Raw genomic sequence first — 57076 nt, 5'->3', positions numbered from 1 at the left:
CTGCACGAATACCAACAACCCGCGCAACATGATTGCGGCGGGATTGTTCGCGCGCAACGCCAATCGCGCGGGCCTCACGCGCAAGCCGTGGGTGAAGAGCTCGCTCGCCCCGGGGTCGAAGGCCGTCACGCTGTATCTGGAGGCCGCCGGGTTGCTGCCGGAACTGGAGGCCCTCGGCTTCGGTGTGGTGGCCTATGCGTGTACGTCATGCAACGGCATGTCGGGCGCGCTCGACCCGGTCATCCAGCAGGAGATCATCGAGCGCGACCTCTATGCCACGGCTGTGCTCTCGGGCAACCGTAACTTCGACGGTCGCATTCATCCGTACGCGAAGCAGGCGTTTCTCGCGTCGCCGCCGCTGGTGGTGGCCTATGCCATCGCCGGGACGATCCGTTTCGACATCGAGAAGGATGTGCTCGGGGTCGATGCCAACGGCAAGCCGGTGCGCTTGGCCGACCTTTGGCCGAGCGACGAAGAGATCGACGCGATCATCGAGCGCAGCGTCAAGCCAGAGCAATTCCGTCGCGTCTATGAGCCGATGTTTGCCGCGTCGGTCCACGCGGGCGAGACGGCCGATCCGCTGTACGACTGGCGCGAGATGAGCACCTATATCCGTCGTCCGCCGTATTGGGAAGGGGCGCTCGCGGGTGAGCGTACGTTGCGCGGCATGCGCGCGCTGGCGGTGCTGGGCGACAACATCACGACCGACCACCTCTCGCCGTCGAACGCGATCATGGCCGACAGCGCGGCCGGTGAATACCTCGCGAAGATGGGCCTGCCGGAAGAGGATTTCAATTCCTACGCCACGCACCGCGGCGACCACCTGACGGCGCAGCGCGCCACGTTCGCCAACCCGACGCTCAAGAACGAGATGGTCGTGGTCGACGGGCAGGTCAAGGCGGGGTCGCTCGCGCGTATCGAGCCGGAAGGCAAGATCACCCGCATGTGGGAAGCGATCGAGACGTACATGGCGCGCAAGCAGCCGCTCATCGTCATTGCCGGGGCCGATTACGGCCAGGGTTCGTCGCGCGACTGGGCGGCCAAGGGGGTGCGGCTGGCGGGCACTGAAGCCATCGTTGCCGAGGGTTTCGAGCGCATTCACCGCACCAATCTGGTCGGCATGGGCGTCTTGCCGCTCGAATTCAAGCCGGGCACGAACCGCAAGACGCTCGGCATCGACGGCAGCGAAACCTTCGACGTGACCGGTGAGCGCACGCCGCGCGCCGATCTCACGCTGGTCATCCATCGTCGCAATGGCGAGCGCGTGGAAGTGCCGGTGACCTGCCGTCTCGATACGGCCGAGGAAGTGTCGATCTACGAGGCGGGCGGGGTGCTGCAGCGCTTCGCGCAAGACTTTCTGGAATCGTCACAGGCGGCTGCCTGACCTGCCCGAGGAGAGACGTGATGGCGCATCAGCCACAAATTCGAATACCCGCCACCTACATGCGTGGCGGCACCAGCAAGGGCGTGTTCTTCCGCCTGCAAGACCTGCCCATCGCCGCACAGGTGCCGGGCACAGCGCGCGATGCGCTGCTCATGCGCGTGATCGGCAGCCCGGACCCCTACGGCAAGCAGATCGACGGCATGGGCGGGGCGACGTCGAGCACGAGCAAGACGGTCATCCTCGCGAAGAGCGAGCGACCGGAGCACGATGTGGACTATCTGTTCGGGCAGGTGTCGATCGATCAGACGTTCGTCGACTGGAGCGGCAACTGCGGCAATCTGTCGGCGGCCGTCGGCCCGTTCGCGATCAGCGGCGGCTTGGTGGATCCGGCGCGGGTGCCGCGCGATGGCGTGGCCGTCGTGCGTATCTGGCAGGCCAACGTCGGCAAGACGATCATTGCGCACGTGCCGATGACGGACGGTGCGGTGCAGGAGACGGGGGATTTCGAACTCGACGGCGTGACGTTCCCGGCCGCCGAAGTCCAGCTCGAATTCCTCGATCCGGCCGCCGAGGACGACGGTGAGGGGGGAGCCATGTTCCCGACCGGCAACCTCGTCGATGACCTCGAAGTCCCCGGTGTGGGCACATTCAAGGCGACGATGATCAACGCCGGCATTCCCACCATCTTCCTCAATGCCGAGGACATTGGCTACCGGGGCACGGAGTTGCAGGACGCCATCAACAGCGACGCGAAGGCGCTGGCGATGTTCGAGACGATTCGAGCGCACGGTGCGATCCGCATGGGGCTGATCAAGGACGTGTCCGAAGCCGCGACGCGTCAGCACACGCCGAAGGTCGCGTTCGTGGCGAAGCCGGCGGGTTATACGGCCTCGAGCGGCAAGCAGGTGAACGCGGCCGATGTCGATCTGCTGGTGCGCGCGCTGTCGATGGGCAAGCTGCATCACGCGATGATGGGCACGGCAGCCGTTTGCATCGGTGCGGCGGCGGCGATACCGGGCACGCTCGTCAATCTCGCGGCCGGCGGCGGTGTGCGCGACGCCGTGCGCTTCGGGCATCCGTCGGGCACGTTGCGCGTGGGCGCGCAAGCGACGCAGGAAGGCGGCGAGTGGACGGTCACCAAGGCCCTCATGAGCCGCAGCGCCCGGGTATTGATGGAAGGATGGGTGCGCATTCCGGGCGACGCGTTCTGAGGGGGTAACCTTCGCCCCACGATGGGCGTGGGGCGGTGAGGCGATTCCGGCGGCCGGCGAGCGTTGCGCTCTCCGGCCGCTTATCATGGGAGGTCTCGGCAAGCCGCTTCGTCTTGACAGGATGGCGGCTTTCGTCAACGTCACAGGAGGCCGTCCATGTCCGCAGGCATCTCGAATGTGCGTCCCGCGCCCGACAAGGTGCTGACCGATATTGTCGACTATGTTCTCACCTATGAGATCCGCAGCGATCTCGCCTTTGAAACCGCTCGCCACTGTCTGATCGACACCCTCGGGTGCGGCTTCGAGGCGCTGTCCTATCCCGCGTGTACCAAGCTGCTCGGCCCCATTGTGCCGGGTACGTTCGTGCCGAACGGGGCAAAGGTTCCCGGCACGCCGTATCAGCTCGACCCGGTGCAGGCGGCGTTCAGCCTGGGCGCGATGATTCGCTGGCTCGACTTCAACGACACGTGGCTGGCGGCCGAATGGGGGCATCCGTCCGACAATCTCGGCGGCATTCTCATGACGGCCGACTGGCTCTCACGCACGGCGGTGGCGCAGGGGCAGCCGCCGCTGACGATGCGCCATGTGCTCGCCGCAATGATCAAGGCGCACGAGATCCAGGGCTGTCTGGCGCTGGAGAATTCGTTCAATCAGGTCGGACTCGATCATGTGGTGCTGGTGAAAGTCGCGTCGACGGCGGTCGTTGGGGAAATGCTCGGGCTTTCGCGCGATGAGCTGATCAACGCGCTCTCGCTCGCGTTCGTCGACGGGCAGAGCCTGCGCACCTATCGTCACGCGCCGAACACGGGCAGCCGCAAGTCATGGGCGGCGGGCGACGCCACCAGCCGCGCGGTGCGACTGGCCCTCATGGCACGTTCGGGCGAGATGGGCTACCCGTCGGTACTGACCGCCAAGACGTGGGGCTTCTACGACGTTTTGTTCAAAGGCCAGCCGTTCGCGTTCCAGCGGCCGTATGGCGAGTACGTGATGGAGAACGTGCTGTTCAAGATTTCATTCCCGGCGGAATTCCACGCGCAAACGGCGGCAGAGGCGGCGATGACGCTGCACGCTCAGTTGCAGGCGATGGGACGCAGCGCGCAGGACATCCGGTCGGTGAAGATTCGCACGCATGCGGCGGCGATTCGCATCATCGACAAGCAGGGGCCGCTCGCCAATCCGGCGGATCGCGATCACTGCATCCAGTACATGGTGGCGGTGCCGTTGCTGTTTGGGCGACTGACCGCGGGCGACTACGAGGAGGCAGTTGCCACCGACCCTCGCATCGATGCGCTGCGTGCGAAGATCGTCTGCGAGGAAGATCCGCAATTCACGCGGGATTATCACGATCCCGACAAGCGATCGATTGCCAACGGGCTGACCGTCACCCTGAGCGACGGGACGGCGCTCGACGAAGTGCTGGTCGAATACCCCATTGGCCACAAGCGTCGCCGAGCCGAGGGCATTCCCCTGCTCGTAGAGAAATTCAAGACGAATCTGACGCGGCGCTTCGCGGCGCGCGCGCAGGCCCGCATTCTCGACGTCGCGCTCGATCAGCAACGACTCGAGGCGATGCCGGTGCATCAATTCGTGGATCTGATGGTGTGAGCGCCGGGAGGCGTGCGTCGCACGCGCTGTGTTGTGCTGCGGCGGCGCTCGGGGTGGCGGATGTTTGATTGACGAGCGCGCGAGCGGCCCGATGACTGTCGGGCCGTCGCGGCGACTCGGATTCAGCCCTTGTGCGTGTAACGCAGGCGCGTCATTTGTTCCGCGCTGTCGGCCAGCAGGCCGGCCGCATCGGCAATCGCCTTCTCCAGCGTGGTCGGGCCGAACGTCAGCGAGAAGCATCCCGAGAACACGCGCGACAGGCTGTCGAGCGCGCTACGGTCGATGGCGCCCGAGAGCAGCGAGGCCGTCGCCCCGGCCCTGATCGCCACCTGCGCGGCAATCATCGGGGTCTTGCCGGAGAGCGTCTGACCGTCGCTGCGGCCTTCACCGGTGATGAGCCAGTCGGCCCCTTCCACCGCTTGCGGCAGCCCGACGCGCTCGGCCACGACTTCCGCACCAGAGCGAAACTTCGCACCCAGCAGGTGCAGCGCAAAGCCCAGGCCGCCCGCCGCCCCTGCGCCTGCGCGGCTGGCGGCTTCATTGGCGTTGAACGCGCGATGCGCATGGCCCGCGAAATGCGCGATGGCACGGTCGAGCGGCTCAACCTGCGCGTCGCTCACGCCCTTCTGCGGCCCGAAAATCGCCGTGGCGCCTTGCGGGCCGTTGAGCGGATTGTTCACGTCGGACATGGCGATCAGTTCGCAGTCCTTCAGGCGGGCGTCGAGTCCGTTCAGATCGATTGACGCCACGCGATGCAGCGCGGCGGGCACAGGCGGCACCGCTTCGCCCGACGCGTCGAGCAAGCGCGCACCGAGGCCGACGAGAAGGCCCGCGCCACCGTCGTTGGTGCTGCTGCCGCCCAGGCCGATGAGCACGCGGCGTGCGCCGGTATCGAGCAGTGCGCGCAGCAGTTCTCCCAGGCCGACCGTCGAGCGCTCGGCCACCGGCGTCTGCATTCCGACCGGGTCGGTAATGCTCACCACGTTGGCGCTTTCCAGCACACCGGTGCCGTCGGGCATGAGGCCATACTCGGCCATGACCGATGCCTGGCCGGCGCCACGCACCGAGAGTGGTACACGGCGTCCGCCTGCGGAGAGCAGGGCGTCGAGCGTGCCTTCGCCGCCATCTGCCATCGGACGCAAGCGCAGGTCGGCCTGCGGCAGTACCCGCGCAATGCCGGATGCGATGGCGCGCGCCACTTCCGGGGCACTCAGCGAACCTTTGAACGAATCGGGGGCGATGACGATGATTGGGGCTTGCGCATTGCTGGACATGGAAATCGGGACAGTCGCAAAAAGGTATACGGGTTGGCAGGATTCACGTGCGTGTCATGCCCGCGAGTTGTTATCGCTTATGACTTACCGGCCGGACGGTTGATCCTGGGCCCGGTAGACGGGATGGCACGTCGGCTCGCAGCAGGGTGGGGCGCGAGACGATGCGACGCAGTGTGACAGAAACCAGCAATATACGCGATTCGGGCCAGCGCGCATTGCGCGAATTGCCATGCTATGAATAACGCGGGTAAGATGAGCGCCAACTGACCGTGCGTCGCCCGAAAGGCCGCGCGGCCCGTGCAAGCCGGCGCCGATGCCTGGCTTGTTGCGGCAGAAGAACGACAATGCGTGTGCGACAGCCATTTGCGAGCGTGGAGCGGGGGCATGAACCGGGGCAAAGACAGGAATTCGGGCACGTCGCGCGTGTCGCGGCGCAGGGCGGCGCGCGCGATGGCCGCATCGGCCGCAGCGAGTATCGGGCTCGCCGTGTTGCTGGCTGGGTGTGCGCAGACGACGCCGGTCGTCGCGCACGACGATCCGCCGGTGGGCAGCGTGGCCGACGTTGCACCGGAAAATGTAAAAGTCGAGACGTTCCCCGCCTATCGCGACACCGTTGCGGATGCCCGTGGCAATGGTGCTGTCTGGCAAGGATCGTCGAAGAAGACCACCGCCCGCGTGAGTACCTGCACGGCGCATCTGTGGAAGCGGCAACTGCCGCATGCACGGGTGCAACGCTCGAAGGCAGGCGCGGGCCAGACACTTGAACTCTCCTCCAGCAACGACGGCGTGCTCGCCGTGCTTGACCTGGCGCCGCACAAGCCGGGTAGCGAAGGCACGTTGTATCTCGGTTCGACGGCCTCCCAATCGCTCGCCGATGCCGTGCGCCGCTGCCTCTGACGGCGTCGCGCCAGGCGACGAGGCAGGCGCTCATGCGGCGGTCACGATAACGTCATACCCCGTCGGGGTATCATGACGGCGAACGCGTGGCCGGCCGGGCCGCGCGAAGGCTTTTACTGCGTGCGTGCCGATGTCTCATACTGAACCGATCGACGTCTCCGAGGCGCAAACGAATGCCGGCGATGCCGAGCAGGCGTCGCTGAATCCGCGCCAACAGGCGCTTTTCGACGCCGTTCGTCGCGATGGCTTTCTCACGGTCGATGAACTCGCCGCACGCTTCGAGGTAACGCCGCAGACGATCCGGCGGGACATCAATTTCCTGGCCGAACGCAAGTGGGTGCGTCGCTACCACGGCGGCGTCGGGCTGCCGGGCGGGGCCGAGAACGACGCCTACGATGCCCGTCAGACCCAGTTGGCCGACGAGAAGCGACGCATCGCCGTACGTCTTGCCGAACAAATTCCCGATCACGCCTCGCTCTTCATCAACCTGGGCACCACGACGGAAGCCGTGGCCCGTGCACTGTCGCGTCATCGTGGGTTGCGCGTCATTACCAACAATCTGCACGTCGCTGCCATGATGAGCGGCTATGCGGACGCCGAAGTCATCATTGCCGGCGGCGTGGTGCGCGCACGCGACCAGGGCGTGACGGGCGAAGCGACGCTCGATTTCATCCGTCAGTTCAAGGTCGATTTCGGCATCGTCGGTATCTCTGCCATCGATGCCGACGGCACGCTGCGCGACTTCGACTACCGCGAAGTGCGCGTGGCCGAGGCGATCATCGCGCACTCTCGTACCGTCTTTCTGGCCGCCGATCACAGCAAGTTCGGGCGCCCGGCGCTCGTTCGCCTGGGGCACCTGTCACAGGTTGATGCCCTGTTTACCGATCGCCCGGTGCCCGCTGGCATGGCCGACGTGATCGCCGAGGCCGGTACTCTGGTACACGTCGCGGACTGACGAGGGGGCATCAACCCCCGTCAGGCGCGTATTCGCGCATCGGGACCGTAGAATGCGCGAATTCGAAGCTCCAGTACGCCAATCTGTTAGAATTCGAACATTGATGTTCGTAAACGAATATAAAGCGAACATTTTCGAACTTTTCCTGATTTGACGCTCAACCCCCGGAGTGACGACGTGCAGACACCCGCTCAATCGCCATCGGACAACACACGGCCTCCCTACGACCTGCTGGTCGTGGGCGGCGGGATCAACGGAACGGGCATTGCGCGCGACGCGGCCGGTCGCGGCCTGCGCGTGTTGCTCGTCGAGCAGGACGATCTGGCGTCCCACACGTCATCCGCGAGTACCAAGCTGATTCACGGGGGGCTGCGCTATCTTGAGTATTACGAATTCGGCCTGGTGCGCAAGGCGTTGCAGGAGCGCGAGGTGCTGCTGCGCGCCGCGCCGCACATCATGTGGCCGCTGCGCTTCGTGATGCCACACATGCCGAATCTGCGACCGGCGTGGATGATTCGCGCGGGGTTGTTTCTCTACGATCACCTCGCCCGGCGTGAAATCCTGCCCGGCTCGCGCGGTATCGATTTGCGCCAGCATCCGGCGGGCGCTCCGCTGCGTCGCGATTTGACGCGCGGCTTCGTCTACTCGGACGGCTGGGTGCAGGACGCGCGTCTGGTCGTGCTCAATGCGCAGGACGCGGCCGAGCGCGGCGCGACGATTCTCACGCGCACGCGGCTCACGGGCGCCGAGCGTGGCGAGCGCCTGTGGACGGCCCAACTCGAGACGTCCGAAGGTGCGCACCAGACCGTGCGTGCGCGCGCCATCGTCAACGCGGCCGGGCCGTGGGTCGGTCATTTGCTTGGCGACGTGTTGCACCAGCAGGCCACGCATCGCGTGCGCATGGTCAAGGGCAGCCACATCGTGACACGCAAGCTGTTCGATCACGATCACGCCTACATCTTCCAGAATCCCGACAAGCGCATCATCTTCGCGATCCCCTACGAGCGCGACTTCACCCTGATCGGCACGACCGACATCGAATATCACGGCGATCCGGCGAACGTCGCGATCAACGACGATGAGATCGCCTATCTCTGCCAGTCCGCCAGCCAGTATTTCACCCGACAGATCGCGCCTGCGGATGTCGTCTGGACTTACGCGGGCGTGCGTCCGCTGATGGAGGAGGAAGTCTCCAACCCGTCGGCGGTCACGCGCGATTACAAGCTGGAACTGGACGCGCCCGGCACGCGCGCCCCGCTGTTGTCGGTGTTCGGCGGCAAGATCACGACCTACCGTCGACTCGCGGAAGAAGCGATGTTGCATTTGCGCGGCCCGCTGGGTTTCGCGCACGGCGATTGGACGGCGGGCGCGCCGCTGCCGGGCGGCGATATGGCCGAGCCGGATGCCGGTGCGTTCGAAACATCGCTGCGTGCGCAGACGTCGTGGCTGCCGCCGGCGCTCGCGCATCGATACGCGCGCACCTACGGCACGCGCACGCATGTGCTGCTTGGCGAGGCGAATTCGCTCGACGGACTGGGGCGGCGCATCTGCGGCGATCTCTACGAGGCCGAGCTGCGCTATCTTGCGCAATACGAATGGGCGCGCACGGCGCAAGACGTGCTGTGGCGCCGGACCAAACTCGGTCTGCATCTCGGCAAGGATGGCGAAGCCAGCGTGCAACAGTGGTTTGCCCAGCAGGCGGAAATGGCGGCCTGAGTTCCGCTGAATAAACAGGAGACGTCGGCAATGTCAGGAGGCGCGTACATCCTCGCGTTCGATCAGGGCACGACCAGCTCGCGAGCGTTGCTGTTCCATCGCGATGGCCATGTCGTGGCGACCGCGCAGAAGGAATTCCGTCAGATTTATCCGCATCCGGGCTGGGTCGAGCACGACCCGCGCGACATCTGGGCGACGCAGGCCGGGGTCGCGGCGGAAGCGCTGACGCACGCCGGTGTCGGGGGGCGCGACATCGCGGCCATCGGCATTACGAACCAGCGTGAGACGACCCTCGTATGGGATCGTCGTACGGGCGAGCCGGTGTACAACGCCATCGTCTGGCAGGACCGCCGCACGGCGGATTTCTGCGATGCGCTGCGTATGCAAGGGCACGACGATCTCGTTGCAAGCCGCACCGGGCTTCGGCTCGACGCCTATTTCTCGGGCAGCAAGATCCGCTGGATTCTCGACAACGTGGCCGGTGCGCGCGACGCCGCCAACGCCGGGCACCTGGCCTTCGGCACCGTCGATAGCTGGCTCGTGTGGCAACTGACCGGTGGCAAGTTGCATGTGACCGACGTGTCGAACGCGTCGCGCACGCTCCTGTTCAACATCCACACGCTCGACTGGGACGACGAACTGCTCGCGCTGCTCGATGTGCCGCGCAGCCTGTTGCCGGAGGTTCGCTCATCGAGTGAGGTATACGGACACACGGCCACGTCGCTGTTCTCCGTGCCGGTGCCGATTGCAGGCATCGCGGGCGATCAGCAGGCGGCGCTCTTCGGGCAAATGTGCCTCTCGCCTGGCATGGTGAAGAACACCTACGGCACGGGGTGCTTCATGGTGATGAACACCGGCGACAAGCCGCACGCGTCGCGCCATAATCTGCTCACGACGGTGGCCTGGAAGATCGGAGACCGCGTCGACTATGCCCTCGAGGGCAGCATCTTCATCGGTGGCGCGGTCGTGCAGTGGTTGCGCGACGGGCTGGGCATCATTCGCCATTCGCGCGATGTCGAGGCGCTCGCGACCAGCGTGCCCGACGCCGATGGTGTCGTGCTGGTGCCCGCGTTCGCCGGACTGGGCGCGCCGCACTGGCAACCGCGCGCGCGTGGCACGCTGTTCGGCGCAACGCGTGGCACGACGGCGGCGCACGTGGCCCGTGCCGCGCTCGACAGTATCGGATTCCAGACGCTCGATGTCTTGCGCGCGATGGAGGCCGACGCGGGGCTGCATGTGTCGGAGCTGCGTGTCGACGGCGGCGCCGCGGCCAACGATCTGCTGATGCAATGGCAAGCGGATCTGTTGGGCGCGGACGTGGTGCGCCCCAAGGTCATCGAGACGACGGCGGCCGGCGCCGCCTATCTGGCGGGGCTGGCCGTCGGCTTTTGGCCGGACATCGACACGTTGGCGCACCAATGGGAATTGCAGCAACGTTTTTCCCGCAAGCTGTCCGCGCAAGACATCAGTCGTGCCGTCAGCGGCTGGCAACGCGCGGTGCGCGCGGCGAAGTGCTGGGCGGAAGACGGCGAGGCTCCCTGACGAGGGTGAGCCTCAGCGCAATGCCCGACCGGGCGCGACGTGGCGCCGATCGACGGCGGCGTCGTGTCGCCGATGACGCCAGCTCGCACACCGCTCGCGCGGATGACGGCGGGCCGATTTGGCAGGACTCGCGGGCGCGAGCGATCTGACGCAGGGACTTAGGGCGCAAGGCCCCGTGCGGCGCATTTGCATGATCCCCTCCCTGACGATTTCCCATCGTCTGAACCGAATCGATCATCGGTGCAATCCGTCCGCGCTCGGGGCGCTCCCGGCGAGGGATAGGCATCGGGCGTGCCGGGGCCATGTGGCGTGCATGGCGTGATTCCCGAGGCAGTTGGCCCTGGCGATGAGGCTTCCCCGAGGGCGGACGGCTTGCATCGTTCATGATGCGAGAAGCGTGCCAGTGATAACAACGCCTTGAATCAAAAGGGAACTTGAACGCTCGACGCGAAGCGTATCTCGTCGTTCGATGAAAAACGTTTCAGGAATGAACGGCAAAGCGGGGAGGGCATGCTGAATGTGTCGCGGGTGACGGCAAATTAGGCAATGGACTTGACACCTAATGCCAGCGGTCGTTTGCGCCGTCGGCGGGACACTTATGCATAGGGTTATCAACAGTTGCTGTGGATATCCCGGTCGAGGTGTCCCGGCCGACGCACCGGTGCGGCGTTCGAAGCGATCGAACGACGCGCGTCAGGCGGCAGGCTTCTGGCCGATGGCGAAGGCGATCTCACCCACACCGGCCACGCCGGCGCTGACCTTGTCGCCGGGTTCGAGCGGCCCGACGCCGGCGGGGGTGCCGGTAAAGATCAGGTCGCCCGCGGCGAGCTTCACGCTGCGCGAGATCTCGGCAATCAGATCGGGGACCGACCAGATCAGTTCGTTGAGATCACCGGTCTGGCGGTTCTCGCCGTTCACGTCAAGCCACACGCGGCCTTCCTTCGGATGGCCGACCTCGGCCACGGCGTGCAGCGGGCCGCATGGGGCCGACGCATCGAACGCCTTGCCCCAGTCCCACGGACGGCGCGTGTCCTTGGCTTGCTGTTGCAGGTCGCGACGGGTCAGATCGACGCCAACGCCATATCCCCACACCACCGAGAGCGCATGATCCGCATCAATGTTTTCGCCATCGGCACCGATGGCGACCACCAGTTCAATCTCGTGGTGCAGTTCGCTCGTGAGCGGCGGGTAGGGCAGCGTGCCGTTGGCGGCCACGACAGCGTCGGCCGGCTTCATGAAAAAGAACGGCGGCTCGCGATCCGGATTGCTGCCCATCTCGCGCGCGTGCGCAGCATAGTTGCGGCCGACGCAGAACACGCGACGCACGGGGAAACGGGCATCGCTGCCCGCCACGGCGACCGACGCCTGGGGCGGCGCCGAAATAACGAATTGGCTCATGAGAAGACTCTCGGCTGATACGAAACAATGACGGAAAAACACAGGCGCCGACACGAGGCGGCGCCTTGCATGCCGTCGCGCCTGACCGCGCGAACGACAGCGCAACAGTATTACTTGGCAAAGACCTGCGACATATCCGCGAACGCTTTGAACTCCAGCGCGTTGCCGGCCGGGTCATAGAAGAAGAGCGTCGCTTGCTCGCCCACCTGCCCGGCGAAGCGAATATGCGGCTCGATCACGAAGCGGGTGCCCGCGGCACGCAGGCGATCGGCCAGCGCGTGCCATGCCGGCATGTCAAGGATAACGCCGAAATGCGGGACGGGAACCTCATCGCCGTCGACCGGGTTCGTGATTCGCTTGCCGGCGTCTTCCGGCGCGAGATGGGCCACCAGTTGATGACCGAAGAAGTCGAAGTCGATCCAGTGATCCGAACTGCGGCCTTCGGCACAGCCCATCACGTCGCCGTAGAAGCGGCGGGCCGCATCGAGGTTGTCGACAGGGAACGCGAGATGAAAGAGCGGTGTTGCCATAGGAAACTCCAATGCCATTTGGTGAGAAGCGAGCACCGAATCCGGCGAGCGCTATCGGAAATGCTGTCCTGGGTCATCGGTGGCGTGAACGGCGTCACCGATTTGCGGTAAATTCTATCCATCGATAAAAGCAATCCAAAACGAATAATTCGAACGCTCAGGCAGAAAATTTTCGATCCATGATCCGCTATCTGAAAACCTTCGTCACGGCAGCCGAAACCGCTTCGTTCTCGGCGGCGGGGGCGCGACTCGGATTGACCCAGTCGGCCGTGAGTGCGCAGATTCAGCGACTTGAAGACGATCTCGGTGTGCGACTCTTCGAGCGCACCGCCCGCGCCGTGACCTTGTCCGACGATGGCCGTCGATTGCTCGCCCAGGCGCAGGGAGTGATTGCCGGCTATCAGGCGATGCGCGGCGAGGCGGGCGTATACGGGGGGCAGGCGGCGCTCGCGCCGATCCACGTCGGCGCGATCCTCACGGTGCAACTGGGCCTCCTGCCCGGCGCGATGGCGCGTTGGACCGCGCTCGGCGCGATGCCGCATCTGAACATCGTGCCGGGCATGTCCGTGCAGCTGCTCGCGCAACTCGATGCCAAGGAACTCGATCTGGCGGTGATGATCCGCCCGCGTATCGGCGTGCCGGCCGATATGAAATGGCTCACCCTCATGCATGAGCCGTACGTGGCGATCGCGCCCAAAGGCACGGGCGGAACGGTGGCCGACTGGGCGCAATCCCTGCCGTTCGTGCGTTACAACCGGCGCTCGTATGGCGGCGACCTCGTCGAGCGTTATCTGCGACGTCACCGGCTCTGGGTGCGCGAGGGCGTGGAGCTGGACGAGCCCGAAGTCATCTTGCGCATGGTGCGGGCGCGACTGGGATGGTCGATCGTGCCCGCGACGCTCATCGGTTTGCCGGTTGGCGGCAACGTGGGGGCGAAGCTTGCCAAGGGCGGTGCAACGGGCGTGCAGGTTCTCCCACTCAGCGGCGCGCCGCTCACGCGCGAGTTGGGGGTGTTGGTGCGTCAGCCAGCGCTTGGCCGCCCCCCGGTCGCCACGCTGATGAAGTGTCTTGCGGACGAGGCGCAGTCGCGCGGCTAGGGCGTCGCCTGAACATTGGACGGCTCGACCATCGCTCCGCCCAACGCTTGCCACAATGCGGCCGTGTCCGTCAGGCGAGCCCCTTGCGCGTCGAGTCGCGCGCGTGTGGCGTCGAGCGCCTGACGCTGCACGTCGAGCCAGGCGAGATGACTGATGCCGCCCACCCGATATCGCTCGCTTGCGATCCGGAGCGCGGTTTCCGCTCGCCGGGCCGCGTCGGCACGTGCGGCCAGGGTGTCGGCATCGGAGGCCAGCGCGCGCAGGGCATCGGCGACCTGCACGAGGCCGAGCAGCACGGTGTCCTGATACGACGCCAGTGCGGCGTCGTATGCCGCGATGGCCGAACGCCGTTGCGCCTGCAATGCGCCGCCGCGAAAGAGCGGTTGCAGCAGGTTCATCCCGAGGTTCCAGATATTGATGCCATCGCCCAGATCGGCCAGTCGCATGCGCTGCGTGCCGAAGCTGCCGGAAAGCGTGAACTGGGGGTAGAGGTTCGCGGTGGCGACGCCGACATCGGCACTCGCCTTGTGCAGCAACGCCTCGGCGGCGCGGATATCCGGTCGGCGCCGGGCCAGCGTCGACGGTAGCGAGACGGGAACCGTCTGCGGTAAATGCAGGGTGTCGAGCTCGATGACGGGCGACGCGAACGCGCCAGGCGGCTGACCGGTCAAGCGCGCCAACTGGTGATCGTATTGCGCAATTTGCGTGCGCAACGCGGGCAGCTGGGCTTCGGTCTGGGCGACGAGTGTCGCCTGATTCTCGACGTCGAGCGTCGATACGCCCCCCGCGCGCTCGCGTGAGCGTGTGATATCGAGCTGCGCTCGTTGCGCCGCCACGATACCTTCGAGCGCCGAGAGCTGTGCCCGGGCACTGGCCTGGCGCAGGGCGGCCGTCACCACGTTGCCCGCGAGCGAGAGCCTGGCCGCGTCCAGCGTGAAGTGTTGATAGTCGATCTGAGCGGCGAGCCCTTCCAGCGCGCGGCGATTGGCGCCGAACACGTCGAGCGTGTAGGACACGTCGACGCTGGCGTTATACAAGGTGAACGGCCCGGGACTTGGCAAGCTCGTAATGCCGAACGACGCCGGATCGACCCGTTCGCGCGTGCCGGAGAGCTTCAGATTCGCCGAGGGCAGCGAGCGCGCGCCGTCTTGCGCACGAAAGTCCTCCTGCGCCTGACGCAGCTTCGCCTCGGCCTGACGTAGCGTTGGACTGTCGGTCAGCGCCTGGGCGACGAGGGCGTCCAGTGCGGGCGAGCCGAAGCGGGTCCACCAGGCGGACGGCACGTCCTCGCCGGCGACGAAGGTCTGCGCGGCGCTTTGCGCACCCGCCGCCCCGGCCGTCGTCGACGGTTGTGTGCCCGTGGTGTATTGCGCGACATGCGTAGCGTCGGGGGTGCGCCAGTCCGGTCCGAGCGCGCAGGCGGCAAGCATCGCGCTCAGCCCGAGCGCCAGCCACCGCGACCCGTAGGCGGGGCGGCGGCGATGCGCAAGTTGGGCAAGTCGCATGAGCGCCTCAGTCGAGGGTACGTTTGTAGAACTTCACGGCCACCATCATGAGGATGGCAGAGAAGGCCAGCAGCGGCCACAGATCGTGCCACGCATCGGCCCAGCCGTTGCCCTTGAGCAGAATGCCGCGAATGAGCCGGTTGAAATACGTCAGCGGCAGCAGGTTGCCGATGGCCTGCGCCCACGCGGGCATGCCGCCAAACGGGAACATGAAGCCCGAGAGCAGCATGCTCGGCAGAAAGTAGAACACGGTGAGTTGCATGGCCTGCAACTGGTTCTGTGCAAACGACGATAACGCGATCCCGACGATCAGGTTGGCCGCGATAAACACCAGCGCGGCGAGATAGATCGCGACGACACTGCCTTCGAACGGCACATGAAAGGCGAAGCGCGCGGCGATCAGAATGATGGTCGCCTGAAGCAAGCCAATGGCGACGTACGGCACGATCTTGCCGGTCATGACTTCGATGGGCAATACCGGCGTGGCGAGCAGGTTCTCCATCGTGCCGCGCTCGCGCTCGCGCACGATGGCAATGCCGGTCATCATCGCAAGCGTCATCGTCAGAATCACCCCCATCAGGCCGGGAATGATGTTGTATTGCGTGATGCCCTCCGCGTTATAGAGACGATGCACCTGCACGTCGAACGCCGCCTGCGAGCCGGCCAGATTCGCAAGCGGCCCCGTCAGGTCCTTTTGCGCGACGGACTGGGCGATGGCTGGCAAGGCGCCGAGCGCCGAGGCCATTGCCATTGGATCCGTCGCATCGGCCTCGATGAGCACGGCGGGCCGCTCGCCGCGCAACAGACGGCGAGTGAAATCGGCAGGAATGTTCAGCACGAACTGCGCGCGCCCCTGCGCGAGAGCGGCGCGTCCGGCATCTTCGCTGGTCAACGCCTCGGTAAAGCGAAAGTATCCCGAATGCTCCATCGCGGCCATGAAGCTGCGCGTGAACTCGCTGTCGTCGGCCACGAGCGTCGCGGTCGGCATATGCTTGGGATCGGAGTTGATGGCGAAGCCGAAGAGGGCCAGTTGCACAAGCGGCACACCCACGATCATCGCAAACGTCACGCGGTCGCGGCGCAGTTGCAGGAACTCCTTGCACACGATGCTCCACCACCGGGCGATCGAGAACCCGAGCGGCGCGCTCACGCCTTGTCTCCGAAGTTGTCTTTCGCGTGGCTCATCAGGTAAATGAACACGTCTTCCAGGCTCGTGTCGATGGGCGCGACCCGCAGCCCTCGTTCGCTGGCCAGGTCGTGCAGCAACTTGTCCAGGGCGGTGGCATCCCGCCCGCTCACATGCAGCGTATCGCCAAAGGCGACCGTCTGTGCCACCACGGGTTGTGCGCGCAGCTCGCGCGCCAGATCGATGAGGTTCTCGCCATGCACCCGCCACGTCGACAACTGCTGGCGAGCGGTGACCTCGGCGGCCGTGCCTTGCGCGAGCAGTTCGCCATACGAGATGTAGGCGAGCTTGTGACAGCGCTCGGCCTCGTCCATGTAATGCGTGCTCACGAGAACCGAGATGCCGCGCGAGGCCAACTCGTGCAATTCCTCCCAGAAGTCGCGCCGGGCGGTCGGGTCGACGCCGGCGGTCGGTTCGTCGAGCAGCAGCACCTGCGGCTCGTGCAGCATGCACGCCGCGAGCGCCAGGCGCTGCTTCCAGCCGCCGGAGAGCGACCCGGTCAGTTGCTTTGCGCGGCCCGTCAGGCCGAGCCGCTCGATGGCTCGCTCGACGGCGTCTCGCCGGTTCGGCATGCCATACACGCGCGCCACGAAGTCGAGGTTCTCGCGAATGGTCAGGTCTTCCCAGTACGAGAAGCGTTGCGTCATGTAGCCCACGTGACGCTTGATCTGCGCGCTCTCTCGCACGATATCGAAACCGAGGCACGTGCCGCTGCCCGAGTCGGGGGTGAGCAAGCCGCACATCATGCGAATGCAGGTTGTCTTGCCGCTGCCGTTCGGCCCGAGAAAACCGAAGATTTCGCCGCGCTGCACTTGCAGCGACACATCCTTGACAACATGCTTGTCGCCGAAGCGTTTGTTCAGACCCTTCACATCGATCGCGAGACGGCCCTCGTCGGCCGAGGGGGCGACAATCTCACGCGGGCGCGCATCGCGGCCGTTCATGGGCGCGTCACCTGCACCGGTTGCCCGGGATTGAGTTTGACGGCGTCTGCCGCGGCGGGATGTGCTTCGATCATGTAGACGAGCTTGTCGCGCGTGTCGTTGCTGTAGATGACGGGCGGCGTGTACTCGGCCTGATGGGCGACGTACGTGATGCGGGCGGGTACGACTGCGCCGCATCCGTCGCAGGCGATGTGCACGGTCTGCCCCGCGCTCAGGGTACCCAAGGCGGTCTCCGGCACGAAGAAGCGCACCTTGATGTTGCCCGGCGGCAGCAGACGCACGACGGGGCTGCCCGCCGCGACCCATTCGCCGATGCGGTACATCGTGTCGTACACGCGCCCGGCGGCGCTCGCGACGGCATGCTTCTGCGCGAGTTGCCAGTCGGCCTGCGCAAGCGCCGCGCGTGCCACATCGACCTGAGCGGCCTGCGCCTGGCGCTGCGCGTCGCGGCCCGGCAGTCGCGCGACCGCCAGACTGCTCTGCAACTCCTGCACGCGGGCGCTGCTGCTGCGGGCGTCGGCGCGGCTGGCGTCGAGCTGTTCGCGGGCAATTCCGCCGGCGGCGTATTGCGCCTGATCGCGGTCGAACTGCGCAAGCGACTTGTCGCGCACGGCGATGGCTTGCTTGAGTTGGGCGGCAGCGACGGCGATCTCGTCGGGGCGCTTGCCGGTTTCGAGATCGCGCAACTGGGCCTCGGCGCTGGCGAGCGTCTCGCGCGCGTGGGCCTGTGCGGCCAGTTCATAAGTGGCGTCGAGATCGAAGAGGGCCTCTCCCGCCTTGACCTCCTGGCCGCGGGTCACCGACAGCGTAGTCAGGGTGCCGGCCTGCGACGAGGCGACATAGACGAATTCGCCCTCCACATAGCCTTGCCACGGCCGGGCGGAGTGGTCGCCGCAGCCAGCCAGCGCGGCCATGGCGGCAAGGGTGATCGCGTTAGTGCACATGCGGGGGCTTGCCGGCATGACGCGCCTCGTGCGTTGCGGTTGTTCGCTGTCACCTTAGCGCAAAAGCGGGGCAACGGGCAATCCGTCGCCATGCGCGGGCAGGGACTCTCTGCTATTGTGCGCACATGTCCGGCGGCGCACGGGGCGCGCGAACCTTAACAGCGCAGCGCACCGGACCTCATGCAAGGAGCTTGATTGATATGTCTCACGACACGTTCGACGAAAACGACTGGAAGCGATTCCTGAAACACATCGGCGAAGACCCGAACCGCCCCGGTCTACACGAAACGCCGTCGCGCGTTCAAAAGGCCTGGCGTCAATGGACGTCCGGTTACGGCCAGGATCCGGCCGAAGTGCTCAAGGTCTTCGAAGACGGCGCCGAGCAATACAACGAACTGATCGTCGTACGAGGGATTCCCGTCTACAGCCATTGCGAGCACCATCTTGCCCCGTTCTTCGGCAAGGCGACCATCGGCTACCTGCCCAACGGTAAGATCGTCGGATTGTCGAAGCTCACGCGTCTGGTCGACTGTTTTGCGCGCCGCCTGCAAGTGCAGGAGCGCCTGACCACGCAGATCGCCGAAGCGCTGATGACGCATCTGCAACCGAAGGCAGTCGGCGTGGTGGTGTCGTGTCGTCACATGTGCATGGAAAGCCGGGGTATTCGCACGGCCGGGGAAGAGACTGTGACGTCGGCGATGCTCGGTGAGTTGCAGCCGAACCTGGCGTTGCGCACGGAGTTTCTCGCGCTCGCTCGCGACAAATAGTCGCAGGAAGGCGTACCCACGAAAAGCGCTGGCGGGGATGTCCCGCCAGCGCTTTTTTTGCTGTGCGACGGCGAGCGCTTACCGGCCGTACCGCGCCACGACGGTCGAGCCGTTCAACGTGTGACCGGCCAGCGCAGCAGTCAGACCGTTGGCGTCGAGCCCCGGCGGCAGACGGCCCGGTTCCAGATCGGTGGCCGTCACCGTAATGATGTAGTGATGCGGCGAATCGCCGACCGGCGGACACGCGCCGCGATAGGCCATTGCGCCGCTGACGTTCTTGCCCAGCGTGACGTGCTCGTTCGTTTCATTGCCCGCCCCGGCCGCGAGCGACGAGACGGTCGCCGGAATGTTGTAGGCGAGCCAATGCACCACGCCGCCGCCTTTCGCGCCGTCCGGGTCCTTCATCGTGATGACCACGCTGCGCGTGGCTTGCGGCAGATGCTGCCACGCGAGCGGCGGGCTCACATTCTTGCCCCCGCACTCGCCCAGCCCGGCGTGGATCGCCGGCAGCATGCCGCCGTCGGCGAACGCGCTCGACGACACGCTCATGCCTTCGGCACAGGCCACCCCCGCGCCGGTGCCGAGCATCACGGCCACGGCTGCCGCGCCGGCGATTCGCAACGATTGCTTTCCCGTAGCGGATGAAAGTCGATTCATAAGCACGCCTCCTATTTGGCAGATGCAATGATGAGCTTGAATGGTAGTGCAAGCAGGGCGGTGCCGGCCACACCGGCGCACCAGAGCGCGACAAACCATCCCCAGCCAATCAACCGCACCCGCCAGGCGGGGTGGGCGACGGCTCGCTCGCGCCGCTGGCGCACGGCGGGCCGCACGAGGTCAGTGATAGTGCGCATCGTGAGCCACCTTGCCGCGAAATACCCAGTAGGCCAGCATCGTATAGCCGAGGATCACCGGAATAATGAAGGCCGCGCCCCATAGCGTGAACGACAGACTCGAGTGCGGGGCGGCGGCGTCCCACAGCGTGATGCCTGGGAGAATCGCGTACGGATACGCGCTGATCAGCAGCCCGCTGTACCCCAGAAACACGAGTCCGATGGCGAGCCAGAAGGGCGTGGCATCGTGCGAGCGGCGCAGCACGCGGCGCATGACGAGCGTGGCGCCCGCCACGAGGAACGGCACGGGCAGGCAGCGCCAGAACCACTGGTCGGCGAACCAGCGATCTGCCACGAGCGGCACGCGCAGCGGTGTCCACAGCGACACGACGGCCATCGTGGCCACGAGCCCGAGCGTCAGCGGCCAGGCGAGCACACGCAAGCGTCGCTGCAGATCGCCCTCGGTCTTGCCGATCAGCCAGCAGGCGCCGAGCAGCGCGTACGTCACGACCAGGCCCAGCCCGGTGAACAGGTTGAAGGCGGTGACCCAGGCGAAGGCGTCGCCCGCGAACTGGCCGTTCTCCACCGGAATGCCCGACAGATACGCGCCGAGCGAGACGCCCTGAAAGAACGTTGCGCCGGCCGAGCCACCGATGAATGCGAGATCCCACCACGGCCGGGTGCGCTGCGACTTGCCGCGAATCTCGAACGCCACGCCGCGGAAGATCAGGCACACGAGCATGAGCACGAGCGGCAGATACAGCGCCGAGAGGAGTACCGAATACACCATTGGGAACGCGGCGAGCAATCCGGCGCCCCCGAGTACGAGCCATGTTTCGTTGCCGTCCCAGACGGGGGCGACGGAGTGCATCATCGTGTCGCGTTCGCGCGCGTCGGGGAAGAACGGGAAAAGAATGCCGATGCCGAGGTCGAAGCCGTCGAGCACCACGTAGAGAAACAGGCCGAGCGCGATGATGGCGGCCCACGCCAAAGTCAGATCCATGAGAAGTCTCGGTAACGTCGATGTCGTGATGGGGGGCGATCAAGTGGCGTGCGCGCCGTCGGTGTCCATTCGTCCGGATAGCCCGGACAGGGCGGGGGCGGTTTGCGCCGCGAGGTGGCCGCGTGGCGACGTGTGATCGCTGCCGGACGCCGCCGACGGCTCGCCGGGCAACACCGGACCGACGCGCAGCCACTTGAGCAGGTAATAGATGCCCGTGCCGAACACGAGGCAGTAGGTCAGCACGAGCACCAGCAGCGAGACCTGCACCTGTTGGGCGCTCACCGGCGACACGGCGTGCGCGGTGCGCATCACCCCGTAGACGACCCACGGCTGGCGTCCGGCTTCGGTGGTGACCCAACCCGCCAGCAACGCAACGAAGCCGGTCGGCGATAGGACGAGCATGGCGCGGGCGAAGCGGCGCGACGTGAAGAGCGTGCCGCGACGGCGCAGCCACACGGCGGCTAGCGCAGCGGCGATCATGGCGAGGCCGAGACCGACCATGATGCGAAAACTCCAGAACACCAGCGGCACGTTGGGGCGTTCGTCCTTCGGGAATTCCTTCAGACCACGAATCTCGCCGTCCCAGCGATGCGTGAGGATGAGGCTGCCCAGGTGCGGTACTTCAAGCGCATAACGTGTGGTCTCGGCGGCCATGTCGGGCCAGCCGAACAGGTTGAGCGGCGTGCCGCCGGTCTTCGTATCCCAAAGCCCTTCGATGGCGGCGAGCTTGGCCGGTTGGTACTCACGCGTGTTCAGGCCATGAAGATCGCCGACGACGGCCTGCAACGGGGCGAAGATCAGCAGCAGCCACATGGCCATGGAAAACATGGTCTTGACGGCCGGGTCGCGGCGCCCGCGCAGCAAGTGCCATGCACCGGTGCCCGCCACGACCAGCGCGGCCACGACGAACGCCGCGATGCTCATATGCGCCAGCCGATACGGGAAGGACGGGTTGAAGATGACGTCCCACCACGACAGCACGACCACGCGGCCGTCGACGATCTCGACACCCTGCGGCGTTTGCATCCAGCTATTCGACGCGAGAATCCAGAACGTCGAAATCAACGTGCCGACGGCCACGCACAAGGTCGCGGCGAAGTGCGCACGCTCGCTGACGCGGTTCCAACCGAACAGCATGATGCCGAGAAAGCCCGCTTCGAGGAAGAACGCGGTCATCACCTCGTAAGTGAGCAGCGGCCCGGTGACCGCGCCGGCGAAACTCGAAAAGCCCGACCAGTTGGTGCCGAACTGATAGGCCATCACCACGCCGGAGACGACGCCCATGCCGAAGCAAACCGCGAAGGCCTTCGACCAGAAGCGACACAGATCGAGATAGTGCGGCTGACGTGTTTTGAGCCAGAGACCTTCCAGCACGGCGATGAAGCTCGCCAGACCAATGGAGACGGCGGGAAATACGATGTGAAACGAGACCGTGAACGCGAATTGCAGGCGCGCGAGGTCGACAGCTTCTGGAGCGGCAGTCATGTCGTGATCAATGTAGGCAAACCAACCCTGTCTATAGGGCGACCCTCACTGCCGACCGCCCCTTGTTTGCCTGCATGGTAGGACGTGCTGCACCGCAGCACGCGTGACAAGACGTCACATGCGGCGCATTGACGCGGCATCAATTGCCACGTCGATTTGCGCTAGTGGTCTGTTTTTGTGGGGATTCGCGTCCTCGCCGGGTGCGACCTCATGTCACACGCAGGCGGGCGCTACGCGAGCAATCCGGCGCCGATATTGATCGACAGGCCGAGCACGGCGAGATTGAAGAAGAACGAGAGAACGGCCTGCGCGAGCGCGGTGCGTCGCATGCGGCGCGATGTCAGCGCGATGTCTGCGGTTTGCGAGGCGACGGCGATGGTGAACGAGAAATACAGGAAATCCCAGTAATCCGGATCGCAGTCGCGCTCGGGCCAGGCCAGCGCGAAGGGCGACTCCGTATCCGTGAAGTACAACCGCGCGTAATGCAGCGTGTAGATCGTCGGCACGAGGAACCATCCGGCGATGAGCGTGGCGGCCGCGAACAGCACATGCTCCGAGGCCTGATGCGGGGCGCCGGTCTTGGCGCTCGCCAGCACGTGTATGATGGCGGCCACACTGGCGATGGCCGACAGGCTGACCACGGTGAGCACGATGGCCGCGCTCTGGTCTTCCTGCTCGGCAAAGCGCTCGATGCTGCGCTTGGGGGCGGTGACCATCATGAGCCAGATCATCGCGAGATAGGACCAGGCGCCTGTGTTCCAGCCGATCAATATGCGCGTTATCGTGCTGAACTCCCCGCTCACGAAGACCTGGACGAAGAGTCCGGCAAGCACGCCGAGAGCGATGGCGATGAGCAGTCGCGGATGGAAGCGAAGCAGATGCGGGAAAAGCTTGGCGTTCATGAGCAATGTCTGGACGGTGGCGATGGGCGGTTCGATTATCCACCAACCCGGTCATTCGCCGGTCGTGGGCGGAAATGCGGCCTGCTCGGCAGGCGGGCGGCACAGTTGTGGTGCGCCGCCGCATCGCGATGCGGCATCGTGCCCGTTGCGGTGTCACCGGGGGCGTCGCGCGCACAACGCCGCGCGGCCGATTGCGCGATTTTTCTGATGACCTCGACATCCTGCCTCGCCTTGTCCTGCGGGGCTTCGCCCAGTCTCGAGCCTATTCTGGCAAGCACATGGCACGCCATTTGCTAAGCAGTAGGCAAGGCCAACGACGGCCGAGAGAAGACAAGCGAATTTTCTGCACCGCACGCATGACTTCCGCGCGAGCGCGGACTTCGGGGCAACGGCGTCCCGAAGCCATAGGCCTGTTCACAGGCATACGGCTTCGGGGCGCTTTTTTTTTGGGCATACGAACACGAGGGTATCCATGAGCACGCTCACGCAATCGTTGAAAAGTGGCAACTGGCGCGCGCTGGTTGCGTGTTTTCTCTACTTCGACACGGGTTTCACCGTCTGGGTGATGCTCGGCCCTCTGGCGCCGTTCATCAGCAAGGACATCGCGATGACGCCCGCACAAACGGGCTTTCTCGTGGCGGTGCCGGTGCTGGGCGCGGCGATTCTGCGCGTCACGCTGGGCAACCTGTATCAGGCCTACGACGGTCGCAAGATCGCGTTGATGGGCATCACCTTGTCGGCGATTCCGTCGGTCGTGCTGCTGCTGATGCCGGGTGCGCCGTCGTACACGCTGCTGCTTGTACTCGGTGTGCTCCTCGGCATCGGCGGCGCGAGCTTCGCCGTGGCGTTGCCGATGGCAGGCAGCAACTATCCGCCGAAGGTGCAGGGGCTGGTGTTGGGTCTCGCCGCGGCGGGCAACATTGGCGCGGTGCTCGATGGCTTCATGTTCCCGGGACTGGCCGAGCACTACGGCTGGGCACGAGCGGCCGGTGCCGCCCTGCCGTTGCTCGCGCTTGCTGCGCTGGCGCTGGTGTTCTGGGCAAAGGATCAGGGTGTGAAGTCGGGCAGCGCGCCGCGCGCGTTCACGAGCTTCTTCATTACCGTGATCGGTCTAATCGCGCTCGTGTTGTGCGTGCATGCCGGCGCATTCGGCGAAGGCAAGGCCGGTGTGTTGCTGCTGCCGGTGCTGGGCGCGTTGCTGGCGATTGCCGTGTTGCCGCGTCACTATCGCGGCGTGCTCGGCGAACGGGACACGTGGGTCATCATGCTGGTCTACAGCATCACGTTCGGTGGTTTTGTCGGCATGTCGTCGTATGTGACCACGCTGCTCATCTCGCTGTACAGCATGCCGCGCATCGAGGCGGGGCTGTTCATGTCGCTGCTCGCGTTCCTCGGTGCGCTGGTGCGTCCCATCGGCGGAATGGTGGCCGACCGAATCTCTGGCGTGCGCGCGCTGGTGCTGCTGCTCGCGGCGATTTCGGTCATCGATTTTGTCTTTGCCGCGTGGATGCCCCCGCAAGGTGCCGGTGTCGCTCTGCTCGTGCTGATCTACCTGTGCTTCGGTCTCGGTAACGGCGCCACGTTCCAGCTCGTGCCGCAACGCTGGCAAGGCAAGACGGGGCTGATGTCGGGCATCATCGGCGCGGCCGGTGGCATTGGCGGCTTCTACCTGCCGGTCATCATGGGCATGGCGAAGGAATCGACGGGCAGTTACCAGATGGGCTTCGCCACGTTCGGCGCACTGGCGGCGCTGGCGTTCTTGCTGGTCGTCGCCCTGCGCACGCGCTGGATGTCGTGGGCACTGCCCGCGGAGATGGTCGGTGGCGCGGTGCTTGCAGGCGGTGTGGCGCACGTCGAATAAGCGAAACGCGTTCGCGCACTCGCGGCCCGTCGATGCTTCGGCACGACGGGCCGTTTGGTTTTCTGGCGCAGCTTCGCGCTCGATGTCTCAATCCAGACCGGCCGGCGCGTTTCCCCATCCATCGGCCCCTGTAGCCCAATGGCACCGTGCCTGTGCGCCAGAAGCATCACACGTCACACGCCCTGCCGGAACAGCCCGTTGAGCGTGGCGCCGCTGGCGGCGCCGTCGAACCCGTCGAAGCGTCCTTGGGCGAGCGCCTGCGCGGCGTGCATGAAGCCTCCCCATGCCGCGCGAGCCAGTGCACCGCCCACGCTCACGCGCCGCACGCCAAGTTCGGCAAGCGCCTGCAATGTCATCGGCGACGTCGTGCCAATCAGCACGTTCACCGGTTTGGGCGCCACGGCCGTGACGACGGCCCGGATTTGCTCGACCGATTGAATGCCCGGTGCGTAGAGGCAGTCGGCACCTGCCTCTGCATAGGCTTGAAGGCGTGCAATGGCGTCGTCGAGATCGGGCACGCCCGCGAAGAAATTCTCTGCACGACCGATGAGGAGGGTGTCGCCGCCCGTCTCGTCGATTGCTCGGCGCGCGGCTTTCATGCGCGCGACGGCTTGGTCGAGCGGGAAGAGCGGCGCGTTGACGTCGCCCGTCGAGTCTTCGATGGACAAGCCGGCCACGCCTGTTGCCACGGCCATCTTCACGCTGTGCGCGACTTCTTCGGGCGTGCTGCCGAAGCCGCTTTCGAAGTCGGCATTGACGGGTAGATCGGTGGCGTCGACGAGCGTGCGCAAATGCGCGAGTACGGTGTCGCGTGTCACGCCATTGTCGGGTTGCCCGGTCGACCAGGCGAAGCCCGAGCTGGTCGAGGCAATCGCCTTGAAGCCCGCGTGTTCGAGATACCTCGCGCTGCCGGCGTCCCAGGGGTTCGGGATAACAAAGCAACCGGCGAGGTGGAGTTCGCGAAACGCGACGCGTTTTTCGGCGGTGCTACGTGACATGGTGTGTCTCCTGTAGGGGGGGGCGCAGCTCCGCTCACGCCGCGCACGTAAGCCCGATCATCGCGGTTTTGCACCGGCCTCGCAAGGCAGCCCCGAGGCGATCCAAGGCGTAATATCGACCGTCAGATGTTTTTATCTCGTACACCCGCGCGCAGCGTGTAATCCCGTGTAACACGTTTTTCGAGGGAACTTCAGGAATAAGCGCGATTCCATTGGCGTTATGTAATCATCCTCTTCTGTATTTTCAGGATCACCGACGTGAATTCTCAGCCCCCCTCCGCGACGTCCGTGTCTGCCCCCCCGAGCGGCGTGGCCTTGCACGACGACGCCAAGTACACCCGTGTGGCGATGGTGTTGCACTGGGCGGTCGCCTTGCTGATGCTCGGCAACATCGCGATCGGCCAGACGATTGCCTTGCTGTCCGACGCCACGCTCGAAAAAATCGACGTGCGCTTCTGGATCGATCTGCACAAGTCCATCGGAATTACCGTGCTGGGGCTCGCGATTCTGCGCGTGCTGTGGCGCGCGACACATCGTCCGCCCGCGCTCTCGCACGTGTTTGCATCATGGGAGCGCACGGCGGCGCATCTCGCGCATTGGCTGCTTTATGTCTTGATCGTCGTGCTGCCGCTCACGGGCTGGGCGCACGATTCGGCGTGGGTCGCCGCCTCGACCCATCCGCTGGTGCTGTTCGGCATCGTGCCGTTCCCGCGCATGGGTTTTCTGATGGCGTTGAGCGATGCGAGCAAGGACTACTGGCACACCTTGCTGGGTAACGTCCATACCTACTGTGCTTATGTCTTGTACGTGCTGCTGGCGTTGCACATTGGCGGGGCGCTCAAGCATCAGTGGATCGACCGCCACCCGGTGCTTGGCCGGATGCTGCCGTGAGCGCGGAAACAACGGGGAAGGCGTCGCGGCTCGAAGTGGCCCGCGAGCTTCACTCACCGCGCTTCACGCGACCGCCGACGCCGCTGGCGAGTTGGCTGGTGCATACGGGCGTGGCAGCGCTGTGGTGTCTGTTGTTCGCGCAGGCATTCTTTCTCAAGGGCGTGTTCGCGTGGGGCACCGGGGTCGCCTATGTCGCGTACGACACGGTGCTGCTGGCATTCGTATTCTGGCAAGCGTGGCGTCTGATGCGCCCCGACCCCGACGAGACTTCCTCTGACGCAGGTCATGAAGGCGCCGCCGTTCGATTGACGCTCGGCGTGGTGGTCGCGGCGCACAACGAGGCGGCGGCGTTGCCGGTCACGTTGCGCGCGCTGATGACGGGGCGACGGGTCCCGGACGCCATTGTCATCGCCGACGACGGCTCGCGCGATGGCACGTTCGCATTGCTCACGGGCGAGTATGGGCTCATCGACCCCGGCGAAGGCGGGCTGAGCGCACCGAGTGCGCGCTACCCGAATCTGCAATGGCTGCGCGTGCCGCACGGGGGCAAGGCGCGTGCGCTCAACGCGGCGCTCGTGGATATCGATACGGACATCGTGATGACGGTCGACGCCGACACGTTGCTCGACGCCGAGGCGTGCGCCGCGATGCACGCCGCGTTCGCGCGTCGACCCGGGCTCGTGGCCGCGACTGGCGTGCTCACGCCGGTGTGCGGCCGCACGGCGAGCGCGCGCGTGTTACAGCTTTTCCAGACGTACGAGTACATCCGAAACTTCATCTCGCGTTATGCCTGGATGCACGCCGACGGCCTGCTGCTGATTTCGGGCGCGTTCGCGTGTTTCCGGCGCGAGGCGGTACTGGCCGTTGGCGGATTCGATCCGGCTTGTCTTGTCGAGGACTACGAACTGATCCATCGCCTGCGTCGCTATTCGGTCACGCATGGGCTTGGATGGGAGGTGCGCGTGGTGGGCGGTGCGCAAGCGATCACCGATGCGCCGAGCACGCTCACGAGCTTCCTGCGTCAGCGTCGCCGCTGGTTTGCGGGGTTTCTCCAGACGCAATACTGGTATCGCGATATGGTCGGCAACGGCCGCTATGGCAATCTCGGACGCTGGATGTTGCCGGTAAAGGCATTCGATACGCTTCAGCCGATCTACGGGCTCACCGCGTTCGCGCTGCTCGTCTCGTTCGCCTTCGACGGTCATGTCGGCGTGCTGCTGCCGGTCTCGGGCATCATTCTCGGCAAGATCGGCATCGATCTCGGCTTTCATCTCTGGTCGGTGCATGCGTACCGCCGCTGGACCGGACACAACACCGGTACGAGCTTCGGATGGGCGCTTGTCGCGGCAGTATTGGAGCCGTTTTCGTTCCAACTGATGCGACACACGGGCGCCGCGCTGGGCTGGGGGCACTTCCTGACCGGACGCCAGCGTTGGGGCGTTCAGGTGCGACGCGGTATCCTGTCGGGCGAGCGCGGGACGGGGGTGTCCCGCGAGGAATGATTTTCCGGCAGTGTTTTCTTCAAATGATTCGATTTTCAACGGGGTGGGTGATGGGATGCGCGCTCAGCGGCCTGTTGAGCGTGGCCGGGTGTAGTGTCCCCGAGCGCAAGCCGTCCGGTCCCGACTACGCTGCACTGGGGGGCGCGGCCGAGGTGCGCGGCGACTGGGACGGCGCACGCCGGGCCTTCGGGCAGGCGGTGCTTGTGGCTGACCAGTCGGGCTGGCCGGCGTCGCATCGCGCGGCCATGCACTTCGACTATGGCCGGGCGCTGGGGGTGACCTGCTACTACCCCGAAGCCGAACGCGAGCTGAGCCTTGCGTACGATCTCGATATCCTCACCGGGCACTACCGGTATCCGGCGTTGATCGAGTTGGCGCGACTGTCGCTGGTTCAGCGGCAGTACGCGGCGTCGGCGAAGTACTTCAGCCGGGCGCTGGACGCGCTCGATCGCATGGAGCTGGCCCGCAAGGTGCCGTTCGCTTACGCCGAGGTGCTCGACGACTACGCGCTGGCCCTGGGGGGCGCGGGCGACGCCGACGCCGCCACACATATCATCGATCGTGCCGCAAAAGTGCGCGCAGGCCTGGACGAGGCCGTGCGTGCGCAGGCGACATCGCGCACCCCGTACGGGAAGCACTGCGGGCAACTGGCGGCGGGGGCACGATGAACCCGATGCGCGTTTCCCTGGAAAGCGCGGGCGACTTCGACGACATCATTGATGTTCGCACACCGCTCGAATTTGCCGACGACCACATTCCCGGGGCGATCAACGCGCCGGTGCTCAGCAACGAAGAGCGGGTCATCGTCGGTACGATGTACAAGCAGGTATCGCCGTTCGATGCCTCGCGCGTGGGGGCCGCCATGGTGGCGCGCAACATCGCCGCCCATCTCGATACGACGTTCGCCGACCAGCCGCGCAATTGGCGGCCGCTCATCTATTGTTGGCGGGGCGGCAAGCGATCGGAGTCGATGACTCTCATCATGAACATGATCGGCTGGCGTGCGCGCCAGCTCGACGGCGGGTACAAGGCGTACCGGCGCGACGTTGTGTCGTCGCTCGGCACGCTGCCCTCGACGCTCGATTACATCGTGCTGGCCGGGCACACGGGCAGCGGCAAGACCCGTCTGCTGCACGCGCTGGCCGACGTGGGTGCCCAAACGCTCGATCTCGAGGCGCTGGCGAAGCATCGCGGGTCACTGCTTGGGGCAATGCCGGGCGTCGCGCAGCCGTCGCAAAAGGCGTTCGATACCTCGCTGATCGGCGCGTTGCGCGGGCTCGATCCGACGCGGCCAGTGTTCGTCGAAGCGGAGAGCCGCAGGATCGGACTGATTACGCTGCCCGAGTCGTTGATGTCGTCGCTGCGCGGGGCCACGATGTGTGTCGAGGTTCGCGTGGCGCTCGACGCGCGGGTCGACCTGTTGATGCAGGAGTACGGCCATTTGCTGGCGCGGCCGGAAGACTTTCGCACGCAGCTTCTCCGGCTGGTACCGCTGCATGGACGGGCGGTCATCGACCAATGGCTGACGTTGCTCGACGAGGGGCGGCAACGCGAACTCTCGGAGGTGCTCATTACCCGGCACTACGATCCGGCGTATTCGCGAAGCTCGCGCAAGATGTTGCAGGGGGTGCGCAACGCCCTCCCGTTTCCGTTTCATCCGACGGCGCAAGATCTGGGCGCACAGGCGCGGGCATTGCTTACGCAGTGCGGGATGGCTTGACCCCATCGTTCGCGGCTGGCTCGACGTCGCTCATTCGACTTCGCCGCTGTCGGTGTCGCCGATCTGCGCGTCTCGCTCATGAGACATGGCGGCCGCGGCGAGTGCCGTCGCGGTGGCTGGGGCTGCGTCCTTGCGCTCGCTATACCGGTCCGTGAGGTATTCGGTGCGATCCCTGACCAGAAGGGTGAACTTGTACAGTTCTTCCATCACGTCGACGACCCGATCATAGTAGGACGATGGCTTCATGCGGCCCGTCGTATCGAATTCCTGATAAGCCTTGGCAACCGAGGACTGGTTAGGGATCGTCACCATGCGCATCCACCGGCCGAGTATGCGCAGCGCGTTGACCGCGTTGAAGGATTGCGAGCCGCCGCAGACCTGCATCACGGCGAGCGTGCGCCCCTGTGTTGGCCGAAGGCTGCCGATCTCCAGCGGCAGCCAGTCGATCTGGTTCTTGAAGACGGCGCTTAGCGTGCCATGGCGCTCCGGGCTGCACCATACCTGGCCTTCCGACCACGCCGAGAGCTTGCGAAGTTCGACGACCTTCGGATGATCGGCCGGCACGCTATCGGCCAAGGGCAACCCCTTGGGATCGAAGATGCGCGTTTCGGCCCCGAAGTGCTGCAGCAGGCGCTCGGCTTCCTGCACCAGCAACCGGCTGTACGACGTCTCACGCAACGAACCGTAGAGCAACAGGATGCGGGGAGGGTGGGGGCTGACGCTTCGGGGCTCGAGTTTGCGAAGATCCGGCAGGTCGAGCACCGCGCGACTGACGTTGGGCAGCGTGGTGCTCATTTCACTCGCCGTCCGCTGGCGTCGACGACGGCCTCGCCATCCTCTTTCGTGAAGGCCCCCTTTTGCGGCGAGGGCAGGATATCGAGCACGACTTCAGAGGGGCGGCACAGCCGCACGCCCAGCGGCGTGACGACGAACGGGCGGTTGATCAGGATCGGGTGCGCGAGCATGGCGTCGAGAAGCTGGTCGTCTGTGAGGGCCGGATCGGCGAGGCCCAGTTCTGCATAGGGCGTGCCATTCTCCCGGAGCGCTTCGCGCACGGTGAGTCCGGCGTCGCGAATCAGGCTTTGCAGTACCTCGCGCGTCGGAGGGGCACTCAGGTACTCGATGACCGTGGGTTCGATGTCTGCGTTGCGGATGAGCGCCAACGTATTGCGCGATGTGCCACAGGCCGGGTTGTGATAGATAGTGACGGACATGACGTTTCCTTATTTCGATTCGTACCAGTGCCGCGAGCGATTGACGACCCCGACCACGAGCAGCATCACGGGCACCTCGATCAGCACGCCGACGACCGTGGCGAGTGCTGCGCCCGACTGAAAGCCGAAGAGGCTGATGGCGGTGGCGACCGCCAGCTCGAAGAAGTTGCTGGCGCCTATCAGTGCTGACGGACCGGCGACGCAGTGCGCCACACCGAGCTTGCGGTTGAGCAAGTACGCCAGACCTGAGTTGAGCAGCACCTGAATGAGGATCGGGACGGCCAGCAGCAGGATGATCAGCGGTTGCTCGACGATGGCATTGCCCTGGAACCCGAAGAGCAGCACGAGCGTGGCGAGCAGCGCCGTGATGCCGTAGGGTCCCAATGCCCCGACAACACGTTGATACGTCGCTTCTCCTTGGGCCAGCAGGGCGCGTCGGATGGCTTGTGCGATCACGACCGGGGCGACGATGTAAAGCGCGACCGAAGTGATGAGCGTATCCCAGGGGACGGAAATCGAGGACAACCCGAGCAGCAGGCCGACGACCGGGGCGAAGGCCACGACCATGATGGTGTCGTTGAGGGCTACTTGAGAGAGCGTGAAGTAGGGATCGCCCTTGCAGAGCTGGGACCAGACAAAGACCATGGCGGTGCAGGGCGCGGCGGCCAGAAGGATCAGGCCGGCAAGGTAGCTGTCGAGTTGGTCGGCGGGCAGCCACGCGGCAAACACATGGCGCACGAAGATCCACCCCAGCAGCGCCATCGAGAATGGCTTGACGAGCCAGTTCACGAACAGCGTGACGCCGATGCCTCGCCAATGGCCGGCGACCTGGCCCATCGCGCTGAAGTCGATCTTGATCAGCATCGGGATGATCATCACCCAGATGAGCAGCCCCACGGGTAGGTTGACCTGCGCGACTTCCATACCGCCGATGGCGTGGAAAAGGCCGGGTAGCCATTGACCGAGCAAGATGCCCGCGATGATGCATAGCGCGACCCAGGCGGTCAGATACCGCTCGAAGAAGCTGATGCTCGGGGGTTGCAGCGCGGGCGCGGCTTTGGGTGAGGCACTCATTGGCTGGACTCCGCAACGACGTTGCAGAACGAGGCGGGCGTGCAGGGGACACCGCCGCAGCAGTTCTGCGTGAGGTAGCCGAGCAGCGCGTTCATGGTTTCAAAGTGCGCCATGTAGATGATCGAGCGACCCTCCTGGCGGCTGGCGAGCAGCTTGGCGCGATGCAGTTCCTTGAGGTGGAACGACAGCGACGAGGCGGGCATGTCCAAGAGTTCCGCGATGCGCCCGGCGGGCAGGCCCTCGGGGCCGGCCTGCATCAGAAGGCGGAACACCGCCAGACGAACGGCGTGGGCAAGCGCGGCAAGCGCTTCGAGCGCGGTATTGGTTTCCATATTTCGAATGTAGTGGAAATATGGAATTATTGCAAATTGTTGTCGCGATCCGATGTTGGGCGAGTAAGCGCGAGCGTTGGGAGCGTCTCAATCGCCGAACGCTTCGATCATGCGCTGTTTCGTGAACTCGACGAAGGCCTCCGCGAGTTGCGAGGGCGGGTGCTGGTTCGACGTGACCAGCGAGAAGCCCGACAAGACCGATGGCTCGAACGGCTTGACGATGACGCGTCCCGCCGCGTACCGGGCCGTCACCTGGTCGATGATCGACACGCCCGCGCCGTGCTGCACAAGCACGCAAATCGCCGCGGACAGTTGCGACTCCGCGCTCATCACCCGATCGATCCGTCGCTCGGCAAAGATCTGGTCGATATACATCCGCCCATCGAACTCCTTCGGGTACGACACGAACGATTCGCCGCGCAAATCCTCAGGATGGATCACGTCGCGATCCGCGAGTCGATGTCCGTGCGGCAGGATGCAACGCATGGGGGCGCGGTGCAGCGTTTCAATGTTCACGCCGGCATGCGTGATCGGGTGCGCGATGAACCCGACATCGCAACGCCGCCCGACCACCATATCGATAACGATGCTCGACGCGTGAATCAGCAACGTCGTGCTGATGCCCGGATGCTCGCGCATGAACTCCGTCATCGTGGTGGGCAGGAACTCCAGCGCGAGCGCGGGAGCGCCAGCGACATGCAGCGAACCGCGCCGCAGCGACTTGATCTGCTCGGCCGTCTGCGCAATGCGATCGATGCCCGCAAACGAACGCTCAACCTCCTCGAACAGCACCATCGCTTCGGGCGTCGGGTTCAGTCGGCCGTTGCTCCGGTCGAATAAGGAAAACCCTATATCCGCCTCGAGATCGTTGATCAGACGTGTGACCGCCGGTTGCGAAACGTGGAGCATGTCCGCCGCCCGAGTGACCGTCTGGCGCAGGATCAGCGCGCGAAATGCCTCCAACTGCCGGATCTTCATGGGAACCTCATCCCCCTCACGCCATAACATTTATGTATGGGCGGGCGAAAAAATGTGATTTGACGGTGCTTGCGTCGAAAATGAACCTACGTAAACCACGCAACTGGTTGTGGGTTTTTTGAAATTGCCGGGCCATAACATCACATAACCCTACTTCACGCAAGGAGCTTATCGATGAAGACTGTCGTTCCCCAAACGCTTCGCAAGCTTGCCCGCGCCGCGGCCATTTCGGTCGGTGTCGCCGGAACGGTATTCGGCGCCAGCGCTGCCTACGCCGACACCACGTTGTATGTCGGCGCTTACGGTGGTTCGTTTGAACAGATGCTCAAGAAGGACGTCATTCCCAGTTTCGAGCAGGCGAACCCCGGCACGAAGGTGGTGATCGTGCCCGGCGATTCGACGACCAACCTCGCGAAGTTGCAGGCGCAAAAAGGCAAGGCCGGCATGGATGTCGTCTTCCTCGATGACGGCCCCATGTATCAGGCCCTCCAGATGGGCTTTTGCGGCAAGCTCGCCGACGCGCCCGTCTATCACGATCTGTACGACATCGCGAAGTTCAAGGGCGGCAACGCCGTGGCGGCCGGCCTGATCGCCACAGGCATCGCCTACAACACGCGCGTGTTCCAGGCGAAGGGCTGGCCTGCGCCGACGTCGTGGCAGGACCTGTCGGATCCGAAGTACAAGGGCAGGCTCGTGATGCCGAGCATCAAGAACACGTATGGCCTGCACGGGCTGCTGGTCGAATCGAAGATCAACGGCGGCAGCGACAGCAACATCGAACCGGGCTTCCGCGCGATGGAGAAGATCGCGCCGAACGTGCTGTCGTTCGATCCGTCGCCGGGCAAGATCGCCGAGCTGTTCCAATCGGATGAGGTCGCCATCGCCGTGTGGGGCAACGGCCGCGTTCAGGCGTTGCGCCAACAGGGCATTCCGGCCGAGTTCGTGTATCCGAAGGAAGGGGCGGTGGCGCTTGCCATGGGCATGTGCGTGGTAGACAAATCCGCCAACGAAGCGCTGGCGCAGAAGTTCGTGCAAATGATTCTCTCGCCGCAGGCCCAGGCCATTCTTGCCGAAAGTGCAGGCGTTGCGCCGTCGAACAAGAAGACGCAACTCTCGATGGCGGTGGCTGCACGTGTGCCGTCGCCCGCACAGATCGACAAGCTCATCCGTGTCGACTGGGATGTCGTCAACGCGAAGCGTGCTGAGTGGACGCAGCGCTGGAACCGTCAGATCGAGCGTTAAGTCGCACGGAGACCCTAAGCGTCATGAGCACTCCATATTTGCGTCTCGAGCAACTCGGCAAGCGCTTCGGTGAGACCGTCGCGGTCGAGGGCGTCGATCTTTCGATTGAACAGGGCGAATTCATTTCCCTGTTGGGCCCGTCCGGCTGCGGCAAGACCACCACGTTGCAGATGATCGCCGGATTCGTCGCCCCCAGCAGCGGTCGTATTCTGCTGGAGGGCCGCGACCTCACGCCGGTACCGCCGGAAAAGCGCGGACTCGGGATCGTGTTCCAGAGCTACGCGCTGTTCCCCCACATGACCGTGGCGCAGAACGTTGCGTTCGGTCTGGACATGCGCCGCGTGGACCCCGGGCAGAAGCAGCGCCGCGTGCAGGACGCGCTGGAGCTGGTGCATCTCGGCCAGCACGCGCAGCGTTATCCGCGCGAACTCTCAGGCGGCCAGCGTCAGCGTGTGGCGTTGGCCCGGGCGCTGGTGATCGCACCGCCCGTGCTGTTGCTCGACGAACCGCTCTCGAATCTCGACGCCAAGCTGCGTGAGCAGATGCAGGACGAGTTGCGCGCGATTCAACGCAAGGTCGGCACGACGACCGTCATGGTGACGCACGATCAGGCCGAGGCGCTTGCGATCAGCGATCGCGTGGTGTTGCTCAACGCTGGGCATGTGGTGCGCATCGATACGCCACATGAGGTCTATGAAGACCCGCGCGCCACGTTCGCCGCGCATTTCATCGGGCAGACCAATCTCATCTCCGGTCAACTCGATGTGCGCGGCGGCGTGGCGGTGCTCGACGCACAAGGGCACCGGCTCGCCGTGTCGCCCGCGCATGCGGGGCAGGCATCGGCGGCGCAGGGCAATGGCCCGGCGACATTCAGTCTGCGGCCCGAACGCATTCGCCTGACGTCGGCGACGGCGGGGCGGCTCGCGGGCCGAGTGGGCCAGCGCAGCTTCCACGGCAACCATTGGGTGCTTACGGTATCGACGGCCCTGGGCGAGCTGCGTGTGCTCGTGTCCAACGATGGCGTGGTGGCAGCCAACGACGGCGAAGCGGTGGGGCTGGACTGGGCCGACGATGCCTTGCGTCTCGTGCGGGAGGGGGCATGAGTGCTGCGACGTCCACGCCACCGGAGGCATCGGCCATGCCGGAAATGAAAGCGACGGCGGCAATTTCGCCGGAGATCGCCAGCCAGCGCCGCTCGGCCTGGGCGCTCGTCATGCCGGCGACGCTGTACTTCCTCGTGCTGCTCGCGGTACCGCTCGTCCTGACGTTCGTGTTGAGCCTGCATGGCTTCGACGCGAACCTGGGCGGCGTGCTGCCGACGATCTCGCTGCAGCACTATGCCGACATTCTCACGGACAGTTATTTCTACGAGATCTTCCTGCGCACCTTGCTGCTCTCGGTCGGCGTGACCGTGCTCTGCGTGCTGGTCGGCGTGCCCGAAGCTTACTTCCTGTTCCGCATGCGCGATCCGTGGCGCTCGCTCTGCCTGGTGCTCGTGCTCGGGCCGCTGCTCATCTCGGTCGTTGTGCGAACGCTGGGTTGGTCGATCCTGCTGGGCCGCGAGGGGCTGGTGAACACGGTGCTCTTGAAGCTCGGGCTGATTGGACATCCCTTGCAGCTGCTCTTCACGATGGGCGCGGTGACGGTGGCGCTGGTGCATGTGCTGGTGCCGCTCATGGTGCTCTCGGTGTGGACCTCGCTCACCCGGCTCGATCCGGCCGTCGCGCATGCGGCGCGCTCGCTCGGGGCAGGGCGTGCGACGGTGATGTGGCGGGTGGTGTTGCCACAGATCACGCCGGGCATTCTCTCCGGCAGTCTGATCGTCTTCGCGTTGACGGCGAGCGCCTTCGCAACGCCGGCGCTGATTGGTGGCCGTCGCCTCAAAGTGGTCGCGACCACGGCTTACGACGAGTTCCTCGGTTCGCTGAACTGGCCGCTGGGGGCCGCGATTGCCATCGTCCTGCTGATCGTGAACGTGGCCATCATCACCGGATACAACCGCGCCATCGAGCGGCGCATTACGCGCCGTCTGGGCTGAGGGGAATACAGATGAATCAACAAGACTCTCGGTACGACCGCAATGGCGTGGGGGCGATCGCGTTTCACGTCGTGTTTCTCGTCTTCATCCTCGCGCCGCTGGTCGTGGTGTGTCTGGTCGCCTTCACGCCGGACGACTTCCTGTCCATTCCGACGCGGCACTTTTCGTTGCGCTGGTTCGCGTCGCTCATGAACGATGAAGACTTTCTGTCGGCGCTGCGCACGAGTCTGTGGCTGGGGGTGACGTCGGCCACCGTGTCGACGGTGTTGGCAGTGCCGGCGGCGATGGGGCTGGCGCGCTACCGCTTTCCGGGGCGCGCCGCGATCAACTCGTTCCTGCTTTCGCCGCTGATGATTCCGCCGGTGGTGCTCGGCATTGCGTTCCTGCGGCTGTTCACGTTGATGAACATGGGCGGCTCGTTCGTGAGCCTCGTCGCTTGCCACGCGCTGCTGATCTTTCCGTATGCGCTGCGCCTGATCATGGCGGCGCTCGTGGGGCAGGCCGACGAAAGCGAACGTGCGGCGCGCTCGCTCGGCGCCGGACGCTGGACGACGTTCCGCCGCATCACGCTACCGGCGATCCTGCCGGGGCTGGCGGGCGGATGGGTGCTCGCTTTCATCAACAGTTTCGACGAACTGACGGCCACGATCTTCGTGACGGCGCCCACCACGATCACCTTGCCGGTGCGCATCTACATGAACATGAGCGAGACAGTGGACCCGAGTGTGGCCGCCATCTCCACGCTGCTCATCGGGCTGACGTTGGCGGTGATGCTGATCCTCGATCGCGTCTACGGGCTGAACAAGGTTCTGATCGGAAATCACTAAAACATGCAAAAAACCTACGATATCGCCGTCATCGGCGGCGGCCTGGTCGGCATGGCGATTGCCTACGGGCTTGCCAAGCGCGGGCAACGCGTCGTCGTGTGCGATGGCGAAGACAACTCGCTGCGAGCCGCACGCGGCAACTTCGGACTGGTCTGGGTGCAGGGCAAAGGCGGTACGTGCACGGACTACGCCCGCTGGTCGCTGCACTCCGCCAACATGTGGCAGAACCTGGCTGACGAGCTCTTCGCACGCACCGGCGTTTCCATCGGCTTTCAACGTCCCGGCGGGTTCAACATCGCCCAGACGCCGGAGGAGCTGGCGAGCAAGGTCGAGAACATGCGCAAGCTGCAGGAGGCCGAACCGACCCTCCGGTACGAAGTGCTCGATCACAAGGCGCTTGCCGAGCGTCTGCCGGCCATCGGCCCCGACGTGGTGGGTGCCATCTATTCTCCGAACGACGGTCACGTCAGCCCGCTTTACACGCTGCGCGCACTATTCGCCGCGTTCGAGCAGGCGGGCGGCGAGTATGCACCGAACCTGCGTGTGACCGATATTCGTCAGACGGGCAGCGCGTTTCGCGTGAGCATGGGCGACGTGTCGCTGGAAGCCGGCCGCGTCGTGCTTGCGGCCGGTCTGGGCAATCGCGATCTCGCGCCGATGGTGGGTCTACGCGCGCCAGTCAAACCGTTGCGCGGCCAGATCATCGTGACCGAGCGCGTCAAGCCGTTTCTCGACTATCCGACCATCTACGTGCGTCAGACCGTCGAGGGCTCGGTCATGCTCGGCGACTCGGCCGAAGACGTGGGCTTCAACGACGGTGTGACGCCCGACGTGCTCGCCGACATCGCCCGGCGCGGTATTGCACCGTTCCCGCTGCTCAAGAACGTGCGCGTGGTGCGCGCGTGGGGGGCGTTGCGGGTGATGACGGACGACGGTCTGCCGATCTACGAGGCCTCCGAGGCCTGTCCGGGCGCGTTCCTCGCGACCTGTCACAGCGGCGTGACGCTTGCCGCTGCGCATTGTGAAACCCTCGCGCCGTGGATTCTCGGCGCGCCGCGTCCTGCGCTACTGGATCATTTCTATGCCAAACGTTTCGCTGCTTAAGTCGCTGGCGCGCAAGGATGGCGCGACGGTGAAAGTATTTTTCGAGGGCACGCCGGTCGATGTGCCGAGCGACATGAATGTGGCGGCCGCGCTGCTCTTCGTGGGCGTGACAGCGTGTCGGACCACACCGGTCACCGGCAGCGATCGCGCGCCGTTCTGCATGATGGGCGTGTGCTTCGATTGTCTCGTCGAGATCGACGGCGTGCCCAACCGGCAGGGGTGCATGACACCGGTGCGCGAAGGCATGCAGGTGCGTCGAATGAACGGTGCGAGGAGTGTGGCATGAGCACGAAAGTCGTGGATTTGTTGGTCGTCGGGGCTGGGCCTGCGGGATTGGCGGCGGCGCTCGAAGCGAAGCGTCATGGGCTCGAGCCGCTCGTCGTCGATGAGAACGGGTTGCCCGGCGGACAGATTTATCGCAGCGTGAGCCGCTCGCCGCTGGCCGACCCGGGCGTGCTCGGGCCGGACTATCTTCGTGGGCGTGGGCTCGTCGATGCCTTTACGTCGGCCGGCATCGCCTATTGGCCGCAGACGCTCGCGTGGCAGATCGGCGCCGACAGACGCGTGTCGGTCACGCGCCAGGGCGCGGGCGGCGGAACGCTGCAGATCGAGGCCGGCGCCATCGTGCTCGCTGGCGGCGCGCAAGAACGACCGTTCCCGATTCCCGGCTGGACGTTGCCCGGCGTAATGGGCGTGGGGGCGGCGCAAACGTTGCTCAAGGCGTCGGCGCTGGTGCCCGACTCCCCGGCGGTGCTCGCCGGCTGCGGCCCATTGCTCTATCTGTTTGCCTGGCAGCTCATCAATGCCGGCGTGCCGGTACGCGCCATTCTCGACACGGCCGAGGCAAGCGGGCGTCGCGAGGCGTTGCGTCACGCGGGCGGGGCGTTGCGCGCGCCGTCGTATCTGATGAAGGGCTTCAAGCTGCTGCGGGCCATTCGTGCGGCGGGCGTGCGGCACGTCAAACATGTCGAAGCGCTGCGCGTGCTGGGAACCACGCACGCCGAGGGCATCGAGTATGTCGTGGGCGGGCGTACCGAGCGCATCGACACGTCGCTGGTGTTGCTGCATCAAGGGGTGATTCCGAACACGCAGGTCACGCGCTCGATCGGGTGCGAGCATGCGTGGGACGACGCGCAACTGTGTTGGCATCCGAAGACGGACGCCTGGGGCGAGACGAGCCTGCCGGGCATTTTCGTCGCGGGGGACGGTGCGGGTATCGCCGGTGCGCTTGCCGCCGAACCCTCGGGACGACTCGCTGCCGTGCAGGCCGCGGTGAAGCTCGGCAAGCTCGACGCTGCGAAGCGCGACTCGCGCGCGCTGTCGCTGCGCCGTGAGCTGGCGGCACATACGGCGATCCGCCCCTTCCTCGATGCGCTGTACCGGCCGGCCGAGGCGTTTCGCATACCGGCCGACGACAGCACCCTGGTGTGCCGCTGCGAGGAGGTGACGGCGGGCGACGTGCGGCGCATGGCGGGCTTGGGTTGTGTCGGTCCGAATCAGACGAAAAGTTTTTCGCGTTGCGGCATGGGGCCTTGTCAAGGCCGGTTCTGCGGCTTGACCGTGGCCGAACTGCTGGCGCAATCGCAGGGCTGTGCGGTGCCGGAGGTCGGGTACTATCGCATCCGTCCTCCGATCAAGCCGGTGACGTTGGGCGAGTTGGCCACCGCGGTCGGCGGCGCCGACGTCCTGAGCGAACGTGCAGACTTTCCCAAGTAGGTGAGGGGACTCGCGCCTCCCACCCGCTACTTTTTTGATTCTTTTGGAGATGTGGTTAATGAGCGATATTCAACGCCATCACACGAACGCACGGATGAGCCGTGTCGTGGTGCATAACGGGACGGTCTACATCGGCGGCCAGACTGCAGACGATCGCAGTCAGGACATCACGGGGCAGACGCAACAAGTGCTCGCAAAGATCGATGGTTATCTGAAGGACGCCGGCATCGACAAGTCGCGTCTGCTCTCGGCGCAGGTCTGGGTGAAGGACATCGAGGCCGACTTCGCCGGCATGAACGCCGTGTGGGATGCGTGGACGAGCCCGGGTAATACCCCGACGCGTGCTACGGTAGAGGCGCGTCTGGCAGCCCCCGATCTGCTCGTCGAGATTGCCGTGATCGCCGCTGCCAAGTAATCGGAGCAACCTTAAGGTGTAAGAATGGAGGGTCCGCGAATGTGAGCGGGCTTCTTCTTCTTCGTCAGTGTGCGATGCGCGGCGCCGTGATGCCATGTCGGCGCCGCTTACATCCCGAATTCGCGTAGCCCTTCGAGGTCGAGGATCGTCAACACGCCGTAGTCGACCTTGACGAGCTTGGCCTGCTCCAGCACCTTGAGCGCCAGGTTGACGCGCTGCCGTGAAACGCCGGCGAGATAGCTCAGCTCTTCCTGTGAAATCTGTACGGTGGTGTCGTCGGACGGATAGAGCGTCGGGTTGAACATCGACGACAGGGAGCGCGCAACGCGCGCGTCGGTGTCGAGTAATCGTTCGTGCTCGACCGCCGCGATGAACTGACCCAGCCGCTCATTGAGCTGAAGCGTGAGAAAGCGATTGAAGGGAATGCTCGTGTCGAGCAACCAGTCGAACGTGGCAATCGGCATATGGGCAAGGACGGAATCGCGCAGTGCCATCACATCGTATTTACGGTTCTCGCGCTTGAGCACCGACCCTTCCCCGAACCATGCCCCCGCAGGCACGCCCGTGAACGTGACGGACTTCCCGCTGGCCGATGCCGTCGCGATCTTCACCAGTCCGTCGATGACGCCAAACCAGGCGTGCGACGGGTCTCCCTTGCGGCACACATAGCCACCGCTCTCGACCGGCCGCACCTGAATCTCGGCCACGACACGTTCGCGTTGCGCGGGCGTTAGTCCTTGCGCCCATACGCTGCGTTGCAACAGGGTTTCGAGCGACATATAGGGACTTTCCCTTGATTGTCATCCGGGTGACAAATCCGTCGTGATCCATGAGGTATCGTCGCCTTGCCTGAGAGCGGCGCGACAAGTCTTCACGGCGATTCGTGCACGACGCCGAAGTGCAAGTATAGAAGCTGCCTGTCGCCAGGGATAGTCGTCGCCGCTCCATGGTGCCGACGATCACAAGCCATCGTGAATGACGAAGTGCCACTAAAAATGACGTCCGTCAGAGACGTTGCTAGCTGTAGAGAGCGTGCCACACGCACGCGCGCCGACCGAGCCACGCCACGCCCCTCGACACAAGTCGAATCGTGGCGAGACACAGGAGACAGGCATGCAGGAGCGGACCACTTTCCCGCGTTTGTTGTTGGCCCACGCGGCCACACGCGGCACCCGCACGGCATATCGGGAAAAAGATCTGGGGATCTGGCAATGCTGGACCTGGCACGCCGCCGCGCAAGAAGTCCGGATGCTGGCGTGCGCGCTGGCCGCCGCGGGCTTCAAGCGCGGAGATAACCTCGCCATTGTCGGTAATAACCGCGTTCGCCTGTACTGGGCAATGACGGCCGCGCAAGCGCTCGGCGGCGTCGCCGTGCCGCTCTATCAGGACGCCGTGGCAGCGGAAATGACGCATGTGCTCGACGAGGCCGAAATCGATTTCGCCATCGTCGAAGATCAGGAGCAGGTCGACAAGCTGTTGGCGCTGCGCGCCCAGGTGCCGAGGCTATCCCACATCATTTACGAAGATTCGCGAGGCCTGCGGGGCTACGATGCCGCGGGACTGCAGTCATACGTGTCGGCCATCGAGCAGGGGCGCGAGTTCGACGCCAGGCACCCGCGCTACTTTGACGATGCCGTGGCCGGCGGCGAGCCCGACGATACGGCGACCATCCTCTATACCTCCGGCACGACGGGCAAGCCCAAGGGCGTATGCCATTCGCACGCGGGGCTGATTGGCGCAGCGTTTCACGGAAGTGCATTCGATCGCCTCGGCCCCGGCGACGAAGTGCTGTCGTACCTGCCGATGGCTTGGGTGGGCGATCATCTGTTTTCTTACGCGCAGGCGCTGGTGGCGGGATTCACCGTCAACTGTCCGGAGTCGCCCGAAACCATCGCCACCGATATGCGCGAGATCGGGCCCACCTATTACTTTGCGCCGCCTCGCGTCTACGAGAACGTGCTCACGCAAGTGATGATTCGCATGGAAGATGCGAGTCGGGTCAAGCGCGTGATGTTCGCGCACTTCATGAACGTGGCGAACCGGTGCGGCGCGGCGGTGCTCGACGGTCGTGCGGTGTCGTGGCTCGATCGGGTCCAGTACGCACTCGGGAATCTTTGTGTGTACGGCCCGCTGCGCAACACGCTCGGCATGAGCCGGATTCGCACGGCATACACCGCTGGCGAGGCGATTGGTCCGGATCTGTTTCGGTTCTATCGCGCAATCGGTATCAATCTGAAGCAGTTCTACGGGCAGACGGAGACGTGCGCATATGTCTGCCTGCAACCGGATCGAGAGGTGCGATTCGACAGCGTGGGGCCGGTCGCGCCCGGGATGGACATCAAGATCGCCGACAACGGCGAAGTGCTGGTGCGCGGGGTGGGCTTGCTCAAGGCGTACTACAAGCGGCCCGATGCCACGTGCGAAGCCCTCGACGAGGCTGGCTATTTCCGCACGGGCGACGCCGGCATCATCGATGCCGATGGTCATCTGCGCATCATCGATCGGGCCAAGGATGTCGGCAAACTGGCCTGTGGGTCGTTGTTCGCGCCGAAGTTCATCGAGAACAAGCTCAAGTTCTTCGCGTACATCAAGGAGGCGGTGGCATTCGGCGACGGTCGCGACGGGGTGTGTGCCTTCATCAACATCGACATGGATGCCGTGGGGAACTGGGCGGAGCGGCAGAACCTCGCCTACGCCGGATATGTGGACCTGGCCTGCCATCCGCGCGTCGCCGAACTGATTCTGGGTTGCGTGGAGACTGTGAATGCGGATCTCGCCAAGGAGCGCGCCTTTTCCGCCGCGCAGGTTCAGCGCTTCGTCATTCTGCACAAGGAGCTGGACCCGGATGACGACGAACTGACGCGCACGCGCAAAGTGCGCCGCACGTTCATCGCGCAGAAATACGAGGTGCTGGTCGATGCCTTCTATTCTGGCAAGACGGTGCAATTCATCGAAACGCGCGTGAGGTTCGAGGACGGACGCGAAGGCAGCGTGAGTGCCACGCTCACGATACATCCGGCGCGTGTGATCGGTGCGCGCGAATCGACAGACGACCCTGCGCCTGCGGCATTGCGCTGCGCCGCTTGAGCGTCGCATCGACCAGCGCACCGACCTCAACATTGGCACTCAGCCAGGCACTTAGCGGGAGAAGGCATGCACGACATCCGGACATTTGGCGACGTTCTGCTCGATTTGCAGCACATCAGCCTGTCGTTTGGCGGCGTGAAGGCATTGACGGATATCTCGTTCGACGTTCGCGAGCACGAGATCCGCGCGATCATCGGCCCCAATGGCGCGGGCAAAAGTTCCATGCTCAACGTGATCAACGGCGTCTACCACCCGCAGCAGGGCGCGATTGTCTTCCGTGGGCAGTTGCGACAGCGAATGCATCCGACGTCGGCCGCGCGCCAGGGCGTGGCGCGCACGTTTCAGAACATCGCGCTGTTCAAGGGCATGACGGTGCTCGACAACATCATGACGGGCCGTAACACCCGAATGCGCTCGGGCCTGCTGGCCAGCGCGCTCTGGTGGGGCCGGGCGCGGCAAGAGGAAATGGCGAATCGCGTCAAGGTCGAAGAGATCATCGACTTTCTCGAAATTCAGCACATCCGGAAGACGCCGGTCGGACGTCTGCCTTACGGTCTGCAAAAGCGTGTCGAGTTGGCGCGCGCGCTTGCCGCCGAACCGGGGCTGCTGTTGCTCGACGAGCCGATGGCCGGCATGAATCTCGAAGAGAAGCGCGACATGTGCCGCTTCATCCTGGACGTCAACGAAGCGTTCGGCACGACGATTGTGTTGATCGAACACGACATGGGCGTAGTGATGGATATCTCCGATCGGGTCGTGGTGCTCGATTATGGCAAGAAGATCGGTGACGGAACTCCCGCTGAAGTCAGGGCGGACCCCGAAGTCATACGTGCCTATCTGGGGGTAGCGCACGGAATGCCCGCCGCCGCATGACGGCCAGGCGATAAGCGATTGCCGGCAACGCGTTGGCAACTGGGAGACATCGATGCAGTTCTTTATGGAAATCCTGATCGGCGGGCTGCTCTCCGGGGTGATGTATTCCCTCGTCGCGCTCGGCTTCGTGCTGATCTTCAAGGCATCTGGCGTGTTCAACTTTGCCCAGGGCGCGATGGTGTATTTTGCGGCGCTGTCGGTGGTCGGCCTGATGGAGCACGGCTTGCCGCTGTGGCTGGCCGCGATTGGCGCATTCGGCGTCATGGTGTTGATGAGCCTGGCGACGGAGCGCTTCGTGCTGCGAAAGCTGGTGAACCAGTCGCCTATCACGTTGTTCATGGCGACGATCGGGCTGTCGTTCTTCCTCGAAGGCCTCGCGCCTTTGTTGTGGGGCAATGAGGTGCGCCCGCTGTCGCTGGGCATCGTCGACGAGCCCATCGCATCGATCCTGGACTCGACGGGCGTGCTCGTGAGCCGCTTCGATCTGGCCGCGGCCGGCATTGCCGCCGTGCTGGTGGCGTTGCTGGCGTTGTTCTTCAAGGCCACGCGCATCGGCCGCGCGCTTCGTGCCGTGGCCGACGATCACCAGGCGGCGCTCTCGCTGGGTATTCCATTGCAACGCATCTGGGTCGTGGTGTGGAGCGTCTCCGGGTTCGTTGCGCTCGTTGCCGGCATGCTCTGGGGATCGCGCAACGGCGTGCAGTTCGCGCTGACGATGACCGCGCTCAAGGCGCTGCCGGTGCTGATCCTGGGTGGCTTCACGTCGATTCCGGGGGCGATTGTCGGGGGATTGATCATCGGCGCGGCGGAAAAGCTCGCGGAGATCTACGTGCCGCAACTGCTGGAAAGTCAGTTCAGTGGGAATTTCGGGGGCATCGAGGGCTGGTTCCCTTATGTCTTTGCGCTGCTGTTCCTGCTGGTTCGCCCGGAAGGACTGTTTGGCGAGCGGCATATCGATCGGGTCTGAGCCGACGGCTGTCAACTCCAAACGAACGTACAAGCATTTACCGCAGAGGCCATCCATGTTCTATCGCGAAGCCGGGCAGTTCAAGACCTCTTACGAAGCCGATAGCCAGATCTTTCCGATCCGCCAGGATCGGTTCGCCGTCTGCGCTTTGCTTGCCGTCGCGTTCGGCGTGCTGCCGTGGGTCGCCTCCGAATACTGGCTTACGGCGATTTTCGTGCCGTTTCTCGTGTTCTCGCTCGCGGCGTTGGGCCTCAACATCCTGACAGGCTATGCGGGGCAGTTGTCTCTGGGAACGGCGGCGTTCATGGCGGTGGGCGCCTACGCGTCGTACAACTTCCAGTTGCGCATCGAGGGCATGCCTATTCTTGCTTCGTTCACGCTGGGTGGCGTTTGCGCCGCAATTGTGGGCGTGGCGTTCGGCTTGCCATCGCTTCGCATCAAGGGCTTCTACCTGGCGGTCGCCACGCTGGCGGCCCAGTTCTTTGTGCTCTGGGTGCTGACGAAATTTCCATGGCTCTCGAACCACAGTTCGTCCGGGGTGATCACCGCGCAGAAGATCTCGATGCTCGGCGTCGACGTTGACACGCCGGTACGCAAATACCTGTTCGTGCTCGGCGTCGTCACGGTGATGGCGCTCGTGGCGAAGAACCTGGTGCGATCGCACATCGGTCGCGCGTGGATGGCGGTACGCGACATGGACGTCGCTGCCGAGGTGATCGGTATTCCGCTGATGCGCGTCAAATTGCTTGCCTTCGCGGTCAGCTCCTTCTATTGCGGTGTGGCTGGCGCGCTGTATGCCTACTGTTACCTCGGTTCCGTCGAGCCGGACGGCTTCTCACTGGATCTGTCCTTTCGCATCCTGTTCATGATCATTATCGGCGGCGTTGGCAGCGTTCTGGGGAGCTTTCTGGGCGCTGCATTCATCCTGCTGTTGCCGATTCTGCTCGATAGCGCGTTGCCAGCGATGGCCACGCTTATGCACTTGCCGTTCACGAATGCGACCGTTTCGCACATTCAGTTGATGGTGTTTGGCGGGCTCATCATCTTCTTCCTGATTGTCGAGCCGCATGGGCTGGCGCGGCTTTGGCAAATTGCCAAGGAGAAGTTGCGCATCTGGCCCTTCCCGCATTGAGGTTGGACACGGTGGCGCACGGTGCGTCGTGCGGTACCGCAGCAGCGTTTGCCATGAAAAAAACCACAGACGGAGACACAGCATGAACACGAAACAATTGACGGCATCGTTAGGCATGGCGCTCGTGCTTGGCATGGGGGGCGCCGGCGCGTCGTTTGCGCAGTCGAACGATCAGTTCATCGCACTTGCCGACTACCGGGTCGGCCCGTATGGGGCGAACGGTCAGTCCTTCTATGGCGGCTTTATCGACTATCTGCAATACGTGAATCTCAAGCATGGCGGTGTCAACGGCGTGAAGTTGACATGGGAGGAGTGCGAGACCGAGTACAACAACGCCAAGGGCGTGGAGTGCTACGAGCGTCTCAAGGGAAAGAACCCGGTCACCAAGGGCACGGCGTACCACGTGATGGCGACGGGCATTTCGTACGCGCTGATCGACAAGACGGCGACGGACAAGGTGCCGCTCGTGATGATGGGCTACGGCCGTACCGATGCGGTGGATGGCTCGGTATTCCCGTGGGCGTTCCCGCTGGTCACGACGTACCAGATGCAAGCGTCGGCCATTATCAAGTTCCTGGCCGACAAGAACCATGGCTCGCTGAACGGGAAGAAGATCGTCTACCTGTATCACGACTCGGCGTATGGCAAGGAGCCGATTGTCGCCTTGCAGGCCGAATCGAAGATCCACAAGTTCAACCTGATCGAGATTCCGGTGGCGCATCCGGGGAACGAGCAGGGCGCGCAATGGTTGCGAATTCGTCAGGAAAACCCCGACTACGTCGTGTTCTGGGGCTGGGGCGTGATGAACCAGACCGCACTCAAGGCAGCGCAAAAGGTCGGTTATCCGCGCGACAGGATCGTCGGTAGCTGGTGGGCCGGCTCCGAGGAAGACACGATTCCGGCGGGCCCGGCGGCCAAGGGGTACATGAGCGCGACCTGGAACGTGGCGGGCAAGCAGGTGCCGCTGATCGCCGACATCGAGAAGGTGGTCTATGGCGCAGGCAAGGGCAATCTGCAAGATTCGTCGAAGGTTGGCTCCGTGCTCTACAACCGCGGCGTGTCTGCGGCGGTCGCTACGGTCGAGGCGCTCAATACCGCTCAGAATAAGTTCGGCAAGGGCCGGGTCATGACGCCGGAGCAGGTGCGTTGGGCGCTCGAGAATCTGAATATCGACGCGGCCCGCCTGAAGACCCTGGGCGCCACGGGGCTGCTGCCCGACATCAAGACGAGCTGTGAGGACCACGAGGGCTCAGGCAAGGTGCGCATCCAGCAATGGGATGGGGCCAAGTGGGTGATGGTATCCGACTGGATCGAGGGCAATCGGCGTCTGATTCACCCGTTGTTCGAAGCGTCGGCCAAGCAGTATGCGAAAGAGAAGGGAATGACACCCGCCTGCTACAAGATGTGATCGACGCCGTCGTCCGCACGGCGAAGCGCAGTGCGGACGACGGTCGACGACCTACCGTCGCATCGATCCTGGAGTCATGCATGGAAGCGAGTTTGAGCGTCAACAATATCGAAGTCATCTACGACCACGTCATTCTCGTGCTCAAGGGCGTGTCGCTGACGGTGCCCGAGGGCAAGATCGTTGCATTGCTCGGGGCCAATGGGGCTGGCAAGAGTACGACGCTCAAGGCGATTTCGAATCTGCTGCAGGCCGAGCGCGGCGAAGTGACGAAAGGCACGATCGACTATCGCGGCGAGCGCGTCGAGAAGCTTACGCCGAACGGCCTCGTCACACGGGGCGTGATCCAGGTAATGGAGGGACGTCATTGCTTCGCGCACCTGACCATTGAAGAAAACCTGCTGACGGGCGGCTATGTGCGTCACGCGTCGCGTAGCGCACAACAACATGCGCTGGAGCGCATCTACGCCTATTTCCCGCGCTTGAAGACGCGACGCAAATCACAGGCGGGCTACACCTCGGGGGGCGAACAGCAAATGTGCGCGATCGGGCGCGCGATGATGGCGCAGCCGTCGATGGTGCTGCTCGATGAGCCGTCGATGGGGCTTGCACCGCAGGTCGTCGAAGAGATCTTTGCGATCGTGCGTGATTTGAATCAGCGCGAGAACGTCAGTTTTCTGCTGGCAGAGCAGAACACGATGGTGGCGCTGCGCTATGCGGACTACGGTTACATCCTTGAGAACGGGCGTGTGGTGATGGACGGCGACGCGGCATCGCTGCGCGATAACGAGGACGTCAAGGAGTTCTATCTTGGCATCGCCAAGGACGGGGACAACAGTGCGGGGAGCTTCCGCAACGTCAAGAGTTATCGACGACGCAAGCGCTGGATTGCGTGAGCGCTTGAGCGCTCGCGCTTGCCCGTGTGGACGATTGTGCACCGATCGTTAATCCTCAACGTATTTCCGTCACTATGAACGATTACTTCGACAAACTGGAAACCCGTGCGCCGGAGGTTCGCGAAAAGGCGCTGTTGGCGGCGTTGCCGACGCAGGTCGGACACGCTCAGGCGCACGCGGCGTATTTTGCACAAGCGCTCGGGGCGGTGGACGCGCGAGAGATCGGTTCGCGCCATGCACTGGCGGGTCTGCCGGTGACGCGCAAGTCCGACCTGACGGCGTTCCAGGTGCGTCATCCGCCGCTGGGGGGCTTGAATGCCACGCCTGTCGGCGCCCTGGCGCACGTCTATCAATCGCCCGGGCCGATCTATGAGCCGGACGGGCGCGGCAGCGACTGGTGGCGGTTTGCGCGCGCGATGTTTGCGGCGGGACTGCGCGCCGGTGATCTGGTCTACAACACCTACTCGTATCACTTCACGCCGGCCGGGATGATGATCGAGACCGGCGCGGCGCGGTTGGGCTGCTGCGTATTTCCTGCGGGCGTCGGGCAGACCGAATTGCAGCTCGAGGCGATTCGTCATTTGCGACCGGTCGCCTATGCAGGCACGCCGTCATTCCTGAAGATCCTGATGGAGAAGAGCGAATCGGTCGGTGCGGATGTCGGCAGTATTCGACGCGCTACGGTGTCCGGCGAGGCGCTGCCGCCTTCGTTGCGTGAGTGGTTCCGTGCGCGTGGCGTGACGGCGCGGCAGTCGTATGGCACGGCGGATTTAGGATTGATTGCGTTCGAGAGCGACGCGCAGGCGGGGTTGATCGTTGACGAAAGCGTGCTCGTCGAGTTGGTGGAGCCAGGGGGCACGAAGCCGGTGCCCGAGGGCGAAATTGGCGAAGTGGTTGTCACGAATTTCAATCCGGACTATCCGCTGATTCGGTTTGCGACGGGGGATTTGTCTGCCGTGGAGGCGGGGATCAGCCCTTGCGGGCGCACCAATATGCGGCTCAAGGGCTGGCTCGGACGCGCCGACCAGACGGTGAAGGTGCGCGGCATGTTCGTTCATCCCGGGCAGATTGGCGAAATTGCCAAGCGCTATCCAGAGTTGGTGCGCCTGAGGCTAAGGGTGGAGGGGCGTGTCGGAGAGGATCGGATGCGCCTGATTTGCGAGACGAACACTGCGCCGCCGGAAGGCTTGGCCGCACGGGTGCAGCAAACGTTGCGCGACGTGACGCGACTGCGCGGGGACGTCGATTTCGTCACCGCCGGAACACTGCCGGTGGATGGGACGTGGGTCGAGGATGCGAGAGCTTACGACTGAGTGTCGTGTCGCGGCAACGCCGATCGTCACACCGACCGACGTTGCCGCCCGAAGCTGCCGAGGGCTTATTCGGGCACCGCCACCGACGCCGGTGCGCGATAGACGGACTTCTTCCATTGCAGCCCGATGAGGCAAACCAGCGACACGGCGGCAAGGGCGCTATAGAACAGAGCCAGCGGCCACCACTGCCCCGGCCACGCGTGGGCCAGCACGGTGCCGATCAATGGCGTCAGACCGCCGGCGATCGCCGCGCAGCACTGGTACGACAGTGAAATCGCGGAGTAGCGATAGCGTACGTCAAACGCATCGGTCATGAGCCCAGCCATCACGGCATACGAACCCGACATGCACACCACCGCAATCCCGATGCCGATGACGATGGCCACAGGCCGACCCGTCGACACCAGGGCGAACATGGGATATGGCGACAGCATCGCGAGCCCGGCGGCCCACGCAAGAAACTTGACCGGCCCGACGCGCTGCGCGATCCACCCGGAAAAGAGCTGGTTGAAGAAGTGAACGAACGCCACCACGAACAGGCAGTCCAGGATCATCTCGCGACTCAAGCCAAGCGTCTGGGTGGTGAAGCTGAGCATGAATGTGTTGAGGAACCATGCGCCGGCCACGCCGATCACGTTCGCGCCCAGGCACAGCAGGACGGTGCCCCATGCATTGCGCAGCACGTCGACGATGGGAAGGCGCGCAGGCTTCTCCCGTTCGATGGCTGCCGTGAACTCCGGGGATTCCGATACGCTCGCGCGGATGAATACGCCAATGACGAGCAGTACCGCGCTGGCCAGGAAGGGCAGGCGCCAGCCCCAGCCCATCAGCGTTTCGCGCGGAAGATGTCCCACTGTCTTGAAAGCGAGCAGCGCGAGAATCAATCCGGCGGGGCTGCCGAGCTGAGCGAATGACGCAAGGAAGGTGCGCTTGCGTTGCGGCGCATGCTCGCCCGCCATCAGCACCGCGCCGCCCCATTCGCCGCCGATCGCAATGCCCTGGGCGATGCGCAGCACGACGAGGAGCGTGGGCGCCAGTACCCCGGCGCTCGCATAAGTCGGCAGGAAACCGATGCCGACCGTGCCGATCCCCATGATCGCCAGCGTGGCGACCAAGGCTTTCTTTCGGCCGATCCGGTCGCCGATGTGGCCAAAGATCAAGCCCCCGAACGGACGCGCGAAGAACCCGACCGCAAACGTGCCGAACGATGCCAGCGTGGCGTAGAACGGATCGCCTTGCGGGAAAAAAAGCTTGTTGAAAATGAGCGCCGACGCCATCGCATAGATATAGAAGTCATACCATTCGATGGTGGTGCCGACGAAAGCGGCGAAGGCGGCACGGCCCGGCTGACGCGCCGGGCTGCCCTGAGCGTGGTTCTGCATGAAATGTCTCCAGGTAAGGATGGCCGGTCTCGATCGCCGGCTTGTTTCGAATGCTTGTTTCTGAGGGGGCGGGAGCGCGTTCAGCCTTTGAGCACCCCGGCGTCGAACAACCGCTGCTGCGTTGTTGCGTCGACACCGAGCGCGTCAAGCACGGCGCGGGTATCGCCGCCGAGGGTGGGCGGGGGCGTGCGATACGTCGCTGGCGTTCGCGAGAGCTTGATCGGGGTGCCGGTGCCGCGGTACGCGCCGATTTCGACGATCAGTTGGCGGTGGCGCGTATGCGGGTGCCGGGCGACGGCATCGACGGTTTGCACCGGCCCGCACGGCACGCCGCCACGAATCAGCTCGGCCGCGAGCGGCTCGCATGCATGGGCTTGCAGAAGCGTTTCCAGGATTTCCTTGAGCTCGCGGCGATGTTCGCAACGACTGCGGTTGTCCACGAAACGCGCGTCTTCGGCGAGTTCCGGCGCGTTCAGATGCGACACCAGCTTCGCGAATTGTCGGTCGTTGCCGACAGCGAGAAAGATGGGCTCAGTCGCGGTTCGGTAGCTGTCGTACGGCGTGATGTTCGGATGCGCATTGCCGCTGCGTTGCGGCGTGCGGCCGTTGCCGAAGTAGTTGGGCAAGTGCGGATGCAGCAACGAGACGGCACAGTCGTATAGCGCAATATCGAGCGACTGACCCCGACCGCTCTTTTCGCGTTCCGCGAGCGCCAGCAGAATGCCCGACAGCGCATTGAGCCCGGTGACCATGTCCACCACCGGAAGACCGACGCGCAGCGCGGGTCCTTCACTTTCGCCATTCACGCTCATCAGTCCCGTCATCGCCTGAATGGCGGCGTCGTAGCCGGGCAGGCCGCCGAGGGTGCCGTCCGGCCCGAAGCCCGAGATCGCGCAGTGAATCAAGCGCGGATAGCGCTCGGAGAGCCTGGCGTATTCCATCCCCCAACGCTCGAGCGTGCCGGGTTTGAAGTTCTCCACTAGCACGTCGGCGCCGTCGAGTAGTTGCCACAGCACTTCGCGACCTTCCTCGCGCGACAGGTCGACGCAAATCCCTTGTTTGTTCCGGTTGACGCCCACGAAATACGAGGCCGTCTCGCCAACGAAGGGAGGGCCCCAGCCGCGCGTTTCGTCGCCGCCCGGGGGTTCGAGCTTGATCACTTGGGCGCCGTGGTCAGCGAGCGCCTGCGTGCAGTACGGGCCGCCCAGCACCCGGCTCAGGTCGATGACGCGAAGTCCCTGAAGGGCGCCGGTCACACGAGCGGCGCTCATCGCGCACCGCCTTCCTGCGTGGGCATGAGCGACATCGCGGCGTCGAGGGAGACCGGCGTCTCGTCGACCAACCGACGAAGCAACGGCGCGTCGTCACGGACGTCCTTCGGCGCGAGCGGGTCGCGCGGCAGCAACTTGTGTTCGACGATGAGGTGGGCAAGGGCAAGCCGGCGAAAGTCGGGGGCGAGGCGCGCCGCTTCCGTCGCCATGAACACTGCCGTTGTCGCGTTGTACACGGCGCTTGCCGCCTCGCGCACGTTCTCGTCGCGACCGCACTCCGCCACGCTGTCGAGCGCGGCGCTGGCGCGCTCGAATACGTTGCGCAGCAAGGCGACGGTGGCCGGCGGCAATGCCGTATCGTCGAGCAGCGTATGAACATATTGGCCGAGCGATGCCAGCGCGCCTTCACGTCGCGTGGCCCGTGCCACGTCCAGCGCCACGATGTTGCTCGTGCCCTCCCAGATGGAGCCCAGATGCGCGTCGCGCACGAGTCGCGGGTCGGCCCACTCCTCGATATAGCCCACGCCGCCGCGCACTTCCATCGCGTCGCCGGTGGCCTGGCGAGCGTCTCGGCATGCGCGCAGCTTCACGAGCGGGGTGAGGATGCGCACGCATTTGGCCGCCAGCGCATCGCCGCGGTCGGCGCGGGGAAGGAGCGTCGCGATTTGCATGAACATCGATCGTGCCTGTTCCGCCGGCAACATGATCTTCAGCAACTGGCGCTGCATCAGCGGCATCTCGATGAGCTTGCGACCGAAGGCCGAACGATGTCTCGCCACATGAAGCGCTTCGGTGAGGGCGCGGCGCATCAGGCCGGCCGCACGTACGCCGTTGGACAGCCGCGACATGTTGATCATGTCCGCCATCTGCTGGAAGCCGCGGCCCACTTCGCCGATGAGGTAGGCCTCGGCGCCGTCGAGCACGATTTCGCCGCTTGCCATCGAGCGGCTGCCGAGTTTGTCTTTCAGCCGAACGATCTGATAGCGGTTGCGCGTGCCGTCTTCAAGCACCTTCGGGAGCAGGAACAGCGCCAGTCCCTTCATGCCTTCGGGCGCGCCGTCCGGACGGGCGAGGACCATGGCCAAATCGGCATCGGCGTTCGAGCAGAACCACTTGTCGCCGGTCAGCTTCCAGACCTCGTTGCCGTCGGCATCGACGCCGCGGGTCGCGCGCGTCACGGTGCGTCCGGTATCGGAGCCTGCCGCCTGCTCCGTCATGAACATCGCGCCCTGGAAGAGCGTGTCGAAGTCCTGCGACACGAGCCTCGGCAGATAGCGGTCCACGAGCGCCTTCGACCCGAACTTGCGCAGCGTGCGCGTGAGCGAATCGGTCATGCTGACCGGGCAGCAGAGGCCGAATTCGGCCTGGACGAACAGGAACGTGAGCGCGTACTTGACGAGCGGCGGCGGTGCGTCGCTGCGATGACTCATCGAGGCGAGGCCGAGTTCGCTGTACGCCACGCGTTCGAGCGCGACGTAATCGGGGTGTTTCTCGATGTGCTGGATCGCCTCGCCGCGGCGCGTGCGCGGGCGAAGCGCGGGCGGATGGTGGTCGGCGGTCGTCGCCCATGCATCGAGTTCGTCAGACGCGCGTTGTCCCAGTGCGACGAGTCTGTCTTCGACCCCATGGAACACCGTCTCGCCCAGGTAGCTCTTGAGCAGCGCGCCGAACGATGGGTCGCTAAGGAAGAAATTGATGCCGCGGCTATCGGGGATGTTGGACGTCTCGGGCGTTTGCCGAAGTTCGAGCATTCACTGTCTCCTGGATTATCGTGCGATGCCTCGGCACCGTACCTTCTTGGAGACCAGCGTACGTTTCAGTCTGATAATCGTCCAATACAATTAATGGCACGTACGATAAGATCTATTTATCGTTATCCGGGGGGGCGCTTTCATGGAACTGAGGCAACTCAGATACTTCGTCGCAGTCGCGGAGGAATTGCATTTCGGCCGGGCGGCGCGTCGGCTCTTCATCTCGCAACCCGCCTTGAGTTTCGACATTCGCCGTTTCGAAGAACAACTCGGCGTGAAGCTGCTCGAGCGCAGCAACAAGTCGGTGGCGCTGACCAATGCGGGGCAAGTGCTCTTGGGCGAAGCCCGGCGGCTGTTGGAGCAGGCGGAGGACGTGGCCAAGGTCACGCTGCAGTCCGCGCACGGGCTGGCGGGACGCCTGCGCATTGGGTTCGTCAATTCGATGCTCTACCGGGGGCTACCCGAAGCCGTGCAACAGTTCGAATCGGCGCATTCGTCGGTGGAGATCGTGCTCAAGGAGATGAACACGGCGGAGCAGGTGCGAGCGTTGCAGCAGTTGCAGATCGACCTGGGATTTGCCCACTGGGGGCACTTTCCGGCCGAAGTCGAGACGCAGGTGTGGATGTCGGAGGCGTTGCTTTGTTGCCTGCCCGTCGATCACAAGCTGGCGAAGCGGCGGCGCATCGACTTGCGTCAACTCTCGGACGAGCCGTTCATCCTGTTCCCGCGCACGGTGTCTCCGCATTACCACGACCAGATCATTGCCACCTGTGTCGAGGCGGGGTTCAGTCCCCAGATCCGACATGAAGCAAGGCTGTGGCAAACGGTCGTGACAATGGTTGAATTTCAGATGGGGGTCGCCCTGGTGCCGGAAGCCTTGGCGCGCACCCGGTCTCAGCGGGCCGTCTTCATTCCGCTCGCGCGAAACACGTTCTCCTCGCAAATTCTGCGGTTGACGCGCGCCGGCAGCCAACTGGATCTGACCGAACGCTTTCTCGCCGCGCTCACGACGGACGATCGATCAAGGGCGCGCTGAATCCGCACCCCCACCGGATAGGCGACGGCCAACCCGCTGGATCGGCTGTACTCCCCCCACCTCTAAGGGTTTCCCATCATCTTGACTTCGGCTTTTCTTTCGCCAATACTTTGTCCGTACAAAGTAATAAACACCGAACAAAGTCGGTGAACCCAACCAAGCGATCGAATTCAGGAGGAGGGAGACATGGACGCACTGCAACCCCAGGCGGAGACTACGCGCCGCATTCGTGCGAGCTACGGGCGCTATCTCGAGGAGTTCGAGGTTGGCGATATCTATGAGCACCGCCCCGGGCGCACCATCACCGAGGCCGACAATATTCACTTCTCGCTGCTGACGATGAACTTCCATCCGATGCATTGCGATGCCGCCCACGCGGCCAAGAGCGAATTCGGCCAACTGCTCGTCAATAGCGGACTGACGGTCGCCATCGTCCTCGGCATGACCGTCAACGACGTGAGCGGCAAGGCCATCGCCAACCTCGGTTGGAAAGAGATCAAGCTCACCGCCCCGGTGTTCTGCAACGACACGCTCTACGCCGAATCGCAGGTACTGGAAAAGCGCGAATCGCGCTCGCGTCCCACGCAAGGTATCGTCACCGTGCACACCCGCGCGTTTAACCAGAACGGCGTGCAGGTCATGGAATTCGTACGCAGCGCACTGATTCCGAAACGCGGCCACGGCGTCGGCGACTGAGCCGGGCAGCGCGGCTCACACGGTACGTTCCAATCGACATCACGCGGGCTGCGCCGAGACGCTCGGCACCCGCGGCACGGCTCGCCGTGATGGCACGGCGATGGAGGCAAGGATGCAAGGCAACATCCGGCAAGGCGATGCAATGCCGATACCCGACGCCCTCGGTCAACCCCGAGA

The 57076-nt window shown here is 64.6% G+C and carries 54 protein-coding genes (2 of these 54 running past the window's edge); 32 read left to right on the top strand and 22 right to left on the bottom strand.

Annotation, left to right across the window (positions count from 1 at the left end; translation table 11 throughout):
* The 3 genes from acnD to BGP02_RS04555 all read left to right on the top strand — a co-directional run.
* On the top strand, positions 1-1384 hold the 3' portion of the coding sequence (acnD, locus tag BGP02_RS04565) for a Fe/S-dependent 2-methylisocitrate dehydratase AcnD (RefSeq protein ID WP_268567886.1). It extends 1214 nt beyond the left edge of the window; only the last 1384 of its 2598 coding nucleotides appear in the window; the start codon falls outside the window, past its left edge; its stop codon occupies positions 1382-1384.
* A 20-nt stretch (positions 1385-1404) separates the two neighbouring features.
* Entirely contained in the window at positions 1405-2595 is a 1191-nt protein-coding gene (gene prpF, locus BGP02_RS04560) for a 2-methylaconitate cis-trans isomerase PrpF (protein ID WP_286797967.1), read from the top strand.
* 156 nt (positions 2596-2751) lie between these two features.
* The gene (locus tag BGP02_RS04555; protein WP_017233384.1) at positions 2752-4200 is read left to right on the top strand and encodes a bifunctional 2-methylcitrate dehydratase/aconitate hydratase; all 1449 of its coding nucleotides are present in this window, start codon (positions 2752-2754) and stop codon (positions 4198-4200) included.
* 122 nt (positions 4201-4322) lie between these two features.
* Here BGP02_RS04555 and BGP02_RS04550 read toward each other — a convergent pair whose 3' ends face one another.
* Positions 4323-5474 (bottom strand): glycerate kinase, encoded by a 1152-nt coding sequence (locus tag BGP02_RS04550; RefSeq protein WP_017233385.1) that lies wholly within the window; start codon positions 5472-5474, stop codon positions 4323-4325.
* A 384-nt stretch (positions 5475-5858) separates the two neighbouring features.
* Here BGP02_RS04550 and BGP02_RS04545 point away from each other — a divergent pair, with 384 nt between their 5' ends.
* From BGP02_RS04545 to glpK, 4 genes are all read left to right on the top strand, one after another.
* Entirely contained in the window at positions 5859-6371 is a 513-nt protein-coding gene (locus BGP02_RS04545; protein ID WP_017233386.1) for a hypothetical protein, read from the top strand.
* 130 nt (positions 6372-6501) lie between these two features.
* On the top strand, positions 6502-7326 hold the full coding sequence (locus BGP02_RS04540) for a DeoR/GlpR family DNA-binding transcription regulator (RefSeq protein WP_017233387.1): 825 nt from the start codon (positions 6502-6504) through the stop codon (positions 7324-7326).
* Between the two features lie 177 nt (positions 7327-7503).
* On the top strand, positions 7504-9042 hold the full coding sequence (glpD, locus tag BGP02_RS04535; RefSeq protein WP_017233388.1) for a glycerol-3-phosphate dehydrogenase: 1539 nt from the start codon (positions 7504-7506) through the stop codon (positions 9040-9042).
* Between the two features lie 30 nt (positions 9043-9072).
* Complete coding sequence (gene glpK / locus BGP02_RS04530; protein WP_286797961.1) at positions 9073-10584, top strand: glycerol kinase GlpK; 1512 nt, start codon at positions 9073-9075, stop codon at positions 10582-10584.
* A gap of 693 nt (positions 10585-11277) precedes the next feature.
* Here the strand turns inward: glpK and BGP02_RS04525 are convergent.
* Positions 11278-11982, bottom strand: coding sequence for a fumarylacetoacetate hydrolase family protein (locus BGP02_RS04525; protein ID WP_286797959.1), 705 nt, complete (start codon positions 11980-11982; stop codon positions 11278-11280).
* A gap of 110 nt (positions 11983-12092) precedes the next feature.
* The gene (locus BGP02_RS04520) at positions 12093-12512 is read right to left on the bottom strand and encodes a VOC family protein (RefSeq protein ID WP_017233391.1); all 420 of its coding nucleotides are present in this window, start codon (positions 12510-12512) and stop codon (positions 12093-12095) included.
* Positions 12513-12691: 179 nt separating this feature from the next.
* Between BGP02_RS04520 and BGP02_RS04515 the strand changes: the two genes are divergently transcribed.
* Positions 12692-13609, top strand: coding sequence for a LysR family transcriptional regulator (locus BGP02_RS04515; protein ID WP_286797957.1), 918 nt, complete (start codon positions 12692-12694; stop codon positions 13607-13609).
* Here BGP02_RS04515 and BGP02_RS04510 read toward each other — a convergent pair.
* From BGP02_RS04510 to BGP02_RS04495, 4 genes are read right to left on the bottom strand one after another with little or no spacing between them, the layout of a single operon-like run.
* A complete protein-coding gene (locus BGP02_RS04510; RefSeq protein WP_261938335.1) occupies positions 13606-15114 on the bottom strand; it encodes an efflux transporter outer membrane subunit in 1509 nt (502 codons plus the stop codon). The two genes, BGP02_RS04515 and BGP02_RS04510, sit on opposite strands and share 4 nt — an antisense overlap.
* A gap of 7 nt (positions 15115-15121) precedes the next feature.
* Positions 15122-16264, bottom strand: coding sequence for an ABC transporter permease (locus BGP02_RS04505; RefSeq protein WP_017233394.1), 1143 nt, complete (start codon positions 16262-16264; stop codon positions 15122-15124).
* Positions 16261-17244, bottom strand: coding sequence for an ABC transporter ATP-binding protein (locus tag BGP02_RS04500; protein ID WP_017233395.1), 984 nt, complete (start codon positions 17242-17244; stop codon positions 16261-16263). The genes BGP02_RS04505 and BGP02_RS04500 overlap by 4 nt, the downstream gene beginning before the upstream one ends.
* On the bottom strand, positions 17241-18206 hold the full coding sequence (locus BGP02_RS04495) for an HlyD family secretion protein (protein WP_502688462.1): 966 nt from the start codon (positions 18204-18206) through the stop codon (positions 17241-17243). The genes BGP02_RS04500 and BGP02_RS04495 overlap by 4 nt, the downstream gene beginning before the upstream one ends.
* Before the next feature lie 182 nt (positions 18207-18388).
* Here BGP02_RS04495 and folE point away from each other — a divergent pair, with 182 nt between their 5' ends.
* A complete protein-coding gene (folE, locus tag BGP02_RS04490; protein ID WP_150564032.1) occupies positions 18389-18955 on the top strand; it encodes a GTP cyclohydrolase I FolE in 567 nt (188 codons plus the stop codon).
* 78 nt (positions 18956-19033) lie between these two features.
* On the opposite strand, the gene BGP02_RS04485 is transcribed toward folE, so the two are convergent.
* From BGP02_RS04485 to BGP02_RS04465, 5 genes are all read right to left on the bottom strand, one after another.
* A complete protein-coding gene (locus BGP02_RS04485) occupies positions 19034-19612 on the bottom strand; it encodes a YbhB/YbcL family Raf kinase inhibitor-like protein (protein WP_051060136.1) in 579 nt (192 codons plus the stop codon).
* A gap of 11 nt (positions 19613-19623) precedes the next feature.
* A complete protein-coding gene (locus tag BGP02_RS04480; protein ID WP_157211419.1) occupies positions 19624-19809 on the bottom strand; it encodes a hypothetical protein in 186 nt (61 codons plus the stop codon).
* Entirely contained in the window at positions 19793-20791 is a 999-nt protein-coding gene (gene cydB / locus BGP02_RS04475) for a cytochrome d ubiquinol oxidase subunit II (protein ID WP_017233399.1), read from the bottom strand. The genes BGP02_RS04480 and cydB overlap by 17 nt, the downstream gene beginning before the upstream one ends.
* A gap of 39 nt (positions 20792-20830) precedes the next feature.
* The gene (locus BGP02_RS04470; RefSeq protein WP_261938336.1) at positions 20831-22276 is read right to left on the bottom strand and encodes a cytochrome ubiquinol oxidase subunit I; all 1446 of its coding nucleotides are present in this window, start codon (positions 22274-22276) and stop codon (positions 20831-20833) included.
* 230 nt (positions 22277-22506) lie between these two features.
* On the bottom strand, positions 22507-23178 hold the full coding sequence (locus tag BGP02_RS04465) for a DUF1345 domain-containing protein (protein WP_017233401.1): 672 nt from the start codon (positions 23176-23178) through the stop codon (positions 22507-22509).
* A 472-nt stretch (positions 23179-23650) separates the two neighbouring features.
* On the opposite strand from BGP02_RS04465, the gene BGP02_RS04460 reads away from it, so the two are divergent.
* Positions 23651-25039, top strand: a complete 1389-nt coding sequence (locus BGP02_RS04460) for an MFS transporter (RefSeq protein ID WP_286797950.1) — start codon at positions 23651-23653, stop codon at positions 25037-25039.
* A 173-nt stretch (positions 25040-25212) separates the two neighbouring features.
* Here the strand turns inward: BGP02_RS04460 and BGP02_RS04455 are convergent, their stop codons facing one another.
* Positions 25213-26037, bottom strand: a complete 825-nt coding sequence (locus BGP02_RS04455) for an isocitrate lyase/PEP mutase family protein (protein ID WP_286797948.1) — start codon at positions 26035-26037, stop codon at positions 25213-25215.
* Between the two features lie 348 nt (positions 26038-26385).
* Between BGP02_RS04455 and BGP02_RS04450 the strand changes: the two genes are divergently transcribed.
* The 4 genes from BGP02_RS04450 to mnmH are packed head-to-tail and all read left to right on the top strand — an operon-like array spanning position 26386 to position 30150.
* On the top strand, positions 26386-26928 hold the full coding sequence (locus BGP02_RS04450) for a cytochrome b (protein WP_157211427.1): 543 nt from the start codon (positions 26386-26388) through the stop codon (positions 26926-26928).
* Positions 26925-28430, top strand: coding sequence for a glycosyltransferase family 2 protein (locus BGP02_RS04445; RefSeq protein WP_017233405.1), 1506 nt, complete (start codon positions 26925-26927; stop codon positions 28428-28430). Before BGP02_RS04450 ends, BGP02_RS04445 begins: the two co-directional genes overlap by 4 nt.
* Before the next feature lie 23 nt (positions 28431-28453).
* Positions 28454-29098, top strand: a complete 645-nt coding sequence (locus BGP02_RS04440; RefSeq protein WP_286797946.1) for a tetratricopeptide repeat protein — start codon at positions 28454-28456, stop codon at positions 29096-29098.
* Positions 29095-30150 carry a tRNA 2-selenouridine(34) synthase MnmH gene (mnmH, locus tag BGP02_RS04435; RefSeq protein ID WP_286797945.1) on the top strand — a complete coding sequence of 352 codons (1056 nt, stop codon included), beginning with the start codon at positions 29095-29097 and terminating at the stop codon, positions 30148-30150. Before BGP02_RS04440 ends, mnmH begins: the two co-directional genes overlap by 4 nt.
* 30 nt (positions 30151-30180) lie before the next feature.
* Here mnmH and arsH read toward each other — a convergent pair whose 3' ends face one another.
* The 5 genes from arsH to BGP02_RS04410 form a co-directional block, all read right to left on the bottom strand.
* The gene (gene arsH / locus BGP02_RS04430; RefSeq protein WP_286797943.1) at positions 30181-30945 is read right to left on the bottom strand and encodes an arsenical resistance protein ArsH; all 765 of its coding nucleotides are present in this window, start codon (positions 30943-30945) and stop codon (positions 30181-30183) included.
* On the bottom strand, positions 30942-31364 hold the full coding sequence (gene arsC / locus BGP02_RS04425; protein ID WP_017233409.1) for an arsenate reductase (glutaredoxin): 423 nt from the start codon (positions 31362-31364) through the stop codon (positions 30942-30944). The genes arsH and arsC overlap by 4 nt, the downstream gene beginning before the upstream one ends.
* Before the next feature lie 9 nt (positions 31365-31373).
* Positions 31374-32438, bottom strand: coding sequence for an ACR3 family arsenite efflux transporter (arsB, locus tag BGP02_RS04420; protein WP_286797941.1), 1065 nt, complete (start codon positions 32436-32438; stop codon positions 31374-31376).
* Positions 32435-32770, bottom strand: coding sequence for an ArsR/SmtB family transcription factor (locus BGP02_RS04415; RefSeq protein ID WP_017233411.1), 336 nt, complete (start codon positions 32768-32770; stop codon positions 32435-32437). Before BGP02_RS04415 ends, arsB begins: the two co-directional genes overlap by 4 nt.
* An 87-nt stretch (positions 32771-32857) precedes the next feature.
* Positions 32858-33748: a LysR substrate-binding domain-containing protein gene (locus tag BGP02_RS04410; protein WP_268566504.1), complete on the bottom strand. Its 891-nt coding sequence runs from the start codon at positions 33746-33748 to the stop codon at positions 32858-32860.
* A gap of 174 nt (positions 33749-33922) precedes the next feature.
* On the opposite strand from BGP02_RS04410, the gene BGP02_RS04405 reads away from it, so the two are divergent.
* The 8 genes from BGP02_RS04405 to BGP02_RS04370 are packed head-to-tail and all read left to right on the top strand — an operon-like array spanning position 33923 to position 41090.
* Complete coding sequence (locus BGP02_RS04405) at positions 33923-34990, top strand: ABC transporter substrate-binding protein (protein WP_017233413.1); 1068 nt, start codon at positions 33923-33925, stop codon at positions 34988-34990.
* 23 nt (positions 34991-35013) lie between these two features.
* Entirely contained in the window at positions 35014-36093 is a 1080-nt protein-coding gene (locus tag BGP02_RS04400) for an ABC transporter ATP-binding protein (RefSeq protein ID WP_017233414.1), read from the top strand.
* Positions 36090-37028: an ABC transporter permease gene (locus BGP02_RS04395; RefSeq protein WP_026131846.1), complete on the top strand. Its 939-nt coding sequence runs from the start codon at positions 36090-36092 to the stop codon at positions 37026-37028. The genes BGP02_RS04400 and BGP02_RS04395 overlap by 4 nt, the downstream gene beginning before the upstream one ends.
* A gap of 11 nt (positions 37029-37039) precedes the next feature.
* A complete protein-coding gene (locus BGP02_RS04390) occupies positions 37040-37855 on the top strand; it encodes an ABC transporter permease (protein ID WP_039830192.1) in 816 nt (271 codons plus the stop codon).
* A 3-nt stretch (positions 37856-37858) separates the two neighbouring features.
* Complete coding sequence (locus BGP02_RS04385; protein ID WP_286797935.1) at positions 37859-38959, top strand: NAD(P)/FAD-dependent oxidoreductase; 1101 nt, start codon at positions 37859-37861, stop codon at positions 38957-38959.
* Positions 38937-39245: a (2Fe-2S)-binding protein gene (locus BGP02_RS04380; RefSeq protein WP_261938343.1), complete on the top strand. Its 309-nt coding sequence runs from the start codon at positions 38937-38939 to the stop codon at positions 39243-39245. The genes BGP02_RS04385 and BGP02_RS04380 overlap by 23 nt, the downstream gene beginning before the upstream one ends.
* Positions 39242-40675 (top strand): FAD/NAD(P)-dependent oxidoreductase, encoded by a 1434-nt coding sequence (locus tag BGP02_RS04375; protein WP_286797933.1) that lies wholly within the window; start codon positions 39242-39244, stop codon positions 40673-40675. Before BGP02_RS04380 ends, BGP02_RS04375 begins: the two co-directional genes overlap by 4 nt.
* Before the next feature lie 58 nt (positions 40676-40733).
* Entirely contained in the window at positions 40734-41090 is a 357-nt protein-coding gene (locus BGP02_RS04370; protein WP_017233420.1) for a RidA family protein, read from the top strand.
* Between the two features lie 107 nt (positions 41091-41197).
* On the opposite strand, the gene panV is transcribed toward BGP02_RS04370, so the two are convergent.
* The gene (gene panV / locus BGP02_RS04365; protein WP_017233421.1) at positions 41198-41869 is read right to left on the bottom strand and encodes a pandorabactin biosynthesis transcriptional regulator PanV; all 672 of its coding nucleotides are present in this window, start codon (positions 41867-41869) and stop codon (positions 41198-41200) included.
* A gap of 334 nt (positions 41870-42203) precedes the next feature.
* Between panV and BGP02_RS04360 the strand changes: the two genes are divergently transcribed.
* The 7 genes from BGP02_RS04360 (at position 42204) to BGP02_RS04330 (ending at position 50763) form a co-directional block, all read left to right on the top strand.
* On the top strand, positions 42204-44177 hold the full coding sequence (locus tag BGP02_RS04360) for an AMP-dependent synthetase/ligase (RefSeq protein WP_261938345.1): 1974 nt from the start codon (positions 42204-42206) through the stop codon (positions 44175-44177).
* Positions 44178-44243: 66 nt separating this feature from the next.
* The gene (locus BGP02_RS04355; protein WP_017233423.1) at positions 44244-45050 is read left to right on the top strand and encodes an ABC transporter ATP-binding protein; all 807 of its coding nucleotides are present in this window, start codon (positions 44244-44246) and stop codon (positions 45048-45050) included.
* A gap of 52 nt (positions 45051-45102) precedes the next feature.
* The gene (locus tag BGP02_RS04350) at positions 45103-46017 is read left to right on the top strand and encodes a branched-chain amino acid ABC transporter permease (RefSeq protein WP_017233424.1); all 915 of its coding nucleotides are present in this window, start codon (positions 45103-45105) and stop codon (positions 46015-46017) included.
* 55 nt (positions 46018-46072) lie between these two features.
* The gene (locus BGP02_RS04345; RefSeq protein WP_017233425.1) at positions 46073-47149 is read left to right on the top strand and encodes a branched-chain amino acid ABC transporter permease; all 1077 of its coding nucleotides are present in this window, start codon (positions 46073-46075) and stop codon (positions 47147-47149) included.
* 115 nt (positions 47150-47264) lie between these two features.
* Positions 47265-48557: an ABC transporter substrate-binding protein gene (locus BGP02_RS04340; RefSeq protein ID WP_051060141.1), complete on the top strand. Its 1293-nt coding sequence runs from the start codon at positions 47265-47267 to the stop codon at positions 48555-48557.
* Positions 48558-48637: 80 nt separating this feature from the next.
* Positions 48638-49450, top strand: a complete 813-nt coding sequence (locus tag BGP02_RS04335; protein ID WP_017233427.1) for an ABC transporter ATP-binding protein — start codon at positions 48638-48640, stop codon at positions 49448-49450.
* A gap of 74 nt (positions 49451-49524) precedes the next feature.
* On the top strand, positions 49525-50763 hold the full coding sequence (locus BGP02_RS04330; protein WP_017233428.1) for a phenylacetate--CoA ligase family protein: 1239 nt from the start codon (positions 49525-49527) through the stop codon (positions 50761-50763).
* A gap of 65 nt (positions 50764-50828) precedes the next feature.
* Here the strand turns inward: BGP02_RS04330 and BGP02_RS04325 are convergent, their stop codons facing one another.
* The 3 genes from BGP02_RS04325 to BGP02_RS04315 form a co-directional block, all read right to left on the bottom strand.
* Positions 50829-52145: an MFS transporter gene (locus BGP02_RS04325; RefSeq protein ID WP_261938346.1), complete on the bottom strand. Its 1317-nt coding sequence runs from the start codon at positions 52143-52145 to the stop codon at positions 50829-50831.
* An 80-nt stretch (positions 52146-52225) separates the two neighbouring features.
* A complete protein-coding gene (locus tag BGP02_RS04320) occupies positions 52226-53416 on the bottom strand; it encodes a CaiB/BaiF CoA transferase family protein (RefSeq protein ID WP_261938347.1) in 1191 nt (396 codons plus the stop codon).
* Positions 53413-55167 (bottom strand): acyl-CoA dehydrogenase family protein, encoded by a 1755-nt coding sequence (locus tag BGP02_RS04315; RefSeq protein WP_286797924.1) that lies wholly within the window; start codon positions 55165-55167, stop codon positions 53413-53415. Before BGP02_RS04315 ends, BGP02_RS04320 begins: the two co-directional genes overlap by 4 nt.
* 142 nt (positions 55168-55309) lie before the next feature.
* Between BGP02_RS04315 and BGP02_RS04310 the strand changes: the two genes are divergently transcribed.
* The 3 genes from BGP02_RS04310 to BGP02_RS04300 all read left to right on the top strand — a co-directional run.
* The gene (locus tag BGP02_RS04310) at positions 55310-56203 is read left to right on the top strand and encodes a LysR family transcriptional regulator (RefSeq protein WP_017233432.1); all 894 of its coding nucleotides are present in this window, start codon (positions 55310-55312) and stop codon (positions 56201-56203) included.
* 186 nt (positions 56204-56389) lie between these two features.
* Complete coding sequence (locus tag BGP02_RS04305; RefSeq protein WP_150564050.1) at positions 56390-56899, top strand: MaoC family dehydratase; 510 nt, start codon at positions 56390-56392, stop codon at positions 56897-56899.
* 112 nt (positions 56900-57011) lie between these two features.
* Positions 57012-57076, top strand: the 5' end (the start) of a protein-coding gene (locus BGP02_RS04300) for a hypothetical protein (protein WP_017233434.1). 259 nt of this gene lie beyond the right edge of the window; 65 of the gene's 324 nt are visible here — the first part of the coding sequence; the start codon lies at positions 57012-57014; the stop codon falls past the right edge of the window.

Origin of the sequence: Pandoraea sp. 64-18 (assembly GCF_001899225.1) — a bacterium.
Taxonomy (GTDB): domain Bacteria; phylum Pseudomonadota; class Gammaproteobacteria; order Burkholderiales; family Burkholderiaceae; genus Pandoraea; species Pandoraea cepalis.
This window is presented reverse-complemented; position numbering and strand designations above follow the sequence as displayed.

Bases quoted from the DNA above. Each gene is read 5' to 3' on its own strand.
- prpF (WP_286797967.1), top strand. From the start codon at position 1,405: ATGGCGCATCAGCCACAAATTCGAATACCCGCCACCTACATGCGTGGC.
- BGP02_RS04555 (WP_017233384.1), top strand. From the start codon at position 2,752: ATGTCCGCAGGCATCTCGAATGTGCGTCCCGCGCCCGACAAGGTGCTG.
- BGP02_RS04550 (WP_017233385.1), bottom strand. From the start codon at position 5,474: ATGTCCAGCAATGCGCAAGCCCCAATCATCGTCATCGCCCCCGATTCG.
- BGP02_RS04545 (WP_017233386.1), top strand. From the start codon at position 5,859: ATGAACCGGGGCAAAGACAGGAATTCGGGCACGTCGCGCGTGTCGCGG.
- BGP02_RS04540 (WP_017233387.1), top strand. From the start codon at position 6,502: ATGTCTCATACTGAACCGATCGACGTCTCCGAGGCGCAAACGAATGCC.
- glpK (WP_286797961.1), top strand. From the start codon at position 9,073: ATGTCAGGAGGCGCGTACATCCTCGCGTTCGATCAGGGCACGACCAGC.
- BGP02_RS04525 (WP_286797959.1), bottom strand. From the start codon at position 11,982: ATGAGCCAATTCGTTATTTCGGCGCCGCCCCAGGCGTCGGTCGCCGTG.
- BGP02_RS04520 (WP_017233391.1), bottom strand. From the start codon at position 12,512: ATGGCAACACCGCTCTTTCATCTCGCGTTCCCTGTCGACAACCTCGAT.
- BGP02_RS04515 (WP_286797957.1), top strand. From the start codon at position 12,692: ATGATCCGCTATCTGAAAACCTTCGTCACGGCAGCCGAAACCGCTTCG.
- BGP02_RS04510 (WP_261938335.1), bottom strand. From the start codon at position 15,114: ATGCGACTTGCCCAACTTGCGCATCGCCGCCGCCCCGCCTACGGGTCG.
- BGP02_RS04500 (WP_017233395.1), bottom strand. From the start codon at position 17,244: ATGAACGGCCGCGATGCGCGCCCGCGTGAGATTGTCGCCCCCTCGGCC.
- BGP02_RS04495 (WP_502688462.1), bottom strand. From the start codon at position 18,206: ATGCCGGCAAGCCCCCGCATGTGCACTAACGCGATCACCCTTGCCGCC.
- folE (WP_150564032.1), top strand. From the start codon at position 18,389: ATGTCTCACGACACGTTCGACGAAAACGACTGGAAGCGATTCCTGAAA.
- BGP02_RS04485 (WP_051060136.1), bottom strand. From the start codon at position 19,612: ATGAATCGACTTTCATCCGCTACGGGAAAGCAATCGTTGCGAATCGCC.
- BGP02_RS04480 (WP_157211419.1), bottom strand. From the start codon at position 19,809: ATGCGCACTATCACTGACCTCGTGCGGCCCGCCGTGCGCCAGCGGCGC.
- cydB (WP_017233399.1), bottom strand. From the start codon at position 20,791: ATGGATCTGACTTTGGCGTGGGCCGCCATCATCGCGCTCGGCCTGTTT.
- BGP02_RS04470 (WP_261938336.1), bottom strand. From the start codon at position 22,276: ATGACTGCCGCTCCAGAAGCTGTCGACCTCGCGCGCCTGCAATTCGCG.
- BGP02_RS04465 (WP_017233401.1), bottom strand. From the start codon at position 23,178: ATGAACGCCAAGCTTTTCCCGCATCTGCTTCGCTTCCATCCGCGACTG.
- BGP02_RS04460 (WP_286797950.1), top strand. From the start codon at position 23,651: ATGAGCACGCTCACGCAATCGTTGAAAAGTGGCAACTGGCGCGCGCTG.
- BGP02_RS04455 (WP_286797948.1), bottom strand. From the start codon at position 26,037: ATGTCACGTAGCACCGCCGAAAAACGCGTCGCGTTTCGCGAACTCCAC.
- BGP02_RS04450 (WP_157211427.1), top strand. From the start codon at position 26,386: ATGGTGTTGCACTGGGCGGTCGCCTTGCTGATGCTCGGCAACATCGCG.
- BGP02_RS04440 (WP_286797946.1), top strand. From the start codon at position 28,454: ATGATTCGATTTTCAACGGGGTGGGTGATGGGATGCGCGCTCAGCGGC.
- mnmH (WP_286797945.1), top strand. From the start codon at position 29,095: ATGAACCCGATGCGCGTTTCCCTGGAAAGCGCGGGCGACTTCGACGAC.
- arsH (WP_286797943.1), bottom strand. From the start codon at position 30,945: ATGAGCACCACGCTGCCCAACGTCAGTCGCGCGGTGCTCGACCTGCCG.
- arsC (WP_017233409.1), bottom strand. From the start codon at position 31,364: ATGTCCGTCACTATCTATCACAACCCGGCCTGTGGCACATCGCGCAAT.
- arsB (WP_286797941.1), bottom strand. From the start codon at position 32,438: ATGAGTGCCTCACCCAAAGCCGCGCCCGCGCTGCAACCCCCGAGCATC.
- BGP02_RS04415 (WP_017233411.1), bottom strand. From the start codon at position 32,770: ATGGAAACCAATACCGCGCTCGAAGCGCTTGCCGCGCTTGCCCACGCC.
- BGP02_RS04410 (WP_268566504.1), bottom strand. From the start codon at position 33,748: ATGAAGATCCGGCAGTTGGAGGCATTTCGCGCGCTGATCCTGCGCCAG.
- BGP02_RS04405 (WP_017233413.1), top strand. From the start codon at position 33,923: ATGAAGACTGTCGTTCCCCAAACGCTTCGCAAGCTTGCCCGCGCCGCG.
- BGP02_RS04400 (WP_017233414.1), top strand. From the start codon at position 35,014: ATGAGCACTCCATATTTGCGTCTCGAGCAACTCGGCAAGCGCTTCGGT.
- BGP02_RS04395 (WP_026131846.1), top strand. From the start codon at position 36,090: ATGAGTGCTGCGACGTCCACGCCACCGGAGGCATCGGCCATGCCGGAA.
- BGP02_RS04390 (WP_039830192.1), top strand. From the start codon at position 37,040: ATGAATCAACAAGACTCTCGGTACGACCGCAATGGCGTGGGGGCGATC.
- BGP02_RS04385 (WP_286797935.1), top strand. From the start codon at position 37,859: ATGCAAAAAACCTACGATATCGCCGTCATCGGCGGCGGCCTGGTCGGC.
- BGP02_RS04380 (WP_261938343.1), top strand. From the start codon at position 38,937: ATGCCAAACGTTTCGCTGCTTAAGTCGCTGGCGCGCAAGGATGGCGCG.
- BGP02_RS04375 (WP_286797933.1), top strand. From the start codon at position 39,242: ATGAGCACGAAAGTCGTGGATTTGTTGGTCGTCGGGGCTGGGCCTGCG.
- BGP02_RS04370 (WP_017233420.1), top strand. From the start codon at position 40,734: ATGAGCGATATTCAACGCCATCACACGAACGCACGGATGAGCCGTGTC.
- panV (WP_017233421.1), bottom strand. From the start codon at position 41,869: ATGTCGCTCGAAACCCTGTTGCAACGCAGCGTATGGGCGCAAGGACTA.
- BGP02_RS04360 (WP_261938345.1), top strand. From the start codon at position 42,204: ATGCAGGAGCGGACCACTTTCCCGCGTTTGTTGTTGGCCCACGCGGCC.
- BGP02_RS04355 (WP_017233423.1), top strand. From the start codon at position 44,244: ATGCACGACATCCGGACATTTGGCGACGTTCTGCTCGATTTGCAGCAC.
- BGP02_RS04350 (WP_017233424.1), top strand. From the start codon at position 45,103: ATGCAGTTCTTTATGGAAATCCTGATCGGCGGGCTGCTCTCCGGGGTG.
- BGP02_RS04345 (WP_017233425.1), top strand. From the start codon at position 46,073: ATGTTCTATCGCGAAGCCGGGCAGTTCAAGACCTCTTACGAAGCCGAT.
- BGP02_RS04340 (WP_051060141.1), top strand. From the start codon at position 47,265: ATGGCGCTCGTGCTTGGCATGGGGGGCGCCGGCGCGTCGTTTGCGCAG.
- BGP02_RS04335 (WP_017233427.1), top strand. From the start codon at position 48,638: ATGGAAGCGAGTTTGAGCGTCAACAATATCGAAGTCATCTACGACCAC.
- BGP02_RS04330 (WP_017233428.1), top strand. From the start codon at position 49,525: ATGAACGATTACTTCGACAAACTGGAAACCCGTGCGCCGGAGGTTCGC.
- BGP02_RS04325 (WP_261938346.1), bottom strand. From the start codon at position 52,145: ATGCAGAACCACGCTCAGGGCAGCCCGGCGCGTCAGCCGGGCCGTGCC.
- BGP02_RS04320 (WP_261938347.1), bottom strand. From the start codon at position 53,416: ATGAGCGCCGCTCGTGTGACCGGCGCCCTTCAGGGACTTCGCGTCATC.
- BGP02_RS04315 (WP_286797924.1), bottom strand. From the start codon at position 55,167: ATGCTCGAACTTCGGCAAACGCCCGAGACGTCCAACATCCCCGATAGC.
- BGP02_RS04310 (WP_017233432.1), top strand. From the start codon at position 55,310: ATGGAACTGAGGCAACTCAGATACTTCGTCGCAGTCGCGGAGGAATTG.
- BGP02_RS04305 (WP_150564050.1), top strand. From the start codon at position 56,390: ATGGACGCACTGCAACCCCAGGCGGAGACTACGCGCCGCATTCGTGCG.